The 57,671-nt window shown below is 37.2% G+C and carries 60 protein-coding genes, 1 pseudogene and 1 riboswitch (1 of these 62 only partly in view); of the genes and pseudogenes, 38 read left to right on the top strand and 23 right to left on the bottom strand.

Translation table 11 applies throughout. The features are described 5' to 3' along the window. Window positions 1-365, top strand: partial view of an enoyl-CoA hydratase gene (locus tag BLR86_RS15765; protein WP_090763222.1) — the final stretch only. The gene continues 427 nt to the left of window position 1, outside the view; only the last 365 of its 792 coding nucleotides appear in the window; its start codon lies off the left edge, out of view; its stop codon occupies window positions 363-365. Between the two features lie 330 nt (window positions 366-695). Here the strand turns inward: BLR86_RS15765 and BLR86_RS15770 are convergent, their stop codons facing one another. Beyond that, window positions 696-881, bottom strand: coding sequence for a YhzD family protein (locus tag BLR86_RS15770; protein WP_090763224.1), 186 nt, complete (start codon window positions 879-881; stop codon window positions 696-698). Between the two features lie 114 nt (window positions 882-995). Here BLR86_RS15770 and BLR86_RS15775 point away from each other — a divergent pair, with 114 nt between their 5' ends. The 6 genes from BLR86_RS15775 to BLR86_RS15800 all read left to right on the top strand — a co-directional run bounded on the left by BLR86_RS15775 (window position 996) and on the right by BLR86_RS15800 (window position 8,871). Beyond that, a complete protein-coding gene (locus BLR86_RS15775; protein WP_090763226.1) occupies window positions 996-1,895 on the top strand; it encodes an ABC transporter ATP-binding protein in 900 nt (299 codons plus the stop codon). Then, complete coding sequence (locus tag BLR86_RS15780) at window positions 1,888-3,141, top strand: ABC transporter permease (RefSeq protein ID WP_090763229.1); 1,254 nt, start codon at window positions 1,888-1,890, stop codon at window positions 3,139-3,141. Before BLR86_RS15775 ends, BLR86_RS15780 begins: the two co-directional genes overlap by 8 nt. Before the next feature lie 244 nt (window positions 3,142-3,385). Then, a complete protein-coding gene (locus tag BLR86_RS15785) occupies window positions 3,386-4,603 on the top strand; it encodes a metallophosphoesterase family protein (protein ID WP_090763232.1) in 1,218 nt (405 codons plus the stop codon). A gap of 18 nt (window positions 4,604-4,621) precedes the next feature. Then, on the top strand, window positions 4,622-7,624 hold the full coding sequence (locus BLR86_RS15790) for an ATP-binding protein (protein ID WP_090763237.1): 3,003 nt from the start codon (window positions 4,622-4,624) through the stop codon (window positions 7,622-7,624). Between the two features lie 38 nt (window positions 7,625-7,662). Continuing rightward, on the top strand, window positions 7,663-8,607 hold the full coding sequence (yhaM, locus tag BLR86_RS15795) for a 3'-5' exoribonuclease YhaM (RefSeq protein ID WP_090763239.1): 945 nt from the start codon (window positions 7,663-7,665) through the stop codon (window positions 8,605-8,607). An 87-nt stretch (window positions 8,608-8,694) separates the two neighbouring features. Beyond that, window positions 8,695-8,871: a sporulation YhaL family protein gene (locus tag BLR86_RS15800; protein ID WP_090763242.1), complete on the top strand. Its 177-nt coding sequence runs from the start codon at window positions 8,695-8,697 to the stop codon at window positions 8,869-8,871. A gap of 54 nt (window positions 8,872-8,925) precedes the next feature. Here the strand turns inward: BLR86_RS15800 and BLR86_RS15805 are convergent, their stop codons facing one another. Beyond that, window positions 8,926-9,774, bottom strand: a complete 849-nt coding sequence (locus BLR86_RS15805; RefSeq protein WP_090763245.1) for a peptidylprolyl isomerase — start codon at window positions 9,772-9,774, stop codon at window positions 8,926-8,928. A gap of 337 nt (window positions 9,775-10,111) precedes the next feature. Here BLR86_RS15805 and BLR86_RS15810 point away from each other — a divergent pair. Continuing rightward, window positions 10,112-10,198: pseudogene (locus BLR86_RS15810) on the top strand (YjcZ family sporulation protein); the annotation flags it as partial. 58 nt (window positions 10,199-10,256) lie between these two features. Next, window positions 10,257-10,349: a YjcZ family sporulation protein gene (locus BLR86_RS15815; protein ID WP_090763725.1), complete on the top strand. Its 93-nt coding sequence runs from the start codon at window positions 10,257-10,259 to the stop codon at window positions 10,347-10,349. 78 nt (window positions 10,350-10,427) lie between these two features. Here the strand turns inward: BLR86_RS15815 and BLR86_RS15820 are convergent, their stop codons facing one another. Further along, a complete protein-coding gene (locus BLR86_RS15820; RefSeq protein ID WP_090763251.1) occupies window positions 10,428-10,610 on the bottom strand; it encodes a hypothetical protein in 183 nt (60 codons plus the stop codon). Window positions 10,611-10,824: 214 nt separating this feature from the next. Between BLR86_RS15820 and BLR86_RS15825 the strand changes: the two genes are divergently transcribed. Beyond that, a complete protein-coding gene (locus BLR86_RS15825; RefSeq protein ID WP_090763254.1) occupies window positions 10,825-11,163 on the top strand; it encodes a DUF1878 family protein in 339 nt (112 codons plus the stop codon). Here BLR86_RS15825 and BLR86_RS15830 read toward each other — a convergent pair. After that, window positions 11,158-11,730, bottom strand: coding sequence for an HTH-type transcriptional regulator Hpr (locus BLR86_RS15830; RefSeq protein WP_090763257.1), 573 nt, complete (start codon window positions 11,728-11,730; stop codon window positions 11,158-11,160). The two genes, BLR86_RS15825 and BLR86_RS15830, sit on opposite strands and share 6 nt — an antisense overlap. Window positions 11,731-11,983: 253 nt before the next feature. Here BLR86_RS15830 and BLR86_RS15835 point away from each other — a divergent pair, with 253 nt between their 5' ends. After that, the gene (locus BLR86_RS15835) at window positions 11,984-12,172 is read left to right on the top strand and encodes a membrane protein YhzF (protein WP_090763260.1); all 189 of its coding nucleotides are present in this window, start codon (window positions 11,984-11,986) and stop codon (window positions 12,170-12,172) included. Here the strand turns inward: BLR86_RS15835 and BLR86_RS26450 are convergent. From BLR86_RS26450 to BLR86_RS15850, 3 genes are all read right to left on the bottom strand, one after another. After that, window positions 12,169-12,447, bottom strand: coding sequence for a hypothetical protein (locus tag BLR86_RS26450; protein WP_090763263.1), 279 nt, complete (start codon window positions 12,445-12,447; stop codon window positions 12,169-12,171). The genes BLR86_RS15835 and BLR86_RS26450 overlap by 4 nt on opposite strands. Before the next feature lie 87 nt (window positions 12,448-12,534). Beyond that, the gene (locus BLR86_RS15845; RefSeq protein ID WP_090763266.1) at window positions 12,535-13,062 is read right to left on the bottom strand and encodes a tryptophan transporter; all 528 of its coding nucleotides are present in this window, start codon (window positions 13,060-13,062) and stop codon (window positions 12,535-12,537) included. 138 nt (window positions 13,063-13,200) lie between these two features. Next, the gene (locus BLR86_RS15850) at window positions 13,201-13,620 is read right to left on the bottom strand and encodes an HIT family protein (protein ID WP_090763269.1); all 420 of its coding nucleotides are present in this window, start codon (window positions 13,618-13,620) and stop codon (window positions 13,201-13,203) included. A gap of 588 nt (window positions 13,621-14,208) precedes the next feature. On the opposite strand from BLR86_RS15850, the gene BLR86_RS15855 reads away from it, so the two are divergent. From BLR86_RS15855 to BLR86_RS15865, 3 genes are read left to right on the top strand one after another with little or no spacing between them, the layout of a single operon-like run. Continuing rightward, on the top strand, window positions 14,209-14,949 hold the full coding sequence (locus tag BLR86_RS15855) for an ABC transporter ATP-binding protein (RefSeq protein ID WP_090763272.1): 741 nt from the start codon (window positions 14,209-14,211) through the stop codon (window positions 14,947-14,949). Next, window positions 14,942-16,153 carry an ABC transporter permease gene (locus tag BLR86_RS15860; protein WP_090763275.1) on the top strand — a complete coding sequence of 404 codons (1,212 nt, stop codon included), beginning with the start codon at window positions 14,942-14,944 and terminating at the stop codon, window positions 16,151-16,153. Before BLR86_RS15855 ends, BLR86_RS15860 begins: the two co-directional genes overlap by 8 nt. A 47-nt stretch (window positions 16,154-16,200) precedes the next feature. Continuing rightward, window positions 16,201-16,923 carry an EcsC family protein gene (locus tag BLR86_RS15865; RefSeq protein WP_090763278.1) on the top strand — a complete coding sequence of 241 codons (723 nt, stop codon included), beginning with the start codon at window positions 16,201-16,203 and terminating at the stop codon, window positions 16,921-16,923. Between the two features lie 18 nt (window positions 16,924-16,941). Here the strand turns inward: BLR86_RS15865 and BLR86_RS15870 are convergent, their stop codons facing one another. The 3 genes from BLR86_RS15870 to BLR86_RS15875 form a co-directional block, all read right to left on the bottom strand. Beyond that, on the bottom strand, window positions 16,942-18,120 hold the full coding sequence (locus tag BLR86_RS15870) for a M20 family metallopeptidase (protein ID WP_090763728.1): 1,179 nt from the start codon (window positions 18,118-18,120) through the stop codon (window positions 16,942-16,944). Between the two features lie 139 nt (window positions 18,121-18,259). Then, window positions 18,260-18,493 (bottom strand): hypothetical protein, encoded by a 234-nt coding sequence (locus BLR86_RS25715; RefSeq protein ID WP_139185632.1) that lies wholly within the window; start codon window positions 18,491-18,493, stop codon window positions 18,260-18,262. A 104-nt stretch (window positions 18,494-18,597) separates the two neighbouring features. Further along, window positions 18,598-19,995, bottom strand: coding sequence for a hypothetical protein (locus tag BLR86_RS15875; RefSeq protein ID WP_090763280.1), 1,398 nt, complete (start codon window positions 19,993-19,995; stop codon window positions 18,598-18,600). A gap of 275 nt (window positions 19,996-20,270) precedes the next feature. Between BLR86_RS15875 and hemE the strand changes: the two genes are divergently transcribed. The 6 genes from hemE (at window position 20,271) to BLR86_RS15905 (ending at window position 26,157) form a co-directional block, all read left to right on the top strand. Next, a complete protein-coding gene (gene hemE, locus BLR86_RS15880; RefSeq protein ID WP_090763283.1) occupies window positions 20,271-21,317 on the top strand; it encodes a uroporphyrinogen decarboxylase in 1,047 nt (348 codons plus the stop codon). A gap of 144 nt (window positions 21,318-21,461) precedes the next feature. Then, window positions 21,462-22,403 carry a ferrochelatase gene (gene hemH, locus BLR86_RS15885; RefSeq protein ID WP_090763286.1) on the top strand — a complete coding sequence of 314 codons (942 nt, stop codon included), beginning with the start codon at window positions 21,462-21,464 and terminating at the stop codon, window positions 22,401-22,403. Between the two features lie 23 nt (window positions 22,404-22,426). Further along, window positions 22,427-23,848 carry a protoporphyrinogen oxidase gene (gene hemY, locus BLR86_RS15890; protein ID WP_090763288.1) on the top strand — a complete coding sequence of 474 codons (1,422 nt, stop codon included), beginning with the start codon at window positions 22,427-22,429 and terminating at the stop codon, window positions 23,846-23,848. 62 nt (window positions 23,849-23,910) lie between these two features. Then, window positions 23,911-24,645 carry an MBL fold metallo-hydrolase gene (locus BLR86_RS15895; protein ID WP_090763732.1) on the top strand — a complete coding sequence of 245 codons (735 nt, stop codon included), beginning with the start codon at window positions 23,911-23,913 and terminating at the stop codon, window positions 24,643-24,645. A gap of 15 nt (window positions 24,646-24,660) precedes the next feature. Next, complete coding sequence (locus BLR86_RS15900) at window positions 24,661-25,647, top strand: lipoate--protein ligase (RefSeq protein WP_090763291.1); 987 nt, start codon at window positions 24,661-24,663, stop codon at window positions 25,645-25,647. A gap of 126 nt (window positions 25,648-25,773) precedes the next feature. Then, window positions 25,774-26,157, top strand: coding sequence for a GNAT family N-acetyltransferase (locus tag BLR86_RS15905; RefSeq protein ID WP_175492920.1), 384 nt, complete (start codon window positions 25,774-25,776; stop codon window positions 26,155-26,157). 32 nt (window positions 26,158-26,189) lie between these two features. On the opposite strand, the gene BLR86_RS15910 is transcribed toward BLR86_RS15905, so the two are convergent. Further along, on the bottom strand, window positions 26,190-27,605 hold the full coding sequence (locus tag BLR86_RS15910) for a C40 family peptidase (protein WP_090763297.1): 1,416 nt from the start codon (window positions 27,603-27,605) through the stop codon (window positions 26,190-26,192). A gap of 110 nt (window positions 27,606-27,715) precedes the next feature. Next, on the bottom strand, window positions 27,716-29,110 hold the full coding sequence (locus tag BLR86_RS15915; protein WP_254782347.1) for a Mur ligase family protein: 1,395 nt from the start codon (window positions 29,108-29,110) through the stop codon (window positions 27,716-27,718). A gap of 191 nt (window positions 29,111-29,301) precedes the next feature. Between BLR86_RS15915 and BLR86_RS15920 the strand changes: the two genes are divergently transcribed. Continuing rightward, window positions 29,302-30,522, top strand: a complete 1,221-nt coding sequence (locus BLR86_RS15920) for an ATP-grasp domain-containing protein (RefSeq protein WP_254782348.1) — start codon at window positions 29,302-29,304, stop codon at window positions 30,520-30,522. A gap of 46 nt (window positions 30,523-30,568) precedes the next feature. Here BLR86_RS15920 and BLR86_RS15925 read toward each other — a convergent pair whose 3' ends face one another. After that, on the bottom strand, window positions 30,569-32,743 hold the full coding sequence (locus tag BLR86_RS15925) for a YheC/YheD family protein (protein ID WP_090763302.1): 2,175 nt from the start codon (window positions 32,741-32,743) through the stop codon (window positions 30,569-30,571). Window positions 32,744-32,938: 195 nt separating this feature from the next. Between BLR86_RS15925 and BLR86_RS15930 the strand changes: the two genes are divergently transcribed. From BLR86_RS15930 to BLR86_RS15945, 4 genes are all read left to right on the top strand, one after another. Then, window positions 32,939-33,715 carry an enoyl-CoA hydratase-related protein gene (locus BLR86_RS15930; protein WP_090763305.1) on the top strand — a complete coding sequence of 259 codons (777 nt, stop codon included), beginning with the start codon at window positions 32,939-32,941 and terminating at the stop codon, window positions 33,713-33,715. A gap of 94 nt (window positions 33,716-33,809) precedes the next feature. After that, a complete protein-coding gene (locus tag BLR86_RS15935) occupies window positions 33,810-34,541 on the top strand; it encodes an AzlC family ABC transporter permease (RefSeq protein ID WP_090763736.1) in 732 nt (243 codons plus the stop codon). Further along, window positions 34,531-34,839 (top strand): AzlD domain-containing protein, encoded by a 309-nt coding sequence (locus tag BLR86_RS15940; RefSeq protein WP_090763308.1) that lies wholly within the window; start codon window positions 34,531-34,533, stop codon window positions 34,837-34,839. Before BLR86_RS15935 ends, BLR86_RS15940 begins: the two co-directional genes overlap by 11 nt. Before the next feature lie 92 nt (window positions 34,840-34,931). Continuing rightward, complete coding sequence (locus tag BLR86_RS15945) at window positions 34,932-36,209, top strand: M48 family metallopeptidase (protein WP_090763311.1); 1,278 nt, start codon at window positions 34,932-34,934, stop codon at window positions 36,207-36,209. Window positions 36,210-36,432: 223 nt separating this feature from the next. Here the strand turns inward: BLR86_RS15945 and BLR86_RS15950 are convergent, their stop codons facing one another. Continuing rightward, window positions 36,433-36,666, bottom strand: coding sequence for an IDEAL domain-containing protein (locus BLR86_RS15950; protein WP_090763314.1), 234 nt, complete (start codon window positions 36,664-36,666; stop codon window positions 36,433-36,435). 153 nt (window positions 36,667-36,819) lie between these two features. Between BLR86_RS15950 and BLR86_RS15955 the strand changes: the two genes are divergently transcribed. Beyond that, complete coding sequence (locus BLR86_RS15955; RefSeq protein WP_254782349.1) at window positions 36,820-37,425, top strand: competence protein ComK; 606 nt, start codon at window positions 36,820-36,822, stop codon at window positions 37,423-37,425. 4 nt (window positions 37,426-37,429) lie between these two features. Here BLR86_RS15955 and BLR86_RS15960 read toward each other — a convergent pair whose 3' ends face one another. After that, entirely contained in the window at window positions 37,430-37,795 is a 366-nt protein-coding gene (locus BLR86_RS15960; RefSeq protein ID WP_090763320.1) for a YhjD family protein, read from the bottom strand. A 241-nt stretch (window positions 37,796-38,036) separates the two neighbouring features. Here BLR86_RS15960 and BLR86_RS15965 point away from each other — a divergent pair, with 241 nt between their 5' ends. The 5 genes from BLR86_RS15965 (at window position 38,037) to addA (ending at window position 47,667) form a co-directional block, all read left to right on the top strand. Further along, on the top strand, window positions 38,037-38,987 hold the full coding sequence (locus BLR86_RS15965) for an LCP family protein (protein WP_090763323.1): 951 nt from the start codon (window positions 38,037-38,039) through the stop codon (window positions 38,985-38,987). 34 nt (window positions 38,988-39,021) lie between these two features. Further along, window positions 39,022-39,675 carry a TVP38/TMEM64 family protein gene (locus tag BLR86_RS15970; RefSeq protein WP_090763326.1) on the top strand — a complete coding sequence of 218 codons (654 nt, stop codon included), beginning with the start codon at window positions 39,022-39,024 and terminating at the stop codon, window positions 39,673-39,675. 1 nt (window position 39,676) lies between these two features. Next, the gene (gene lepB / locus BLR86_RS15975) at window positions 39,677-40,231 is read left to right on the top strand and encodes a signal peptidase I (RefSeq protein ID WP_090763328.1); all 555 of its coding nucleotides are present in this window, start codon (window positions 39,677-39,679) and stop codon (window positions 40,229-40,231) included. A 172-nt stretch (window positions 40,232-40,403) separates the two neighbouring features. Next, window positions 40,404-43,898 (top strand): helicase-exonuclease AddAB subunit AddB, encoded by a 3,495-nt coding sequence (gene addB, locus BLR86_RS15980; protein WP_090763334.1) that lies wholly within the window; start codon window positions 40,404-40,406, stop codon window positions 43,896-43,898. After that, window positions 43,891-47,667 (top strand): helicase-exonuclease AddAB subunit AddA, encoded by a 3,777-nt coding sequence (addA, locus tag BLR86_RS15985; protein ID WP_090763337.1) that lies wholly within the window; start codon window positions 43,891-43,893, stop codon window positions 47,665-47,667. The genes addB and addA overlap by 8 nt, the downstream gene beginning before the upstream one ends. 50 nt (window positions 47,668-47,717) lie before the next feature. Here the strand turns inward: addA and BLR86_RS15990 are convergent, their stop codons facing one another. The 6 genes from BLR86_RS15990 to BLR86_RS16015 all read right to left on the bottom strand — a co-directional run bounded on the left by BLR86_RS15990 (window position 47,718) and on the right by BLR86_RS16015 (window position 49,666). Next, the gene (locus BLR86_RS15990; RefSeq protein ID WP_090763340.1) at window positions 47,718-47,936 is read right to left on the bottom strand and encodes a spore germination protein; all 219 of its coding nucleotides are present in this window, start codon (window positions 47,934-47,936) and stop codon (window positions 47,718-47,720) included. A gap of 64 nt (window positions 47,937-48,000) precedes the next feature. After that, window positions 48,001-48,381, bottom strand: a complete 381-nt coding sequence (locus BLR86_RS15995; protein WP_090763343.1) for a spore germination protein GerPE — start codon at window positions 48,379-48,381, stop codon at window positions 48,001-48,003. A gap of 14 nt (window positions 48,382-48,395) precedes the next feature. Further along, complete coding sequence (locus BLR86_RS16000) at window positions 48,396-48,566, bottom strand: spore gernimation protein GerPD (protein ID WP_090763346.1); 171 nt, start codon at window positions 48,564-48,566, stop codon at window positions 48,396-48,398. Then, the gene (gene gerPC / locus BLR86_RS16005; RefSeq protein ID WP_090763349.1) at window positions 48,556-49,176 is read right to left on the bottom strand and encodes a spore germination protein GerPC; all 621 of its coding nucleotides are present in this window, start codon (window positions 49,174-49,176) and stop codon (window positions 48,556-48,558) included. The genes BLR86_RS16000 and gerPC overlap by 11 nt, the downstream gene beginning before the upstream one ends. A gap of 11 nt (window positions 49,177-49,187) precedes the next feature. Then, window positions 49,188-49,424 carry a spore germination protein GerPB gene (locus tag BLR86_RS16010; protein ID WP_090763352.1) on the bottom strand — a complete coding sequence of 79 codons (237 nt, stop codon included), beginning with the start codon at window positions 49,422-49,424 and terminating at the stop codon, window positions 49,188-49,190. Window positions 49,425-49,441: 17 nt separating this feature from the next. Next, window positions 49,442-49,666: a spore germination protein gene (locus BLR86_RS16015; protein WP_090763355.1), complete on the bottom strand. Its 225-nt coding sequence runs from the start codon at window positions 49,664-49,666 to the stop codon at window positions 49,442-49,444. 139 nt (window positions 49,667-49,805) lie between these two features. Between BLR86_RS16015 and BLR86_RS26835 the strand changes: the two genes are divergently transcribed. From BLR86_RS26835 to BLR86_RS16035, 5 genes are all read left to right on the top strand, one after another. After that, entirely contained in the window at window positions 49,806-49,931 is a 126-nt protein-coding gene (locus tag BLR86_RS26835; protein ID WP_302847226.1) for a hypothetical protein, read from the top strand. Then, window positions 49,898-49,984, top strand: a riboswitch (cyclic di-GMP riboswitch). (Overlaps the previous gene by 34 nt.) Before the next feature lie 205 nt (window positions 49,985-50,189). Next, window positions 50,190-50,798 (top strand): ATPase, T2SS/T4P/T4SS family, encoded by a 609-nt coding sequence (locus BLR86_RS16020; protein ID WP_090763358.1) that lies wholly within the window; start codon window positions 50,190-50,192, stop codon window positions 50,796-50,798. Window positions 50,799-50,880: 82 nt separating this feature from the next. Continuing rightward, on the top strand, window positions 50,881-51,240 hold the full coding sequence (locus BLR86_RS16025; protein WP_090763362.1) for a YisL family protein: 360 nt from the start codon (window positions 50,881-50,883) through the stop codon (window positions 51,238-51,240). Window positions 51,241-51,357: 117 nt separating this feature from the next. After that, window positions 51,358-51,630, top strand: coding sequence for a ubiquitin-like small modifier protein 1 (locus BLR86_RS16030; protein WP_090763365.1), 273 nt, complete (start codon window positions 51,358-51,360; stop codon window positions 51,628-51,630). Between the two features lie 2 nt (window positions 51,631-51,632). Then, the gene (locus tag BLR86_RS16035; RefSeq protein WP_090763368.1) at window positions 51,633-51,905 is read left to right on the top strand and encodes a MoaD-like domain-containing protein; all 273 of its coding nucleotides are present in this window, start codon (window positions 51,633-51,635) and stop codon (window positions 51,903-51,905) included. Window positions 51,906-51,965: 60 nt separating this feature from the next. Here BLR86_RS16035 and BLR86_RS16040 read toward each other — a convergent pair whose 3' ends face one another. Further along, window positions 51,966-53,795 carry an aldehyde ferredoxin oxidoreductase family protein gene (locus BLR86_RS16040; RefSeq protein ID WP_090763371.1) on the bottom strand — a complete coding sequence of 610 codons (1,830 nt, stop codon included), beginning with the start codon at window positions 53,793-53,795 and terminating at the stop codon, window positions 51,966-51,968. 216 nt (window positions 53,796-54,011) lie between these two features. Here BLR86_RS16040 and BLR86_RS16045 point away from each other — a divergent pair, with 216 nt between their 5' ends. Next, window positions 54,012-55,040 (top strand): ThiF family adenylyltransferase, encoded by a 1,029-nt coding sequence (locus tag BLR86_RS16045; protein WP_090763374.1) that lies wholly within the window; start codon window positions 54,012-54,014, stop codon window positions 55,038-55,040. A gap of 44 nt (window positions 55,041-55,084) precedes the next feature. Here BLR86_RS16045 and BLR86_RS16050 read toward each other — a convergent pair whose 3' ends face one another. Beyond that, window positions 55,085-55,648, bottom strand: coding sequence for a DUF2777 domain-containing protein (locus BLR86_RS16050; protein ID WP_090763377.1), 564 nt, complete (start codon window positions 55,646-55,648; stop codon window positions 55,085-55,087). Window positions 55,649-55,813: 165 nt separating this feature from the next. On the opposite strand from BLR86_RS16050, the gene asnB reads away from it, so the two are divergent. Next, complete coding sequence (asnB, locus tag BLR86_RS16055) at window positions 55,814-57,664, top strand: asparagine synthase (glutamine-hydrolyzing) (protein ID WP_090763380.1); 1,851 nt, start codon at window positions 55,814-55,816, stop codon at window positions 57,662-57,664. Window positions 57,665-57,671: the final 7 nt, after the last annotated feature.

The raw sequence follows: 57,671 nt of genomic DNA on the forward strand, positions 1-57,671 counted from the left end.
TAATCCCTGATGGCGGCTCCCATTTCTTTTTAGAAAAAAGATTAGGTGAAATTAAGGCTAAACAGCTCATTTGGGAAGGAAAAATGATGAATGCCCTGGAAGCCCTAGAATTAGGATTGATCCAGGAAGTTGCTGATGGAAACCTGCAAGATACGCTTGAAGCCAGAATAACTGATTGGCTGAGCCGCCCAGTCCAGGCGATGATTAAAACGAAGAAAATTTTAGCAGATATGAATAGACCGCAACTGCTTAAACTATTAGAACTAGAAAAACATGGGCAATTAAGTATGCGTCGAACGTTTGATCACCAAGAAGGAATAAGGGCATTTATTGAAAAAAGACCACCGAGGTTCATTGGAAAATAAAAATTAGAAAAAAGAAGCATTTCTGCTTCTTTTTTCTTAGCTCTGTTATAATTGAATGTTGATTTCAGGTTGTTCGAAAAATAAGCGAAGGAATTCCGTTTATATTGGGAAATACCCATATTTCCCTTAAAATAAGGGGAGTTTTTCCGGTTATACGATCCAAATCGATGGATTTTGTCTTATTTAGAGCAGTTAATCGGAGTATCTCCGCTTATATCTGCTTCTAAAGCCTCCACAATATACAATAACCGGAAATTCTCCGCCTATGAATTCTTAAAACTACACGATATCAACAATGAATAATAACAGAGCCTTTTTTCTTACTTAAACTTAGGAATGGAAAAGTAATAGTTTGCCGTCTGGAGAAGTGCAGCGATGTGTTTTCTCTAATAAATTCTTTTCTGATAATAGTTTTTCTGCTATTTCTTTTGCTGCATCATCATGTTCAGCTTGAAAAGCTTCGTCAACTATTTTTTCACCATTTGTTTCAAAGGCAGTTAGTTTGTAAGTCTTCATCTTATATCCCCCTTCGTGAACTAGTTCATATATAATTTTCACATAATTCTATTTATTTTAAAAGCGAAACCTTTTCGGAGGTCATACGTAGTTATTTTGAAAGGGGGAATTTGTATGGTATTAAAACTTGAGCATGTAACGAAACGATTTGGCGAGTTTACAGCAGTCAAAGATTTATCCATTGTGATACCTGAAAAAGAAATGTTTGGCTTTTTGGGTGCAAATGGCGCAGGGAAAACGACGACTTTCCGAATGATTTTAGGGCTGCTTGATTCTAGTGGTGGAAAGATTACATGGGACGACGAGCCTATCAATTACTCTACGAGTCACCTAGTGGGCTATCTTCCAGAGGAAAGAGGTCTTTACCCAAAATTAAAGGTGAAAGATCAAATTGTCTACCTTGCTAGATTACGAGGAATGTCAAAAAGTGAAGCAGTTTCTGAATTGAAATACTGGCTTGAAAGATTTAGAGTTCCTGAATATGAGAATAAAAAAGTAGAAGAACTTTCAAAGGGAAACCAACAAAAGATTCAATTTATTGCGGCAGTCATACATAAACCAAAATTATTAATTCTTGATGAGCCATTCAGTGGGCTTGACCCCGTAAATGTTGAAATGCTAAAAGATGCGGTTCTTTCCTTGAAAGAAAATGGGACCACCATTGTTTTTTCTAGTCATCAAATGCATCATGTTGAAGAAATGTGTGAGCACCTTTGTATCATGCATAAAGGAAGTCCGGTTGTACACGGTTCTTTAAGAGAAATAAAGAAAGCCTTTGGTAAAAAGAATCTTGTTATTCATGCAGACTTTCCATTGGACTCTCTGAAAAATTATCCTGGTGTTCGGAAGGCTAGGTCAACCATGGAGGGAATTCACCTTCAGATTGATGGAGAAGATGTTGCCGAGAAAATTCTTAAAGAAATAGTCAATAAAGGTTTCATTAGGAAATTTGCCCTAGAAGAGCCTTCTTTGAATGATATTTTTATCGAGAAAGTAGGTGATTCCTATGAATAAGTTTTGGATTATTTTATTCCATACCTATATGAATAAATTCAAGACAAAGTCATTTATCGTTACGACATTATTAACAGTTGTAATCACATTGGCTTTAACCAATATGAATAATATCATTGAAATATTTGATGACAAAGGCGGTAAGGAGAAGGTCGCTGTATTAGATGAAACAGGCCAGCTTTTTGAACCGTTAAAAGAACAGATTAGTGTTATAAATAAAGATCTTCAGCTTACACAGTTTGATGGCTCCGAACAAGAAGCTGAAAAAGCCGTAGAAGATGGAGACTATACTGGGGTTGTGCAGTTGCGCTTTGATAATAAACAACTGCCGGAAGCTACATATAAGGCTATGAGTGTTGCTGACTCTTCATTGTATTTAGATTTTCAGACAGCCCTGCAGCAAATAAAAACAATGTTGGCAGCTTCACAAATTAATCTAACACAGGCTCAGCTCCAGCAACTGTATGAACCGGTTTCTTTTGAAAAAATAGCTCTAGAACAGAATGCTAAAACTGAAGAGGAATTAAATCAAGCGCGAGGACTTGTTTATGTCCTGCTCTTTATCATCTATTTTGCCGTTATTATGTATGCCAATATGATTGCAATGGAAGTGGCCACGGAAAAATCCTCCAGGGTGATGGAGATCTTGATTTCAAGTGTGTCACCAATCAAACAGATGTTTGCAAAAATACTTGGTATTGGTCTGTTAAGCTTAACACAGCTTGCAGTTTTATTATCTGTAGGTTATTTCTCGATAAAACGTAATTTGTCTTCTTTAGAGGGTGGATTTTTTGATGCTTTTGGATTTGGAAATATCCCGCTGTCAACGATTGCCTATGCAGTAATATTTTTCATTCTTGGCTATTTCCTTTATGCAACCCTTGCTGCCTTTTTGGGTTCCTTGGTCAGCAGGATTGAGGATGTTCAACAAATGATTACGCCAATGACATTACTTGTGGTAGCAGGTTTTATGATTGCGATGTTTGGTCTAAATACGCCTGATTCACCATTTATTGTCATTACATCCTATATACCATTTTTCACACCAATGATTATGTTTTTACGTGTTGGGATGCTGACGATTCCAGTATGGGAAGCACTACTAGGAATAATTATCCTATTAGGAACAATCGCTTTCTTAGCGATCTTTGGTGCCCGTGTATACCGAGGTGGAGTACTTATGTATGGTAAGTCAAATTCCTTTAAGGATATCAAAAAGGCATTGCAATTAACAAAAAAGGAATAACGGAGAAGGGCTTTGCTAGAAATGGCAAAGCCTTTTTCTTTTTGAAACTTGAGAAATGTCTAGCTGCAGCGCCTAGGGGCTCGGGGTCATAAGCCAATCCCTCCAGAAGGTTAAAGGGCAACCTTCTAGCCGGCTCGTCTTATGCCTGTCGCCCCTGGACAAGGCGCTTCCGCTTTTCGTTTAGAACGTGCATTCGGTTTTATGGGATGATACAATAAAGAAAAACTCACTGAAAGGAGTTATTATGAAACAGATATCATTTATACATGCCGCTGACCTGCATTTGGACAGCCCTATGGTTGGCCTAAAGCATTTGCCTGCTAACATCCTTTCGAAAGTGAGAGAGAGTACGTTCGGAGCTTTAGAAAGGCTAACAGCAGCAGCGATTGAGCGTAACGTTGATTTTGTCATAATAGCAGGGGATTTATATGATGGTGAAGACAGAAGTTTACGGGCACAATCGCGTTTCCGTAATGAAATGAAAAAGCTCTTACAACATAATATTCCTGTTTATGTTATCCATGGCAACCATGATCATTTAAATGGCTCATGGGTCCACCTCGATATGCCCGAGAATGTTCATGTTTTTGGCAGTGAACTTGAAATGAAAATATTGGAAACTAAACGAGGCGAAACCATACATTTATATGGTTTTAGTTATCTACAGCGACATGTTTTTGATAAACGAATCGATGATTATCAAAAAATTGATCCAGCTGATTTTCATATTGGCATCCTTCATGGGAATGAAGGTGGTAGTACCGACCATGATAATTACGCTCCCTTCTCAATCAAGGATCTACATGATAAACAATTTGATTATTGGGCGTTGGGGCATATCCATAAACGTACAATTTTATCTGAAAATCCTCCGATTATTTATCCAGGAAACACGCAAGGACGAAATAAGAAGGAATTAGGGATTAAAGGATGTTACCATGTTACGTTGAATGAAATCGAAACCAAAAAGGAATTTGTAGAAACTTCTAACGTAATATGGGATGAAGTTTCTATTGATACCGCAGAGGCACATAATTTCCAAGAAATTTTTCAAGTATGCCAACTAACAATCGAACGCTTGCGTAAAGCTGGTATGGGAACACTGCTCACCTTAAACTTAAAAAATGTTCAATTGGATCATTCCCAAGAACAAAAACTCATAGATGCTGAACTGCTTGAATTACTTTTAGACTATGAAATAGATGAAGACTCATTTGTTTGGATCGTTGATATAAACATACAGAATAAACAGCCGCTAGATCGAAAACTTCTAATGAATGAGGCTGATTTTTATACTGAGCTTTTTGCAACAATCGATGAATTCCAGAATCTGGAAACTGCAATAGCACCGTTATACGAACATCAAATTGGACGCAGGTATTTAGAGCGTTTAACTGTAGACGAACAGAAAGAATTAATGCAAAAAGCAGAAAAATTATTAATTGGGCTTCTGTACCAATAGGAGAAGGGAGATGATTGGTTGAAAATCCAAGAGATACACATATATGGCTTTGGTCATTTAAATAATGTTGTTATAAAGGATTTATCTGATTTTCAAGCGTTTTATGGCGAAAATGAAGCAGGAAAATCAACAATAATGGCGTTTATTCATGGCATATTATTTGGGTTCCCAACAAAGCAATCATCGGAATTGCGTTATGAGCCCAAAAATGGTTCCAATTATGGCGGTAAGCTAAGAATACTTTTTGAACAGTATGGACTTGTAACGATTGAAAGGGTTAGAGGAAAGGCTGCTGGCGATGTTACCGTTTCGTTAGAGGATGGGACGATAGGTGATGACGCACTGCTTAAACAACTGCTCGGAAATATGGAAAAAGGATTATTCCAAGCCATTTTTTCATTTAATTTACATGGACTGCAAAACATCCACCAAATGAAGGGCGAAGATCTTGGCAAGTTTTTATTTTCTACTGGAACACTCGGAACGGAAACGTTAGCGAAGACCGAGGTAGAACTCCAGAAGGAATTAGAGGCCCGTTTTAAACCTAGCGGCAAGAAGCCAGTGGTAAATGAAAAACTAAAAGTCATTCACGAGCTTAGCAATGATCTGAAAAAAGCAGCAGCCAAAAATCAGGAATACGAACAATTAAATTTAGAAAAAGACAGAATCAATAATGAAATAAAGTATATAAATAATTCGCTGGACGAGGTAAAAGGGGAAGTGGAAAAATTAATTGAATGGCAGAAAATCCATGTACTTGTTAAAGAGGAGAGGTGGATAAGAACTGAAATCAAGTCATTAAGTGAGAGTCCATTTCCGGCTAGCGGAATTGAGCGATTAGAAAAGTTAAATCAACTAATCTATCCATACAATGCTCAGATTTCAAGTTTAATGGAAAGAATCACTCAATTAAAAAAGGAAATAGCCTTGATACAACTGGAAAAAGAAATTCTTGATCATGAGGCCCAGCTTCTTGCCGCTATCAACCAGATTCCGATATTTGAACAGTTAACTTTAGAGAAACACCAATGCGAACTGAAAGTAGTAGATTTAGAAGAAAAAATATCTACCATAAAAGAGAGACTGCACTTACCTTTGAAGGAAGAAGAAGTCTTAACCATCAATACGAATATTTATATGAAAAATCAAGTGGAACAGGTATCCCGGAAAAAGCAAAAGCTTTTTGAAGTAAAACAGGAGCTTGATGATCAATTTCATGAGGAAAAAAATACGCTTGAGGAGCTAGAAGGAAAGATTCGTTTTGCAAAAACTCAAGTGATTCCTCCGCAAGAAAGAGCTAAACTTGAAAAGTTAGTCCTAGATGAGGGTGAAAAAAGTAAAGTCGAATTTGAATTAAAGTCAGTTCAAGACAAAATCGAGTATTTTCAACATTCAGATGAGCAGGATAAAAAAACATTTGCTAAGCTTAATAGGCAAAAACAAATGCAATTTCTGACAATTGGAGCTATATTGCTGGTTTTATCTTTGTATGGACTGATTACCCAGCAATGGCTACTAATCGTTATTGGTGTTTTAGGCAGCATTTTAATTGGAGTCTTTCTTAGCAAAAACGTTCAGAATAAAAATGAATCCAAAATTAATCATGCACTAATTCAGTTGAAAGAAAGAGAAAAAAAGCTAATTCAACAACTTGAAACAAATAAAAATGGCAATGTTCCAGCTATACAGGAAAAATTAAATCAAGATAATCGTCGGCGAGAGCAGGTGCAATTTTTACAAATAAAGCTCGAACAACAGCAGACCCAATATGAAAAAGTATTGAGGAAATATGAAGAATATGAAAGCGAAGCATTAGAAAATAAGGAACAGTTAATAAAACTGAGCAGTGAGCTAAACATCCCCATTTACATTGCTAACTCTTTTTTCCTAGAAGCATTTCAGCTAATTGAACAATTTAAGCTAGTAGGAAGAGAAAAGAAACAGTTACTGGAAAGGATAGAAAACATTAAACTTGAACAAGCGAATATTTCAGAAAGACTTACTGCTTACTCAAAACAATATCTAGTAGAACAAGGGACTGATTTGTCACAAACGGCTTATTTGTTGAGGAACAAACTAAAAGAGGAACAAGGAAAGTTAATTAAGAGTCATGAAAAACAAGGAAAGCTAGAGGATCTAGAAGCAGACTTTAATCAAATTAAACAGGAACAAGTACATTTAATTTCGGAAAGGACAAAGCTCTTAGACGAAGCCAACGTAGAAGATGAAGAGGAGTTTTATCAGCTTGGTAAAAAAGTTGAAAAGAAGATTAAGCTAATCGAAAGGCTTGCAGATATAAATAAACAGCTACACTATTCTTTCCTAACGGAAATGGAGCAGGAAAGGTTGTTACAAAATCATAATGTAGATGAACAAGTAAGCTACTATCATGATGAGATAGAAACTTTATCGTCAAGACTCATTGAAATACAAGAGAAACAAGCCGCCAACAACTACCAGATTCAGATTCTTGAAGACGGAGGATCATACTCAGAGAAACTTCACTACTTTAAACAGAAAAAGTTTGAGTTAGAAGAAGCTGCCAAAGAATGGTCAGTTTATTGTTTAGCGCAGAACATTTTATCACAAACGGTTGAGAAGTATAAAACCGTTCATCTGCCAAGAATGCTGGCAAAGGCGGACGAATACTTATACTTTCTTACAGAGAAGAAATATCAGCGGATACATCTGCAAAAGTCAGGCAACGGGTTTCTTATTGAAAGAAGTGACCATACTTTATTTGAAGCAAATGAATTAAGCCAAGCTACTACTGAGCAAGTATACGTTTCGATTAGATTGGCGCTTGCGACTACACTTTATGAAAAGTACCGCTTCCCGATTATAATAGATGATAGCTTCGTGAACTTTGACGCTAACCGTACCAAAAAGGTGATCGAGCTGTTACAAACGCTAACAAATAATCAAATCTTATTTTTTACCTGTCACACACATTTACTTCCATATTTTCAACGAGAAAATGTTCAACATCTTCATAAAAGTAATGTCGAAGTAATTTCATAGACAATGGTATACTTTTACTATCGGAAGGGGAGAGAGAAATGACCAAAGGTATTTTAGATTATGATTTTGGAGTACAGGTTGATTTGTATTTACTTATTAAGAGTGCCACAAAAGGGATTGCTAGTAATGGAAAGCCATTCTTAACGCTTATCCTTCAAGATCAAAGTGGTGACATTGAAGCAAAGCTCTGGGACGCCAATGAAGAGGATGAAAAGAATTATACCGCTCAAAAAATCGTAAAAATTATCGGGGATATTCATAACTATCGTGGTAAAAGCCAGTTGAAGATTCGACAGATAAGAAGAACTGGACCAAATGACGCCGTGAAATTGGAGGATTTTCTAGAGACGGCACCAGTGAGTCAAGAAGACATGAATAGCAAACTGACACAGTATATATTTGATATGAAGAACCCAAGCATTCAAAGAATTACTCGTCATTTATTGAAAAAACACCAGAAGGCTTTCTTGGAGTATCCGGCAGCAACGAAAAATCATCATGAGTTTGTGTCAGGTTTAGTCTACCACGTAGTCAGTATGCTTGATCTAGCCAAATCTATTGCCACACTTTATCCTAGTCTTGATAAGGACTTACTATATGCAGGTGTGATTTTGCATGATATGGGAAAAGTGGTGGAATTATCGGGTCCAATTTCGACCGTTTATACGGTTGAAGGAAATTTACTTGGCCACATTACGATTATGGTAAATGAAATAGGCAAAGCTGCTGAAGAACTCGGGATATCTGGTGAAGAGGTGTTAATTCTTCAGCACCTTGTTTTAAGTCACCATGGCAAAGCAGAGTGGGGCAGTCCCAAGCCGCCGCTTATAAAAGAAGCCGAAATTCTCCATTACATCGACAATCTTGATGCAAAAATGAACATGCTTGATCGTGCCTTAGAAAGAGTGAAACCTGGAGAATTCACAGAACGGGTATATGCTTTAGATAACCGCTCGTTCTATAAACCAATATTTCAAAAATAAAATAACCCAGCTGGGTTATTTTATTTTGTTCACTCGAATATGTTGTATAAAAAAGTGGACAACCACTAAAGAGGAGAGTAAACATAAATGACGATTCCTATTTGGGTCTATGCAGTTGTGGTTGGTATTGTTATTAGTGCCTTAATGGCAATCAAAACAGGCAGAGAAGAACGTTTACTAGAGATGGAGAATATTGAAAAAGAGGGAGAAATTTATTTAACACGCCTCGAGGAAGAAAAAGAACGAAGAACTACAGCGGAATAAAAAAACAGAAGGGACTCCATGAGTCTCTTCTGTTTTTATTCTTATTTCAATTTCTTAATGTGCCGTAGTTGCTTGTGGATCAAGCGCGTTTTTTAAGTCTTTATCACTTATTTTAACTTTTGCATCCTTAATTTCTTTTTGCATAACGTTGTTCATTTTCTCAGTTGTTAATAATTCTCTTTTCAACTGATCTTTCATTTTTTCATAAGATTCCTTCTCTTTTTGCTCGGTTACTTGAATAATATGATATCCAAATGAAGACTTAACTGGTGCACTAATCTCATTTACTTTAAGCGCAAGAGCTGCTTTTAAAAAGGCAGGATCCATCTGCGCTGTAGCATCAAACCAGCCTAGGTCACCACCGCTTGCTTTTGCTGCTTCATCTGTAGAGTAAGTATTGCTTACATCTTCAAATTTTTCTCCAGCATCGAGCTTTTGCTTCACTTCTAGTGCGGTCTTTTCATCAGCAACAAGAATATGACGAGCTTTGATTTCAGGCTTATAGTTTTCATAAGCTTCCTTTAATTCTTTATCTGTAATACTTTTCAATCCAGCTTTTTCTTGCATCATACCTAGTTTCATTGTCTCTTTAAAGTCTTCTTCATTCGCATAACCATATTGCAAAAGGGCAGCTTCAAAGTTTTCACCTAGTTGTTTTTTTAATTCAGCAACTTTGTCATCCAATTCTTTATCAGTAACTTTATACTTCTCGGAAAGGACTTTTTCATAAACAAGCTGTTGTAGTGCTTGTGCACCAACCTTTTCCTTCATTGCTTCATATAGTTCATCCTGTGTAATATCTCCTGCCGTACTTTCAGCCACAGTTGAACCGCCGCTCTGATTACACGCGCTTAAGGCAATAACCCCGCCAGCTAATGTGAGGGCTAACATCCATTTTTTCATGAGGAACCTCTCCTAAACAGTAAATTCTTGTGGGCTTTTGTCCACAAAGTATACTATAACATAAATGGTAACCACTGCAAAAAATTTCTGAGTATTTGTTTATTAAATTATGGGCATTTACCTAATGCGATTTCAGAATTTGTACATACGATAACATGTAAGAAAAAGTAAACCTATTCAACTACTGCCTTTCGGCTTTGCACCAGGTGTATGGGTAAATGCCCAAAGGAAAAAGTGGACTTTTTCCTTAGAAAATAAGCAAAGCGCCTAGTCGAAATGAATACAGCTTGAATAGTATATCGTAGAAAATAATAAAGGAGGTATTACGATGAGTGGTGGACACGGATTCGGAGCAGGCTTTGCATTGATTGTAGTCCTATTCATTCTATTGATTATTGTTGGAGCATCTTGGATTTGTTGTTAATGGAAAATATAAAATGATGCAGACAACAGCTTTACCATTTCAGGAAGGGGAGAATTGTGTGTCTGGAACGACTGGTTTCCATGGTGGAGGATTCGCGTTAATTGTAGTCCTTTTCATCTTGCTAATAATTATTGGTGCTTCTTGGTTATAACCTGAAAACAAATTTAAAAGCGATGAGACATTCTCATCGCTTCTATTTTTGTACGTGACAAATTACATGAAGCTAAACCTATGTATACAAGTTTTCTACATAGGAAGAAATCAGTAAAATTGTGACAAGTACATTAATTGTGCGAAATACCTTATGCTGACGATCTTCTGGAATATCCTTTTGAATACAAAGGGAATTGGTCATTTTGTTTACATAAAACAAAATAAAGATGGCGAAAACAATGAAAAAGATGGAGATCATCAACGATTCCCTCCCTGATGTTCGTTATATGTTAATACATTATCAAATATTCACGAAAAAAGATAGTTAAAAGGACTGGTAGAAAAGTAGGGTATAATTAGGTGCTACGGTAGTAAGGTATAAATAATTTTAGAAAAAGGTTTATCTCTGACTTAAAAAGGTCAATAATAATGATAGGTAAATGTAAAAGTAGTGTTGGAGGTCGTTCGAGACAATGGACAATTATGTTGAATTAACTTCTAGAGTGAAACTTCTAGAATACCATCAAAGGTTGCTTCTAAAGATGTTGTCAGCACCCAATCTTGAATTTTATCGATTGGTAATAGAAAATGGGATATCTGAACAGGAAGTTCAGGCATTCAACAAACTTTGTGAGGAAATGAACATAAAGATGGAAGAACAAAAAGCGGAAGGGTTTCTTCATTTTCATCCGCTTTTCATTGAGTTTTTAAACCATTTGCCAGAAAAACTTGATGTGCAGGAAGTCATTCAATCATGTTTACAACAGCACCTGTACGAACCTCTATTTATTGAGTTTAATAAATGTTTATAATTCCTGTTCTGTTTTCACAGACTTCTTAAGTTTTCCATCATCTTCATTGAATTCTGTTTCGATATTATGAAAAGAACGCTCAAAGATTTCCATGAAATCATCACCATAAATATTACGAACAATTGCCATCATTTCAATAATATCAGGAAATTTCCCATATAAATCTCTTAAAGGTAAGGCACCTGTATAGGCAGCATTGCCAGTTGGATGATAGGATTCCATTATTCGAAGAAAGATATCTTCACCTTCTGGAGTGAGTTGAATATACGTATTCCGCTTGTCGTTCTCTTTCTTTGAAAATGTTAGCAAACCTCTTTCTTCTAACTTTTTCGAAAAGTTAAACGCTGTTGAGACATGCATGACTCCAAACTTTGCCACATCCGAAATAGAGGCCCCATTTAAATGGTATGCAATCCAAAGGATATGATGTTCATTAATATTTAAATCATAAGGCTTAATCCATTGCTGCCAATCCTTCTCGATTGATTTCCATAAAGCTTTACTTAATTGTGCAATCCTTTGGCTGAAAAGCATAGCTTCTTTCATTGAATACTGTTTCTCCGACATCCCCATTTTCACCTACTTTTTTATTTCTCTATTAACATTATGCCAATAAAATAAAAATTAATAAAGATGTTAATTCACAAAATTTTTAGAAATTACGATATTTTCTGCTTGAAAATTTATTTCTTTTTCATTTTACTTTTTTTCCCTTAATAATTCCAACTTTTTGAATATTCATTGTGAAAAAACATAGGGAAGGACACTATATCATATAAATCGTAGTAGCAGCTTTTGGGTATTCATTAGGGGGTCGAAAATGAAAAGTGTGATTATCATTCTTTATTTATTAAGTGTATTGCTCTTTGTTGGTTCTATTTGGAATGTTCTGTCTTTAAAAAAACCAGGATTTTATCCACCTAAACAAATTTTAAGAAATCGAGCTTCTAAATTAGCTAAAGGTGGGGCATTTGTTTTACTTTTGTCTATTGTACTATCGATCTTTTAATCTCTTGGCTGTGTTAAACTAGGCTGTTGATTTGTGCTCCACAAAGGAAAGCTTCTTTGAATAATCACCGCAGGGACAGGCGGTCTTTGCCTGTCACGAGGCGCTTCGCTTTCCGCAGGCGGTTCGGGAAGCCTCCTCGGAGCTAAAGCGCCTGCGGGGTCTCCCCTGTCCCGTCCTCCTGCAGGACATTGATTTACATCCTCGAATCTGCCCACGCACGAAGAAAATGCGATAGCATTTTCGAGGAGTCTCGCACCTTCCGCAAAAATCAACATAGTTATTAAATCAACATTTTCCTTTAACACAGCCAATTTTTTAATGGTATAGAAGAAAAGAACCTATCCGAGGTTCTTTTCTTCTGCTTATTTTGAAATGGTGATAGACGATGCCGACTTTGTTCTTTTAGTAACTGAAAGTGCTACTGGATACAAAATAACCATTACGATTGTATTCAGTGCAATTGCTGGTAAAACACCTGCAGCAAATAGTGCTGTGAAAGGTCCTGGTAAGCCAACAATGAGATGTGCTGTGCCTAAAAAGATTGAGCCTGAAACGAATGTACCAACTGCTGTTAAGACTCCAACACTAATAATTGAATTTCGATAGTTCTTTAATGCCAAGAATAAACCAAAAAAGATCAATGCCGTGATAGGTTTATCAATGATATTTGGAAGCTGGCCGCCAGGAAAGCCTGTTGTAAGCGCAGATAATCCGCCTGTCACAATCGATAAAAGCATAACACTCTTTATTTCTGGAATAAGAATAATTCCTAAAAACATCATTGCTAGCATCATATCTGGTTTAATGGTTAGGAATGCGGGCATTACCGTGTGCAAAACTACACCAATTCCAGCCAAAAGTGATAGGACAACTAAATTCTTTGTATTCATTTCTCGTCTCTCCTCTGCTTTTCTAAGCTATTAGTTCCTCCTATGGTGCGCTAAATGCCCACAGCGAAAAACTTGTTATCATTATAGCACAGGTATATAAAAATAATAAAGAAATAATTTTCAGATAATTTAAAGAATCTAAAAATGCTTATTAATGTTTGCGGCCATTTCCTTTAGTAATTGTGGTGAATAATCGCTTGTATTTGTTTTCCAAACGGCTCCAAATCCATCCCCTAGACCATAGCGTGGCAGTAAATGCATATGGAAATGAAAAACGGTTTGTCCAGCATGCTCACCGTTATTATTAACCAAGTTTAAGCCAAGTGGCTGATATTCTTTTTTTAATGCATTTGCAATAGCAGGTACAGATTCAAATATGTTTTTAGCAATTTCAGGAGTGAGTTCAAATAAATTTTCTTTATGTACTTTAGGAATAACAAGTGTATGTCCCTTTGTCACCTGACTAATATCTAGAAAGGCCAAGACATGTTCATTTTCAAATACTTTTGCAGCAGGAATTTCGCCCTTGACAATTTTACAAAAGATACATTCACTCATGATATAAGCAACCCCTTTATTTAAATTTATCCGTATTTTACCATACAAAACAGCAATTAAAAAGAAAGAGACAGGATCCGCATGGAATCCTGTCCTCTCGAAGGGGCATTACTTCATTTTATACGTTCATTCAGGAATTACCTTTGATAAACACCTCATTTTACAATTTAGTGTTTTTTATAAAGAGTAATCATTGTTCAAGCTGACCATCCCCTATGTTGTTTTTATAGTGTTGGTTATCAACTAATAAAAACGGATGATAATCTGCCGTAAACACCTCATTTATTTTTTTGATAAATAGCTGGTGTTAACTGAACTCTAAATGGTTACAAGGCAACTTGTGCAAAACAACCATCCCCTTATTTGAAACGTTTAGAAGCTACGTGTTTGAAAAGTTAAATGTCTTTAACAGACACCTCATTTCAAATTTTAGATGAATCACTTCATCAAGTAGTTGTTTCCCCTTCAAATATTATGATGTCCCGTTTAAATTGAAATATACAAAAAAAATCAAGAAATTGAATTTCTATTTTTATCAAGCGCAATTTGGTAAAATGTAAAGTAATTATGCTATGGAGGGACTTGCACATGTCTTTATTATCGATTGAAGGCCTTATAGGAGGATATACACGGAATCCTGTTTTAAAAGATATATCCTTTGAAGTAAATGAAAAAGAACTAGTAGGATTAATCGGTTTAAATGGCGCTGGGAAAAGTACCACGATCAAACATGTTATCGGTTTAATGGAACCGCATCGCGGACAAGTAAAAATAAATGGACAATCCATTACGGAGGATAAAGAAGCATATCGGAAAATGTTTACTTTTGTGCCGGAAACACCAGTTTTATACGATGAACTCACCCTCGAAGAGCATTTAACCTTAACCGCTATGGCTTACGGATTAGATAAGGCTACATCGGAAACAAGAATAGAGAAATTATTAGCTGAGTTTCGTATGGAAAAAAGATTAAAGTGGTTTCCAGCTCATTTTTCTAAAGGGATGAAACAAAAGGTAATGATTATGTGCGCTTTTTTGGTACAGCCCTCTCTTTATATTGTGGATGAGCCGTTTGTTGGTCTTGACCCACTTGGAATTCAATCCTTGCTTGATTTAATGAAAAAAATGAAAGAAAATGGGGCGGGAATATTAATGTCTACGCACATCCTTACCACGGCCGAAAAATACTGTGACCGATTTGTTATTCTCCATGAAGGAAAAGTTCGAGCAAAAGGTACATTAGCTGAGCTGCGAAACCAATTTTCCATGCCAGGAGCTTCATTAGATGACCTCTATATCCAATTAACAAAGGAAGAAAACCATGTTTGATGAAAAAAAACTATGGAAAGACAGATCCGGTCATCGATTAAAAGAATTTGGTGTTTACCTTCGATATATTCTAAATGGTCACCTAGTTGTAGTCATGCTATTTTTAATAGGAACGGCAGCTTTTTATTATCAAAATTGGATAAGTACACTTTCAGCGGAGTTTCCTGCAGCGCTCATCATTGCGTTACTGTTAGGGGTGTTTTTAACCCACAGCCCTGTGTATACATTTTTGCTTGAGGCGGATCAGGTGTTTTTAATTCCGCTTGAAACGAAGTTAAAAGGATATTTCTTTCGGGCTGGATTGGTTAGTCTAGTTTTTCAAGGATATATTGTATTAATGATCTTAGCAGTATTGATGCCAATTTATGCACATGTCAGTGCAAATGGCTTTAAATCATTTTTTATTTTTCTATTTGTTCTTTTGATCATGAAAGCATGGAATATTGCAGTAAACTGGAGGATTCACTATTATGTGCAGCCATCGGTTTATATTTGGGATATGGTTGTTCGTTATTTCATTAATGCATTATTTACTTTTTTAGTGTTTAACAAAGCAAATGTCCTCTTTTTACTCATTTTTATTTTCATCATGGCAGCTTATTATTGGTCCTTTTTTGTGAAAACGAGAAAAATGGGTTTGAAATGGGATTTACTCATTACTCAAGAAGAGAAACGGATGGCTTCATTTTATCGGTTGGCGAATTTATTCACTGATGTACCGAAACTAAAGGATACCGTTAAAAGAAGAAAATGGCTTGATTTGTTTATTAATCAAATTTCTTTTTCACAAGAGAATACCTATCATTATTTATTTGCAAGAACATTCCTTAGATCATCAGATTACTTAGGTCTGTTTATTCGATTAACTGTTATTGGTGCCGTTGCACTGTATTTTATCTCCTTTGGAGTAGGGCAATTAGTTCTCTCACTGTTATTTATTTATCTAACAGGATTTCAACTTTTACCCTTAGCGAATCATCACCAAAACAAGCTTTGGATTGACTTATACCCAGTTTCACTAAAACATAAAACAAATGCTTTCCAATCGATTCTATTGACTATTCTTTATATTCAATCCTCCCTATTTGCCATAATTATTTTGGTAAAAGGGGAATGGTTGTTTTCGGTAATCGTTCTACTTTCAGGAATCCTGTTTAGTTTTTTATTTGTAAATGTTTATAGTAAGAAGAGACTAAAAATATGAATGGATTTTGAGAAAAACTAATATCTTTTTGCTAAAGGGGTGAGAGCATGAATGAATATGAGTTAAAGGTATATGGTGAAGTGGTCGAGTGGAAAAGGAAATTAACGAGACGTTCTGGGATGATGAATCGTATTTCAAAAAAAGCGCAAAGCAAAATAAATGATATGATCCCTGAAAAAGTTCATGAAGTGATGACAGAAAGCATTAAAGGGATGGTTAAAACCACCTTATTCGGTTCGCAGTTAACGACCAACAAAAATCAAGCTTCGGGGTTGACACTTGCTGCGCGAGATGAATTAATGCAAAAAAAGACGGCAGTTTTTCAGAAAACGGCGCTAGTTGAAGGTGCTGGGACTGGTGCTGGTGGTATCCTGCTTGGTCTTGCTGATTTTCCATTACTCCTTTCAATTAAAATGAAATTTCTCTTTGAAGCTGCAGCTATTTATGGATTTAACACAAAAGAATTTGAAGAAAGGCTATTTATTCTTCATATCTTCCAGCTGGCATTTTCAAGTGATGAGATTCGTCGGGAAACATTAACTGAAATTGAAAATTGGGAAGAGAGACAGCAAACACATGTTGAACTGGATTGGCGTAAATTTCAACAGGAATATCGGGATTATATTGACCTTGTGAAAATGTTCCAATTAGTTCCTGGAATTGGTGCTTTTGTAGGAGCTTATGCCAATAATAATCTTTTAAAGCATTTAGGAGAAACTGCTATGAACGCCTATAGGTTAAGAATTCTAAAAAAGGCCCCTGAACTTTAATAAGTTCAAGGGCTTTGCTTATTCTACTCCGTGGATGTTTATTGCTGCTGTGCCGAGTGTTTTTGCTGCAATTAGCATGGCCTTTTCATCAATATCGAATTTTGGATGGTGGTGCGGGTAACCAGGGTCTGCACCAGGAGGCATAGCACCTGTGAAAAAGAAGGTTCCTGGTATTTGCTTTAAATAATAGGCAAAATCTTCTCCACCCATTTGCGGTTCGGATTCTTCGATATGGATAACTTCAGGTACTTCCTTGGCTGAAGCAATCAGAAATTCAGTTTCTTTTGCATGGTTTACAACAGCTGGATAGCCTCTTTCAAACAAATAGCTATAGGTGCTATCAGACAGATAACATGTACCCTTGATGATTCTTTCGATTTCATCTTCAATGAATTGGCGAACATCGTCATTGAAGGTCCGAACGGTTCCAATAAGCTTTGCTTTATCAGCAATCACATTAAAGGCATTTTCAGCGGTAAAACAGCCAACAGTGACGACTGCTGAATCAACAGGATTTACCTTCCTGCTGACAATTTGCTGTAGATTTATTACTAGTTGTGAAGCAGTAACGATGGCATCCTTTGTCTTATGAGGTTGTGCACCATGCCCGCCTTTACCCTGAATGTGAATTTCAAATCGATCAGCTGCGGCCATAATCGGACCTGTCCGGTATTGGATGGTTCCAGTAGGTTCACTAGCCCATAAGTGAGTGCCAAATATGACATCAACACCATCTAAACAACCATCCTCTATCATCGTGGCTGCTCCACCTGGTGCAATTTCCTCCGCATGCTGATGGATAAAAACATAATTTCCTTCGAGTTCATCCTTTAATTCATTTAGTACCTTTGCGAGTATGAGAAGAGTTGCTGTATGACCATCATGTCCGCAAGCATGCATAACCCCGGGTACCAAAGATTTGTACGGTACATCCTTTTCATCCTGTATTGGTAATGCATCAAAATCTGCTCTTATTGCTACAGTTTTACCTGGGTATTTACCATTGATCTTTGCGACAACGCCATTACCGCCAACATTTCCTTTTACGTCAATTCCAAGTTTTTCATAGAATTCCTTGATAAACTGAGCTGTGTTATATTCATGAAAGGACAATTCAGGGTGCTGATGCATATACCTGCGAATCGATACCATTTCTTCATAGTAATCTTCTAATTTTGAATATAATTGTTTTATCATTATCATTAATAATCCCCCAACTTCCAAAAATTAAAAATTATTGTCAAACTATTTTAACACTTTTACACTATTATGTAGATTTTTATATTCTTGGCTATATATGGATGGGTGATGTTGTCGATCTTTATTTACACTTTCTTTAGGAATAAATTAACAAAGAGATAAAAAAAGAGGTTTGGTCATCGTTGGTGTTATGATGACCATTTACATGATTTTTCCATGAGGTTTGGTCATCATTGGTGTTATGATGACCATTTACATGATTTTTCCATGAGGTTTGGTCATCATTGGTGTTATGATAACCATTTACATGATTTTTCAATGAGTTTTGGTCATCATTGGTGTTATGATGACCATTTCTATGATTTTTCAATGAGTTTTGGTCGTCATCATCGTTGCTATGATGACCATTTCAAAAAAAATTGCCGAGAAATTCACCCTTTCTCGACAACCTAAGAGGTTAAACAGCCTCTTTCTTCATATTAAGAAGATTGCAACGATGGTGGTGACTACCAGGCCAATTATGACCGGAAGCAAATTACGCCTTGCCAATTCAAATGGATCAACGTTGCAGATCGCTGCAGCAGGGATTAACGCCCAAGGTACTAACGTTCCGCCACCTACCCAAATGGCTGCAATTTGGCCAAGAGCAGTTAGAGTGGCTACACCTTTACCATTTGCGACAGCGAACAAACCTGCGACTGATCCAGCAAGTGAGATTCCAGAAAAACCTGATCCATCTAATCCTGTAATTGCCCCGACAGTAGTTAGTGTTACGGCCCCGACCACCTTGCTTAATGGAACAATATTTGCTAACGCAATCCCAAGATCATTTACGATTCCTTGGGAGCCATCTGGTAAAAAGTTGCCAATGATTTTTCCAAAACCAGCATCACCTAAGTAGAAAAAGGCAGCTATGGGGATGACAGGTCCAAAAACCTTAAACCCAAATGTGAATCCTTCAATTAAATAGCTTGTACTTTTTTCTAGACCCTTGTTTTTATGGCTGACCATCGTGATAAGCAGGAGGATAAAAATAGATGTTCCGCCAACTAAAGCAGTTGCGTCGCCGCCAGTAAGGTCAAGGAGGAACATACCAGCAACGTCAACGGCAAATAAGATTGGAACTAGAATGGCAAAGAATCTTTTTTGTCCAATAGTGAGTAGACTTTTCTCGGTTGTTGTTTCCAGGTCCGAATCAACAGGAACATACGGGGTTGGCTGAAGTAAACCGTTCTTCATATCTCTCTTTAGAAAATAGAAAGCAGCAATCGTAGTAACAATGCCCATCGTAAATACTAATGGAATACTCGCGCTGATGACATCACCAATCGGAATTCCAGCAGCATCTGAGGTTAGTTTCGGTGCAGCTTGAATAACAAAATCCCCTGATAAGGCAATCCCGTGTCCAAACAGGTTCATTGCCATGGCAATACCCAATGCAGGAAGTCCTGCTCGTAAGGCAACAGGAAGCAGTACGGCACCAAGCAGGGCAACAGCCGGAGATGGCCAGAAGAACCATGAGATGACCATCATTAAGATACCAATCGTCCAGTAAGCTAGTGCAGGGCTACGGATTAATTTGGTAAAAGGTGAAATCATAACATCATTAATACCGGTAGAAGTTAGTGTTTTGCTCATAGCGACAATGATTGAAATGACTAAGATGGTTGATAACAACTCTGTAATCGCATAAATAAAACTGTTGAAAATACTACTTACTGAACTACTTAAGGAGCCCGTTGCCGTAATGGCAATAAGGAAAATTCCGAGGATACAAATCAGTGTTGTATCTCTTCGCTTCACCATAAATCCAATAATAAGAGCAATAAAGACCACATATATCCAATGGAGCGCTGAAAGCTCGATAAGCATACTTGTGACCTCCTTTCCACTTCATCTAAGGACGAAACCTAGTTATTCGCCCTTTGGATGTAATACAGAATATGAGATTACATGCAAGTGGTGAAAAGGATTTGAACAAATGTAAGAGTAAAAACGACTTTTTTTTGACACTTACCATCGTAATCTATACACAAATAGGAATAATCGATATAGTGAAAACAGTGTTATATACTCAATAAGTTTTAATTTTTAGCTACATAGATTAGAATAATACAAGACACTCTTTGAAAGGTGGATTTATTTAGATGAAAAAGCAATTCAATGAAACATTTTTAAAAGCAGCAAGAGGAGAGAAAACAGACCACGTTCCAGTTTGGTATATGCGACAAGCAGGGCGGTCACAGCCTGAATATAGAGAGATTAAGGAAAAGTACTCTTTATTTGAAATTACTCACCAGCCAGAGTTATGTGCGTATGTTACGCGTCTTCCAGTTGAGCAGTATAATGTTGATGCGGCAATTCTTTATAAAGATATCATGACACCGCTTCCGGCAATGGGAATGCAGGTTGAGATAAAATCTGGTATTGGCCCTGTGATTGACAATCCAATCACTTCCTTAGCAGATGTTGAAAAACTTGGTGAATTACATCCGGAAGAGGATGTGCCATACGTTTTAGATACAATCAAATTATTAACACAAGAACAATTGTCCGTACCTCTAATTGGATTTTCTGGTGCTCCTTTTACACTTGCTAGTTATATGATTGAGGGAGGACCATCAAAAAACTATAACAAGACAAAAGCATTTATGTATTCTGAACCGAAAGCATGGTTTGCATTAATGGACAAACTTGCTGATATGGTAGTCACATATGTCAAATCGCAAATTAATGCCGGCGCTAAAGCGATTCAAATCTTTGATTCGTGGGTTGGGGCGTTAAATGTTGAAGACTACCGCTATTTTATTAAGCCGGTAATGAATCGAATTTTCACTGAACTAAGAGAAGAGAATGTTCCACTTATTATGTTTGGAGTCGGTGCGAGTCATCTTGCGAGGGAATGGAATGACCTTCCACTTGATGTTGTGGGTCTAGACTGGCGTTTGCCAATTCAACAAGCGAGACAAATGGGAATTCAAAAAACGGTCCAGGGTAACCTTGATCCAGCAATCCTGCTAGCACCTTGGGAAGAAATTGAGGAAAGAGCAAAAGCAATCTTAGATCAAGGAATGGCTCAAGGTGGATATATCTTTAATCTTGGTCATGGGGTATTCCCATCTGTGAACCCAGCAACCTTGAAGAAATTAACCTCATTTGTCCATGAGTATTCTGCTTCAAAGTTAAGCAAATAAGAACTTTGTTAGAATGTTTATTATGGTAAATTAGTTATTTTTTTGGCACAATATAATATGCATGAAAAAAAGGGGCCCTAAACAATTAGAGGCCCTCTAAATCCTTAATTTGAAGAAACATGACTTAATAATGAGGTGCACCAGATGACTAAAAAGAAAATGGGATTGCTAGTAATGGCATACGGAACCCCATATGATTTAGATGACTTGGAAAGATACTATACACATATTCGCCATGGAAGAAAGCCAACTCAAGAAATGATTGACGAGTTACGCGATAGGTATGAGGCCATTGGCGGAATATCGCCATTAGCAAAAATTACGCTTGAGCAGGCTAAAAAACTCGAAGAGCATATTAATGCTATTCAAGATGAAATACAGTTTAAAATGTATCTTGGCTTAAAGCATATTGAACCGTTTATCGAGGATGCTGTTAAGGAAATGCACGAGGATGGGGTTAAAGAAGCTGTGAGCATCGTCTTAGCGCCACATTTTTCAACGTTTAGTATAAAATCGTATAATAGCAGGGCAGAAGTAGAAGCCGAAAAACTCGGCGGCATTTCTATCACCTCAATTGATAGCTGGTACGATGAACCGAAATTTATAACCTACTGGTCAGAAAAAGTGAAAGAAATTTATCAACAAATGCCTCAAGAGGAAAAAGAAAACGCCATGATGATTGTTTCAGCCCATAGTCTCCCAGAGAAAATTTTGCAATTTGGTGACCCATATCCAAGTCAGCTTCAAGAAACTGCAGATTTAATTGCAAAACAGGCTGGTATTAAGAACTATACGATTGGCTGGCAAAGTGCAGGGAATACGCCTGATCCATGGTTAGGTCCGGATGTTCAGGATTTAACTCGGGACTTAGCGAAAGAACATCCATATAAGGCATTTGTATACGCCCCTGTTGGCTTTGTATGTGAACACTTAGAAGTGCTCTATGACAACGATTACGAATGCAGAGTAGTAGCAGAAGAAGTAGGAGCAAATTATTATCGTCCTGAAATGCCAAACGCACATGATGACTTAATAGATGCAATGGCCACAGTTATTTTAAAAAAATTAGCAAGAGCTAATGACTAGTAATAGAAAGAAGGGTGACATCCGTGACGGAAGAAAAACAGGTGGTAGCGATCATTGGAGGAGGAATTGCAGGACTTACTGCAGCATTCTACCTTCAAAAACTAATTCTCGAGAAAAAGCTGCCTATCGAGATTAAACTAATTGAAGCATCTCACCGTCTCGGAGGTAAAATGCAAACCGTTATAAAAGACGGTTTTACCATTGAAAGAGGACCTGATTCATTCCTATCGAGAAAAACGAGCATGATTAAACTTGCAAAGGAAGTAGGAATGGAGGACCAATTGGTATCCAATTCGACTGGAAAATCATATGTGCTTGTTAAGGATAAGCTTTATTCGATGCCTGGTGGGTCAATAATGGGAATCCCGACTGAAATTGGACCATTTATTACAACAGGGCTATTTTCGATTCCTGGTAAGATTAGAGCAGCAGCTGATTTTGTATTACCAAAATCCGCATGTAATGTTGACCAATCCTTAGGTGAGTTTTTTCGACGAAGGTTAGGCAATGAGGTGGTTGAAAATTTAATTGAACCGTTATTATCGGGAATTTATGCAGGTGACATCGATAAAATGAGCTTAATGTCGACCTTTCCTCAATTCTATCAAGTTGAACAAAAATATCGAAGTCTCATTCTGGGTATGAAAAAAACCGCACCAGCAAAGCCGAAAAACGAGGAACCAGCCGAGAAGAAAAAAGGTGCATTTTTAACCTTTAAGTCTGGTCTACAGTCCTTTGCAGAAGCGATTGAGGGAAAACTAGACCCTAAGTCTATCTTAAAAGGGTATCGGGTTGGAAAAATTACAAAGACGAATAAACGGTATGAGCTTTATTTAAATAATGGTGAAACATTGATCGCTGATTGCGTTGTAGCAGCAACTCCGCATAAAATCACACAGTCGATGTTCTCTGACTATCGGTTTTTTGATCCATTTAAGTCAGTCCCATCAACATCGGTTGCTACCGTTGCCCTGGCGTTTCCTGAAGAAGCCATAAAAACAGATATCGATGGAACGGGCTTTGTGGTTTCTAGAAATGGAGATTATTCTATAACAGCATGTACCTGGACACATAAAAAATGGGCTCATTCTACTCCGAAAGGTAAAGTTCTACTGCGCTGTTATGTTGGAAGAGCTGGAGAAGAAACAATCGTAGATCTATCAGATGATAGAATTATAAACATTGTTCTTGACGATTTGAGCAGAACAATGGATATCGGGATGCAGCCTGAATTTGCAGTTGTTTCACGCTGGAAAGATTCTATGCCTCAGTACACGGTTGGACATAAACAACGGCTAGAGACCATTAATAGCAATATTAAATCTGAATTGCCTGGGGTCTTTTTAGCCAGCGCCTCCTTTGGCGGTGTTGGCCTGCCTGATTGTATTGACCAAGGTGTGGAAGCGGTAAAGGGAGTATTAGACTATTTAAATGTGAAAGAATGAACCAGAAGCTGTTTGCAAAGATAGCTTCTTTTTTTGGAATGATTGGACTTGGAGGGATTTGTATGAAACTAACTATTATCGGTTATTGGGGAGGATACCCGAAAAAGAATGGAGCAAGTTCAGGATATTTACTGGAACATGATGGATTTAATCTCCTGATTGATTGTGGCAGTGGTGTGCTTGCTAAGATGCAAAATATAATTGAGCCAGAAGAACTTGATGCGGTTCTAATTTCCCACTATCATCCAGACCATATTGCAGATATAGGGGTCCTGCAGCATGCTCGATTGATCCAGGGCTTTTTAGGTAAGAGCTTTCCAACTTTGCCTATCTATGGACATCCTTTTGACCAAACTGAATTTACAAAATTAACCTATAAAGAAATTACCAAGGGAATATCCTATGAGCCAAATGAAATCCTGTCTGTGGGGCCATTTCAAGTTACTTTTCTTAAAACGGATCATCCAGTACCCTGTTATGCAATGAGAATAGAAGCGAATGGGAAGTCAATCGTGTACACAGGTGATAGTTCCTTTAAAGAGGAATTTATCGAGTTTACTAAAGGTACTGACCTTTTGTTATGTGAATGTAATTTCTATCAACAACAAAACGGAAAGTCTGCAGGTCATATGAATAGCATTGATGCGGGCCAATTTGCGGAAAGAGCAGGTGTTAAACAATTAATTCTCACCCATCTTCCACATTACGGTGAATTATCTAAGCTTATTCATGAAGCAAGTACTGAATATACTGGTATTATAAAATTGGCAGATGATTTTCAAACCATTTCACTATAAGAAAGGAAAGATAGTATGTTATTTATCGATAATAAAGGTATCACTGACCCACGTATCAATCTTGCCATTGAAGAATATGCATTGAAAAATCTCGATATCAATGAAACGTATTTATTATTTTACATAAATGAGCCATCAATCATTATTGGAAAAAACCAAAATTCTGTAGAAGAAATTAATACCGAGTATGTAGAGAGTAATGATATTCATGTCGTACGAAGATTGTCTGGTGGTGGTGCCGTTTATCATGATTTAGGCAATCTTAATTATAGTTTTATAACAAAAGATGATGGAGATAGCTTTCACAATTTCCGCAAGTTTACAGAGCCAGTTATTGCTGCACTTAACCAGATGGGCGTTAATGCGGAATTAAGTGGTAGAAATGATATTTTAGCAGAGGGAAGGAAAATTTCCGGCAATGCGCAGTTTTCGACAAAGGGTCGGATGTTCACTCATGGAACGCTGCTATTCAATTCCGAAATGGACCATATTGTTTCCGCGTTAAGGGTGAAGAAGGACAAAATTGAATCCAAAGGGATCAAGTCAGTTCGTAGCAGGGTGGCTAATATTTCAGAATTCTTGTCAGACAAGATGACGATCGAAGAGTTCCGATCTTCACTGCTGAAATATATTTTTCAAGGTGAAGAAGTAACGGAATACGTCCTTACGGAAGAGGATTGGGATAAGATTCACCAGCTCTCAAAAGAAAGATATCAAAACTGGGATTGGAACTATGGAAAATCTCCAAATTTTAATCTGCAGCACTCCCATCGTTTCCCAGTGGGACAAATTGATGTCCGGTTAGATGTTGAAAAAGGGGTCATTAAACACTGTAAAATATATGGTGACTTCTTTGGTGTTGGCGATGTAAGCGAAATTGAGAATAAGCTGAATGCAGTTCGTTACGAAAAAAGTGAGTTAGAAGCTGCACTTAAAGAGGTCGACACGACTTATTATTTTGGAAAAGTTTCAAAAGAGGAATTTATCAATTTAATTTATTAAAAGGAGAAACGATGATGAAAATCATCGTTTCTTTTTTAGGCTTTTTGTCCGGTAGGTTCACACAACCAAAGTGAAAATACCCTTCATATATATGGATAGACAAGTATTTTACTGGAGTTGATGTTTATGGATGAAATCACCGTTGCTCAGATGACTTTTGAAGAAATTTCTCCTATTGTCCCATATGTAATTAAAGGAAGAATGAGGGTGAGAAATACAGAAAACACCATTTGGTTTGGTGCGAAGCTTGGGGATGAAATAGTTGGTGTAGTTTCTTGTGTTTTACGTCGATCATATGTTTATTATAATTCTGACTTTGTTAGAAAAGAATATAGAAAAAAAGGTATATATGCTCGTTTATTTGAAGAAAGGGACAAGTTCGTTTTAACACTAAACAGGGACTTAATTAAGGCAAAGTGCACACCCAATTCCCTGAATCATTACTTAAAGAATGGGTTTGTAGCAACAGCAAAGGGGAGAAGCTTAACTCCTGTTGAAAGAAGAATATAAAAAAGGAGGAGCAATTGCTCCTCCTTTGGGTTTTATAATACTCTACGGGCAGTAACATAATTTTTCGTTGCCCAATCAGAGTTTAGGTTTTCCTTTATAGTTCCTTTTCCTTTGATTAGATGGACGAATTGATTATCACCCACATAAATTCCGACGTTGGTGATGGAAGTTCCAAGATTATTTGAGGAAAAGAAAATTAAATCGCCCTTTTGTAGATTCGCTTTCTCCACAGTTTGTCCTAATGTAGCTTGGTAGCTGGCAAGGGTTGACTTTAAATTAATACCATGCTGATTATAAACATATTTCGTAAAACCAGCAGGTGTAAAGGTAAGGGTATTTTCATTATAAGCGTATCCAAAGTTAGCTTTTCCAACAAGGCTTGCAGCAAAAGCTACAATATTATCTGCTTTAGTTGGTACTACTGGTGATGTTGTTTCAGGACCTGGTGCAGGTACTGGCGCTGGTGCTGGTACTGGTACTGGTGCAACTGGAGTATCAGTAATTACCCGTCTTGCCGTAATATAGTGTTGTTGGTCATAATAAGGGAGCATGAAAATTCTAGTAACGGTTCCGTAGGCTGTTGACGCTAACAGTAAACGATGATCGCCTCCGTAAATACCGACTAATGCTGGTGTAGAAGAACCTATTTTACTATTAAAGAAAACAAGGTCACCTTTAGTTAGTTTATCCCTAGAAACTGGCTGCCCCAATTTCATTTGCTCATTTATATTGGTTGTTCCTAAATTAATACCAGCTTGCTTATAAATGTGGTCCACTAATCCTGCATTTGTGAATGTTGCTGTTGCTGGATTATTCGTTGTTGAATTAATTTTCACTTTATCTTTTAAAGCGAAATAACCTGAAACCACCTGATCCCCTTTAGTGGCAGGGTTTGCTGATAAAAGACTTGGCAATACTCTTTTTGCTTTTACATAATTATTTTTATAGTAAGAAGTGCTATCTAAGTCAGAGATGGTTACGTCCAGTTCAGGATTAGCCATGTGAATAATCTTATTATCACCGATATATAATCCTACATGATCAGTTGGATCTGTATTTCCTGGATTTGCATCGAAGAAAACAAGATCTCCCTTTTGGAGTTGATCTCTTGGAACTTCATATCCTTGTTCCATCATATATTCCTCTGTAGATGTTGCTAAATCAACTCCATTTTGTTCAAATACAAAATTAATAAATGAAGCGCATGCAAATTGGTAGGGGTACGTTTTCTTAACATCAGAGCTATACTGTGCTTTACCAATTAAGTTTTTGGCTGTTGCGATAAGTGCATCAGCTTTAGCATCCACTGCTGCTTGATTATTGTAAGGATTTTGAATGGCTGTTGTTGCAGCGGCTACATGATTAGGACTAGTATTGATAATTGGAATACTCATTCCACTAACAGTAATCATGAGCGCGACTGAAGTAGTAATCAATTTCTTTTTCATATATATTTCTCCTCGCTTCCTGAATGTTTTACTCCGGCGTGGGAACAAAATCATCTTAACATAGAAAACAGAGGAGAATCCGAGGGAACTTGTTCCTTAATTTCCAGAATTTATTTTTTGAAAAAGGCGGCAAGTTCAATCATTGTCGTGTTATTTCCAAAACTCTTAATCAATAATGTTGAATTCTCATTCAATATTTCCTTTAGCAGTGTGTAAACTTGACTGTAATTAGTAAATGAATAAATTTTCGGCTTTAATCCCAGTTCAAGGGTATGGTTGGCCATTTCCTTTGCACGATTTCCAACGGTGATAATTGTATCTACACCATATTTGTTTACAATTGCGCTAGCTTCTTTATGAAGTTGGCTACTATATTCTCCCAGGGAAGCCATATCGGTAAATAATGCGATTCTATGTTTACCGTCTGCTACATGATTTAAGACCTTCATACCAGCCTCTAAAGAGGTTGTATTGAAATTCCAGGTATCATCTATTATCGTTGCTCCGTTATAACCAGTAGCTATTTCTAAATGTCTACCGAGATTTTTGAATGATCGTAAACGATTTGCTGCTTGTTTCATATCAATTCCAATTTCATTTACTGCAGCTAATGCAGCTAATGCATTAGCAACTTGGTGATCTCCATATCCTGGAATAAATATTGGCAAGCTTATTTTATGGCATTTGAGTGTAAATTGCATTCCGCCCTCCATGTATTGAATGTTCGTTGCACGGAAGTCTGCACGGTTCGTGATACCAAAGTAGACAATCTTTCCTTTGAAATTCACTAAACTGATTGCCTTGGTCTTTTCGTCATCAGCATTTAAGATTAAAACACCATGATCACCTACGCCTGTTATCATTTCTCCTTTTGCGGATACATAGGCTTCAATGGTTTTGCAGGCATTTAAATGGCATGCACCAATATTTGTAATGATTCCTATCGTTGGTTTGAAATATCGACAAGCATATCGAATATCACCTGGCCTTCCTACCGCCGTTTCAATTACTGCAGCTTCTGTACGCTCATCTATTCCCAGGATATAGTGTAAATGTGCAAGCCTTGAGTTGGCACTGCTGACCGTTGCTTGGACACTTTTCTGCTCTTTAAGAATATGAGCAATCATTTCCTTTGTTGTCGTTTTCCCGCATGTACCTGTTACTGCTACTACTGGAATAGAAAACAATTCTCGATAGTATTGAACAAAACTCCAAAATGCACTTTTTACATTTTTTACTTTAACCACGGTTAACCCATTTATTAATTTTAGTCCTTCAAAATCAAGGTCAGTCACAATGGCACAAGGAAGTCTAGATTTAATATAACTCAAATCTAATTCAAATTTATTTTTTATAAAAATGAGTACATTTCTCTTCTTTCTTCGAATTTTTTTATAATAAGGTATATAGTCAATAACAAATTCATCAGAGCCTTGGATTAATTCTCCATCGATTATCTGTCTGATTTCGAAAACGGAAAAAGCTTTCATGATTGTTTCATGCACTTCCTATCCTTAAGTAAGTTCACTTGTTATTGTATGAAATTTTTTTCTGTGGGATTGTACACATAACTATAAATAATCAACTGTTCACCCATGTTAATTTCGTAAATGTTGAAAAAGTCGATACAAAAACTCGATTTCCTTCATAACATATAGGGCGTTCATCTTTGTCAGGGAAAATAGGAGTGAGGAGAATGAGAACAATCATTTTTATAGGATTAAATAAATCCGGGTCGAGCAGAGAAGCAGTAAAAGCTGCAAATGTCTTAGGATATTATACGGTTGTATTTACGGATCAAGAAAAACAAATCCAGCAAAGAAGCGAATATAACGATGTTCATCAACTCACATTCGTTGATACTAATAATACAGAAGAATTAAGAGGACAAATTAGAGTGTTACAGCAGAGGGGACATGAGATTATTGTCATCACCAGCTTTGTTGATAATTATGTTCTTACGGCGTCGTCATTAGCCGATGAATTTTGTAAAAACCTCATTTCCACTGAGGCTATTTCGATTATGGAAAATAAAGAAAAGACACGAACATTTTTCTCAAACCAAACTTTTACCCCTAAATTTGAGTTAGTAAAAAAGGATATTCACGATCCATTTGATTTAACCCTTGAAACATTTCATTTTCCAGTGGTAGTAAAGTTTGCCTCCTCAACTGGATCGAAAGATGTGATATTTGCTTCAAACATGAGGGCACTAGAAAAAAACGTTGGTAAGCTGCGAACAAAAAACCAACAAGAAACAATCATTATTGAAGAGTATGTGGATGGAGATCAATACTTAGTGGAGGTTCTTGTCTCGAACTGGAAGGTACACATTGCTGCAATCATCAAGCAAGAAATTACAAAGGGGAAACGATTTATTGTTACAGGATATGGGTTATTAGCAGAGGTGCCGGCAATTTTTGAAGACAGTTTAATTGATGTAATCGAAACCATTGTTTCATCGTTAGCATTTAAAAATGGTGCATTTCATTTAGAACTAAGATTTACTGAGGATGGCTGGAAATTGATTGAAATTAACCCAAGAATATCGGGCGGGGCCATGAACAAAATGATTCAATCTGCCTATGGTTATAGCTTAGTAGAAGAAACGCTAAAAATGTTAGCGGGAGATGAACCATCAATAGATAGGCGTACAAATCATTACGTTTTTACACAGTATGTTATTCTTGAGAATAAGGGTTTTTTAGAAAAGGTAACAGGTAAGGGAAGGGCAATGGCTACACCTGGTGTAGTTGAAGTGTATGTAAAGCCAAAGAGCGGGGCGTATGTAACATCGCCTTTGTCAATGGGACACCGGTATGCATATGTTATTGCTAAAGGAGACACGCTTGAAGAAGCACAAAGCACAGCGAAGCAAGCCGCCAATGAACTTACTTTTCACATAAGAATAGAGTAAAAAAGATCCCCATAATCGTTAATATGGGGATCTTTTTTACTCTATTCTATTTTTTAACACCTATGGATGAGGTGATAATTTGAACGGTATTAAACATATTCATGATACTTGCACCTTTTACAAGAATCGTATCCTTTACTTGCAAAATTTCTAGCAGGTATTCGTGCATCGATTCCTCATCTATGAAATGTTTGAAATTTTGTGAAGGTAATCCTGCATTAATTGCCTCAAGTCCCATTTCTTTGGCATAACGGCCATAGGTAATAACAACATCTACGCCCTGTTTTACTAAATATTTACCTATTTTTTGATATTGCTCCATTCTTCTTTCTCCAAGCCCAATCATCCGACCTAGAACAGCTATTTTTCTTGCGGCACTAATATTTTTTAAAACATCAATTGCTGCTATAACCCCTTGAGGTGTTGAATGGACGGAATCATCTATCAAGGTAACGGAGTGATTTAAGTGGTAGATGGTTAATCGACGCGGCGGCTTTTTAAATAGTAATCCTGATTTTATTTCAGGAGGGGAGAAGCCTAGATAATCTGCCACGGCAATCGCATTTAGAGCATTATAAACATGGTGATCACCATAAATAGGAATATAAAACGACCACTCCTTGTTGTGAAGCTTCACTTTAAAATTCATACCATTTTCAACATATGAAATATTATAAGCTCGATAATCAGCAGGATTTTTTATTCCTATCGTGATAATTTCCCCCTTAAACTGATCGATTTCAAGTAATTTTGAATTCTCGTCATCGTTGTTAATAAATAAAATACCGTTTTGCTTTGTTCCATGAATTAATTCTGATTTGGCTTGAGCAATTTTTTTAATATCCCCATCGAAGTTTCCGATATGCGCCATTCCGACATTCGTAATGACACTTATATTGGGCTGGATAATCCTGCAGTGTTCTGTTATGACCCCCGGGAACCCCATCCCATATTCTAAGACAACAGCTTGATGGTTGGAATTAATTAAATCTGCATGGATTTGAGTATGGTCGGTTCTATTCCAGTAATCCTTAGATTCAAATATATTCCATTTTTTTTTGAGGATGGATGAAATAAAAGATTTAGTCGTTGTTTTCCCTGCACTCCCAGTTACAGCAATAATTGGAACCTTTCTTTTTTGCCTATCCATTTTCTTAAATTCCCGAATATCTTGTTTAACTTTGATGTGGTGATGGGCCAAGTATATCGCATATTGAATCGTGTTTCTGACTACATCAAGTTCTAAATAAAAGGCTGGTGGGCAGCCAGGGCGCCAGTTCACCTCGTAAATCCAAAGTTTATGGTTTTCATCTAACCCAACATCAATCCCAATCTCATCAATGACCTCTGAGTATTCAAGCATTTGAAGCTCATCGAGGTGGCGGGCAAGGCTAAGGGTAAAGAATTCAAGTGTCTTCTTAATATTAAATGCTTTTTCCTTATCAAATTCCTGGTTAAGAAACGGCTCAAGATAATTGGTATATCCGCCATTATTGATATTGGTAATAATAGTACCCGCAGTAGCGATTCGCGGATAAATGGTGGTAATGACCCATTTGCCGTCTCCATTTTTCTGTGCATGGAGGCGAAAGTCAAAGATAAGCCCTGATTTTGTTTTGCTGTTAATATATGGTTGAACAATATAGGTGTTTTCCGAAAGTATAGCGGCTAAAAACTCATTCAGCTCTTTTGGTGTATAGAAAGTATCCTTGCAATCTTTATTGACAATAAAGCCTTCCACAGTATTTTTTATAAAATAGATACCTTGGCCTTTTCGGCCATCAATAGGTTTCACTACAACATCACTATACATGCTCAAAAATTCGTTAAGATCGTTCCAATCATTAAGCACCTTTGCTGGAATTAGATTATTTGCAAATAGCTTTCCTTTTTTTAGCCTTTCATTTATAGCCCATTTATTTCCTAGCGAAACAGTGGTAAATGGAATCGTTTCCTTTAACAGATTAATAATATCCTTTGAGACATCAAGTTTCTCAGGACTGCCAGTATTATAAATAACATCTGGAAATGGTGTGGTTTTTTCCTCCCATGAGCCATTTTTATATTCATAACCTTCAATCATTTTGCTATCAAAATTTACGCCCTTTGGAGTGAAATATATAAATTCAGCACCTTCAGCCTTTGCGACAACAGCATAGGCATAGGCCTTAATAACCGTATTAGGATCCTTTCGATGATGGAGCATACCTATTATGGTCATGGAAATCCCCTTTCTTTTATTTCATACTGATAAAATATGATTAATTAGGAAGTTTTGTTATGGATAGGTGCGGAAGGAGAATTTGAATCTTAGAACTTTATGCTTGAATACCTAAATTTCTTTAAATATAATGTATTTAGAAAATTTATATGATTTGGTGAATGGATACTCATTCAAAAAAGGGGAGAGACACAGTTGAATCAAATTTTACTGGAGATTAATAATCATGTTGCCATCGTTACCATTAATCGTGCTGAATCTCTTAATGCCTTTAATTATGAAACATTGTTAGAATTACAAAATAAAGTAGAACAAATTCGAAGTAATCAAGATATCCGTGCAGTGATCTTTATTGGCTCAGGTGAAAGGGCATTCAGTGTTGGCGCAGATTTAAAGGAGCGAAAGAAGCTTACAGATGAACAAGTAAAACGCAATTTATATAAAATAAATGAGGTTTTTAACTCAATCGACCAGCTCCCGCAGCCAACTATTGCTGCAATCAATGGATTTGCATTTGGAGGTGGGATGGAGTTAGCCCTTGCTTGTGACTTTCGAATTGCTGCCGAAGAAGCAGTTATGGGGTTAACGGAAACAGGTCTTGCGATTATTCCAGGTGCTGGAGGGACGCAGCGTCTGCCTAGATTAATCGGGCAGGCTAAAGCACTTGAGCTAATTCTTACTGCTCAACGATTTACTGCGGCTGAAGGATTGGCCTTTGGGGTTCTGACAAAAGTTGTTAGGCAGAAAGAGCTGCTGACAGCATGTACAGCCTTTGCAGACACACTACTTGCAAATGGTCCAATTGCGTTGCAGCAAGCAAAGTTTGCGATTAAAAATGGGATGAATGCGGATTTACATACTGGACTTCAGATTGAGAGGAAGGCATATGAAGTGACCCTGCCAACAGAAGATAGAATAGAAGCATTACAAGCCTTTGTTGAAAAAAGGAAGCCTGTCTTCAAAGGGAAATAGCATGGTGAATCTTTCGCCATGCATTTTTATTTCTTTCTTTTTGAATATTTGATAAAATTTAACTTTGATTGAGGAATGAAAGAGGGATTTAATGGTGTCTGATATCGCGATCGGAAAAGAATCATCTGAATTTAAAAAGGGCTTGCAGGCTGGGATAAGTATTGGGATTGGTTATTTTCCAATTGCGCTGACTTTTGGACTTCTCGCTAAAACAACGGGATTGTCGATTTATGAATCAGTGTTAATGAGTATGATTGTATTTGCAGGGGCTTCACAATACATTTCACTCAGTTTAATAGCTTATGGGACAGGAATAGTTGAAATCATATTAACAACCTTCATCGTAAACATTCGCCATTTTCTTATGTCGACTTCTTTGAATGAAAAGTCTGAAGATGATGATCTAAGTAAGAAAATGATTTATTCATTTGGAATTACCGATGAAACATTTTCTGTCGTGGCAACGAAAGAAGGGACAGTAACGACTGGATTTATGTTTGGGGTTAATTTGGTGGCATATTCGAGTTGGGTGATTTTTACTGGGATTGGTCATTTGATTGGGGCAAGCCTTCCACAAACATTACAAGAAAGTATGGGGGTAGCACTTTATGCCATGTTCATTGGTCTCTTAGTTCCATCTTTGCAAAAAAGCGTTAAAGTGCTATATCTAGCCACACTTGCAGCAATCTTTAATTCAATCTTTACACTTGGCGGAATTATCGCACAAGGCTGGGCAATTGTTATCTCGACCATTTTGTCTGCCGTTATCATTGAGTTGATTGAAGTGGTGAAAGCGAAGCATTGGGGTGTAAACGATGAAAAGTGAAATTATATGGATGATTATAGGGATGGGGATCGTTACCTATATACCGAGGATGCTTCCATTTGTTTTGTTTAAAGGGAAAGAACTGCCGCCCTTTATTCAAGGAGTCCTTAAAAACGTACCATATGCAACATTAGGTGCATTAATTTTTCCAGCCGTTATCTTAATACAAAAAGATGATATCTGGTATGGAATTGTTGGTGCTGCCGCAGCTTTTGCTGCTGCTCTTTTAGGAGCAAATGTAATTGTTGTTGTGCTTGGGTCAATCACAGTCCTTGCTCTATATTCCTATTTTCTTTAAGCCGATAAAATTCGGCTTTTTTTGTTCTAAATATGAACTTTATTACTAAACTATGTATAGAGAGGTTGTACAAAAAGGGGGACAAACATTACATGGTTAGAAAAATGGGAGTCTACGCAGTTTTGGCCTATGTGATATATGGGTTATTTTTTTATTGGTACTTATTTTACTTTGCAGATTCAAGTCTGCCCTTTGAATATCAAGGTACGAAAGCAGATCCTGCCAGCTTTTTAAATGGAAGAGAGTTCATGTTAACGGAAGAGTATTCAAAGATTAAAAATTTGTTGTTTTTTCTATCGACACCTTTCGAGTGGCTTTTCTATTTTCTGATTCTGTTGTTTGGATTTTCAAAGGCGTTTAAATCATGGGCAGAAAGTTCATCCAAGTACAAGTTGCTTCAAACAGCTATATACCTTATTTGGCTTTCGTTTTTTGCCTTTGTGGCAACATTGCCCCTAAGCTATATTAGCCATTCTTTGTCAAAGACCTATAACATCTCGACACAGACTTTTCCGTCATGGATGAAGGAAGAACTAATTGATTTCTGGATTAATTATGGAACGTTAATGATCATTGTTCCAGTCATATACTGGCTGATGAAGAAAAGTGTAAAACGCTGGTGGTTCTATGCATGGTTATTGTCGATTCCATTTACTTTGTTTATGATGTTTTTACAGCCTATCGTCATTGATCCGTTATATAATGATTTTTATCCATTGAAAAATAAAGAGTTAGAAACAAAGATTCTAGCGTTGGCAGACAAGGCTAAAATTCCAGCAGAACATGTCTTTGAAGTGAATATGGCAGAAAAAACAAACTCAATGAATGCTTATGTAAATGGCATCGGCTCTAATGCAAGAATTGTCCTATGGGATACAACCTTGAATCAATTATCAGATGAGCAAATTTTATTTATCATGGCCCATGAGATATGTCATTATGTTGAAAAGCATATTTATATCGGAATAGCGATTTATTTACTGCTTTCGTTAATTGGTTTATATCTCACGTACCGAATAATGAACTGGGCTGTTAACCGTTTTGGAAAAGAATTAAAAATACCTGATGTTAAAGACATTCGATCCTTACCGCTATTCTTCATGATCCTTTCCATGTTAATGTTTACTGTGAGTCCTTTTTCCAATCTAATTTCTCGATATGAAGAAACACGTGCTGACAGGTATGCCATAAATATGACCCAGAATCCAGATGTAGCGATTACATCCTTCCAAGAACTAACCCGTTCAGGATTAAGTCAAGTTAATCCGCCATTACTTGTTAAGATTTTCCGATACAGTCACCCTACGATGCTCGAACGCATTTCTAGTTTGGAAGAATTTGAATTAAAGCAACGGACAAAAGATAAATAATAAAAGGGAAAGGAGTTTAAGCTCCTTTCCCTTTTATTTAAAAAAATAGAATAAGTTTTTGAACTTAGTTTACTGTCCAGCGCAAGCGGCCCTAGCGGCTAGTGTCCTTCGCTCTTCGCCCTACGATAAGTCAACATCGAATCGCCTCTGGCTCTTCGTGTTTCCTTTATCTTGGTTGAAGCGCTCCAGGCCATACGCCGCTGACCAGGGCGCTTGCGCATTTCTAAGTTCCAAATCGTTTGTTTATTTCAGCAAGTTGTTTTGATAAATAGTAAAAGTTTTGTTTATCCCGATGATCGATAGCAACATCAATTTTCTTTTGCAGCTTTTCTTTTTCCACCGTCAATTGAATTTCTGATAAAAGCATATCAATGTACAAATCCTGAACAAAATTCTCTTTCCGTTGACGTTTCATGGCACCAATCTTCATTAATTCCGTGTATGATTTCTCATTCATCAAAATCACCTCTGATGCTTTTTATTATTATATGGATTTATTTTAATAATATCATTGAACTTTTATAATGTTCAGACATTTATTTTTGTAATAACTTTGTGAATAAATTCGCAACAATTTAAAAGTTTAAATCAACCTGAAAATAAACATGATATGATGGATAAAATTGCTAATGGAGTTGAAGATATGAAGCTGAAGCAAATTGAAGAATATGAAGTAAATCCATTTACGATGTTTATTAAACCTATCGTTTATGGCAGTAAAATTTACTCGGAAATTTTTGAAGTTGAAGACAAATTTTTATCCCCATTTAAACCGCTTGATATCATTAAAAATAGTTGTGAATATTATGGATCTGATTATGAAGGCCGCAGAAACGGAACAAAGCGGCTAGTTGGATATGCACATAAGATCCCAATTACGATTGACCCCACAAACCGTTTATTTTTCTTCCCAACCACATCACCTAACAGTCAAGAATGTATTTGGATTTCCCAAGAACATGTAAAAAAATGTATTCGAACTAATCCTCAAGAAACGTTAATCCTTTTTAATAATAATCAGTCCTATACATTTCCTGTTTCATGCAGATCGATTATGACTCAATTGGAAAGAGCCGCACACTTAAGTACGAAGTTAATGCAAAGAATTGAATACAATGAAAGAAAATCATTTTATTTATTACAGCGTCCTAAAGCGATGGAGGCATCAGAAGATTCGTTTAGATATGGGAAAAATAAGATTAAAGATAAATCTTAATATATTAACGGGACATATGCTGTTTTTGAAAATAAAACTCCAGTAATTCTTGAACTTTATTGCGAATTCGTGGATTAAAGTAATTATGTGCTTCTTCATACCCTTTATATAAGAACATATACATGGTAAAGGCATCGTCCCGTTTTGTTTCGATTACTTGTAGTTTATGCTTCTTCATATATTGTTTCACTTCAGCTAATTCTTTTTGGATGATCTTGATCGTATCTTCAATTAGTATTAAATAGGGTTTTTTTAATTTAAATGGACTCGTCTCAACAACGGTCAAATCACGATTTAAGATAATTAATACCATTGGCAAATAGATTGCTTTTTCCATTATATTACGATCCTCCTCTGGAATTCTAGTCATCCCATCATCGGCACCTTTCTTTTTTTTAAATACGGAACGTTTGTTCTTATTTTATCATACAAAAGTCTAAACGAAAACGCAATGCTTAAAAGCTTGCGTTTTTTATTTGCAATAATTGGTACTTGTATGAGAAAGTTTTGTTAGAAGGATATTATCTAGGGGAAAATGAATTATATAATAGAACCATAAATTTATTTGCATTCACATATATAAAAATATTACATAGATGGGTGAGTCGAGAATGAGATATGAAAAGCATAAAAAAAGAAAAAGTAGAAAATGGCTATCTATACTATTAGTCCTCTTGGTGCTAGTAGGAGGAACAGCCGGCTATGCATGGTACCAATATAAACAAGGAGTTAACCAATCCTTAGAGAAAATAAATAATCAGGAAAATAAAGGCGATGTAAGTAATGAGGTATACACGTTTGAAGGTAAAAAAGATCAATACGGGGCCACAAATATCCTTTTATTAGGAAGTGATGCAAGAGAGGGCGAGAAAGTATCCCGAGCTGATACAATCATGATTGCTCATTATAATAAAGACAAAGGAACTTATAAATTAACTTCCATTATGAGAGATATTTATGTAAGCATCCCTGGTAAAGGTAAGCATAAAATCAATTCCGCCTTTAATGGCGGTCCTGAGCTCATGAGAAAAACAATCAAAGAAAACTTTGACATTGATTTACAGTATTACGCGATAGTTGACTTTGAAGGCTTTGTGCAATTAATTGATGAAGCCTTTCCGAAAGGTGTAGAAATTAATGTTGAAAAGCGAATGGAAGAATATATTGAGGTGCCGCTAGATCCAGGACTTCAAAGGTTAAATGGTGAGCAAATGCTTAGCTTTGTTCGTTTTCGACATGATGCAATAGGCGATTTTGGACGAGTTAAACGCCAGCAGCAGGCACTTCAGGCAATTGGCGAACAACTCTCAAGCATTCAAACGATTCCGAAGCTTCCGAAATTAACAGGCGTGGTCACACCTTACATCAACACAAACATGGATACAGGAGATATTTTGTTTATGTCAAAGGATTTCCTCTCAAAAGATAGAGGAAATATTGAGACATTTAGAATTCCAATAGATAAGGGTTATGCGGATAAAAGTGTAAAAGGGGAAGGTGACGTTTTAGAACTAGACCTAGAGCTGAATAAAAAGGCTTTTCACCAATTTTTAACACAATAAGAAAATGAAACAGCAAAATTTAAGGAGTATTGTTATGGACTTTGAAGCAATCAAGGCATGGTTCACACTTGAAAATATAATGGACTTAATTCAAGAATACCGATCGTTTGGACCATTACCAGGTATCATGCTGCCGATGATTGAGGCATTTTTACCGTTTCTACCATTGGTGATATTTGTAATGGCGAATGCGAGTGCCTTTGGACTATGGCTAGGTTTTTTATATTCATGGGTCGGTTCCTGCTTAGGTGCATTATTACTTTTTTTGCTCATAAGGAGGTTTGGAAAGAAAAGAGTTTTTTCTTTCTTCTCAAAGCACCCAAAGGTTCGAAAGCTGATGGATTGGGTAGATCGACATGGATTTGGACCGCTTTTTTTACTGCTATGTTTCCCGTTTACACCATCAGTTATTGTAAATGTAGTAGCAGCTCTTTCAAAAATAAATACCTACCAATACATGCTTGCGGTAGCAATTGGCAAAATGGTGATGATTTTTACCATTAGTTTTGTGGGCTACGACCTTCAATCATTGATTACGCAGCCTTACCGTACGGGAGTAGTATTTTTAGTTATATTTATTCTATGGTATGTTGGAAAAAGAATTGAAGTAAGATTGAATAAGAGTATGGAAAATGACCATAATGAGGAGATAATTAGAGGAAAAGAATGGAAGCAAAGGAGGAGCTAAAATGAATATCGAATGGAAAAAAGAAGGGATTGAATGGGTTAAAGCCTTTGCAATTGGGATTATCATTTTTGCTTTTATACGAACATTTTTCTTTTCTAACTATGTTGTCGAGGGAGAATCGATGATGCCAACTCTTCAAGACGGCAACAAATTAGTAGTCAATAAGCTCGGCTACCAAATTAGTGATCTTAGCCGCTTTGATGTAATTGTCTTCCATGCAAATGAGAAAGAAGATTTTGTTAAACGAGTTATTGGGTTGCCAGGGGATAAAATTGAATTTAGAGACGATCAATTATTTATCAACGGGCATAAGTATAAGGAACCGTTTTTATCTGTTTATAAGCAAGAAATACCTGGTATCAAGCTTACAGGTGATTTTAGTTTGAAGGAAATTACCGGAGAAAGTACTGTGCCAGAAGGAAAATTATTTGTCCTAGGTGATAATCGCTTAGGCAGTTGGGATAGCAGGCATTTTGGCTTTATCCAAGTCAGTCAGGTGGTTGGAAAAGTCGACCTCCGTTACTGGCCGCTAAATGAAATGGATGTTCAATTCTAATTATAATAGGGTCAGATACTTGAGAGAACGATGAGCGATATCGTCTCTTTTTTTGTTTAAATTTCCATTACTGGTTTTAAATCAGGATGAAGTGTTGCAAACGTTTGTGCTCATTGTGTGATAAAATGAGTGTATATTGTTAAAGAGAGTAATTGGAAAGTGAGGTAGAAACATGTCTTTAAGAATGGTTACCGGAAGGTCGGGAAGCGGTAAAACACAATTGTGTATAAACGAAATAACAGACCGGCTGCTGGAAAATCCAGAAGGCGCAGCAATTATTTATATTGTGCCAGAGCAGATGACATTTTCAACAGAATACCGTTTGGCAACCAGTCCATTACTTGGCGGAATGATTCGGGCACAAGTGTACAGTTTTTCACGGTTAGCATGGAGAATTTTGCAGGAAACGGGCGGTATAAGCAGGTATCATCTAAGCAGTGTCGGAATAAGTATGCTGATTCGAAAAATAATCGAAGAGAAAAAAGATCAATTAAAATTGTTTCAGCGTGCGGCTGATAAAAATGGCTTTGTTCAGCAAGTAGAGCAGATCATTACTGAATTTAAACGCTATTGCATTCATCCTAATGAGTTCATTCAAGAAGCTGTAAAGATCAATGGAAATGGCAGTGCATCCTCTAGAGCCTTGCAAGATAAACTGAATGATTTAGAAATTATTTATCGGCAATTTGAAGATGAAGTCTTTGGAAAGTATATTGATTCCGAAGACTATATAAATTTGCTTTCAGAACAGATTTCGGTATCGAACTACTTAAAAGATGCCGAGATCTATATTGATGGTTTTTATAGCTTTACACCACAGGAGTTTTTAGTCATGAAGGAATTAATGAAGCATTGTCAGAGAGTGACAATAACCATGACGACAGACCAAATTTCCTTTGATACACCGCCTGACGAATTGGATTTGTTTAGGTTATCAAATGATACTTCTTGCTCGATTTATGAATTGGCAAAAGCTGAAGGAATCGAAATCGAGAATCCAGCCTATCTATCTCGACAGCAGAAATGGAAACATCCATCCCTAAGTCATTTAGAGGCTAATTTTGATTCAAGACCAGTTGCTCCCTATTATGGTCAAACAGACATTCATATTGGACAAGCCGTTAATCGAAGAGCAGAGATAGAAGGAATAGCTCGAGAAATTCTGGAGTTGGTTCGGACAAAGAATTATCGCTTTAAAGACATAGCCCTATTGATTAGAAATGGCAGCGACTATCATGAAATCGTTGAGCCCGTTTTCACCGATTATCAGATTCCATATTTTATCGACCAAAAAAGGACAATGTTGAATCACCCATTGATTGAATTAATTCGGTCTACCTTGGAAGTTATTCAATCCTTTTGGCGCTATGAACCTGTTTTTAGGGTCATAAAAACGGAATTATTATATCCGCTACAGGAAAATCCAGATCGAATGCGGGAAAGAATGGATCGGCTTGAAAACTATGTACTCGCATATGGGATTAAAGGAAGTAAATGGACGAGAAAAGATCGCTGGACGTATCGTCGCTTCAGGGGTCTAGAAATGGAAAACAACGTACAAACAGACGCAGAAAAGGAAATCGAACAGCAGCTGAATGAACTAAAGCTTCTGGTATCAGCCCCGATCCTCCGTTTGTCAAGAAGGCTTAAAAAAGCAGATACAGGACGGAAGCTTTGTGAAGCCATCTATTTATATTTAGAAGAATTAGATATTCCTTCGAAACTAGAAAATTGGAAATTGGAAGCTGAACAAAATGGTAATCTTGTGAAAATGCGTGAGCATGATCAAGTGTGGAATGCATGTATTGATCTCTTAGATCAATATGTTGAAATATTAGGGAATGAGAATGTGTCATTAAAGTCATTCTCATCGATATTAGAAGCTGGGTTTGAATCTCTCTATTTTTCACTTATACCTCCAGCGCTCGATCAGATAATCATCGGAGATTTAGAAAAATCTAGGCTTACAGATATAAAGGCAACCTTTGTTGTTGGTGTAAATGAGGGAGTATTACCAGCGAAAATTGCCGATGACGGGATACTATCCGATGATGAGCGAGAATTGTTGATAGCAGCAGATTTGACTGTTGCTCCAAGCAGCAAAACACGATTATTAGATGAAAACTTTATTGCCTATAAGGCATTAACGACACCTTCAGAGGCGCTTTATGTCAGCTATCCACTTGCAAATGATGAGGGAAAAGCATTAATTTCTTCATCATATATTAAGAGATTGAAGGATATGTATCCAGAGGTAACTGAACATTTTTATGGTACAGATCCTGCGGAGTTGTCGGAAGCGGAGCAATTGAACTTTGTTACCAATTACAAAACGACACTGTCATACTTAACCGCACAGCTTCAGTTAAAAAAGCGCAATTATCCGATATCCGATTTATGGTGGGATGTTTATAACTTCTATATCAAAGGTGAATGGAAGGGGCGTGCTGAGAAAGTATTCTCCAGCCTATTTTATACCAATCAAACCGTACAGCTATCTAAAGAAATAGCTGATGAATTATATGGTGATACGATACAGGCAAGTGTATCACGAATGGAACTATATAATGGCTGTGCTTTTTCTCATTTTGCCCAGCATGGGCTAAAGCTTCGGGAACGGCAGGTTTATCGTTTAGAGGCTCCTGATATTGGTGAACTTTTCCATGCTGCCTTAAAGCATATATCTGATTTTGTTAATGAGCAAAAACTTAGTTGGGCATCGCTTACAAAAAGGCAATGTGAGGAACTGGCTAAAGAGGCAGTCACTGCGTTAGCTCCGAAGCTCCAAAATGAAATCCTGCTTAGCACAGAGCGTCATCATTATATAAAACGAAAATTAGAACAGATTATTAGTCGAGCATCTCAAGTATTGAGCGAGCATGCAAAAGTAAGCGGATTTTCTCCAATCGGATTGGAACTGAGCTTCGGACCAAATGGCAAGCTCCCGCCATTAGCGTTTTCATTGAAAAATGGAAAACGAATGGAACTAGCTGGTCGTATCGATAGGGTTGATCAAGCAAAGAGTGAAAACGATAGCACCTATTTACGGGTTATTGATTATAAATCGAGCGAAAAAGATGTCAATTTAAACGAAGTATACTACGGACTGGCCTTGCAAATGTTAACCTATTTAGATATCGTCATTACGCATTCAGATCAATTGATAGAAATGAAAGCAAGCCCTGCTGGAGTCCTTTATTTCCATGTTCATAACCCGTTGATTAGCTCAAGCAAATTGCTGACGGTTGATGAAATTGAAAAGGAAATCATGAAGAAATTTAAGATGAATGGATTAATGGTGGGCGACCAGGATGTCCTTAAGCTGATGGATCAATCGCTTGAATCGGGTGACTCACAAATTATTTCAGCGGGTATTAAAAAAGATGGAAACCTTACTAAAAAATCTAAGGTAGCCAGCCTAAATGAATTTGATGACCTAAGGGCTTATGTTCGAAAGCTTTATCAAGATACAGGAGAGGCAATTGTTGACGGTCAGGTTGCGATTACCCCTTATAAACTAAAAGATAAAACACCTTGTACCTTTTGTTCCTATAAATCTGTTTGCCAATTCGACGAGTCGATGGAAAACCATTATCGAATACTAACACCACAGCCTAAGGAAACAATCTTTGGTTTGATAAGAAAGGAGGTTCGCGTGGATGAGTAGTTTTGTTATTCCTCCTAAACCTGAAGGGGCAACTTGGACGGAAGACCAATGGAAAGCGATTATGGGGAAAAATAAAGATATCCTTGTCGCAGCAGCCGCTGGTTCTGGGAAAACAGCTGTCTTGGTTGAACGAATTATTCAAAAGATTCTTTCGGAAGAAGAGCCGATTGATGTCGATGAGTTGTTAGTTGTAACCTTTACGAACGCATCTGCAGCCGAAATGCGGCACCGAATCGGAGAAGCCTTAGAAAAGGCGATAAATAAAGACCCAGGGTCAAGGCATTTACGAAAACAATTAAGTTTATTAAATAAAGCAGCGATTTCAACTCTCCACTCCTTTTGTATGGAGGTTATTCGTAAATACTATTACCTGATTGATGTTGATCCTAGTTTTAGAATCGCAGATGAAACAGAGGCACAATTAATTAGAGATGAAGTGATGGACGAGCTATTTGAAGAGGAGTATGGAAAAAAGGATAATGAACGATTTTTTCAGTTGGTAGATTCCTTTACAAGCGACCGGAGCGATAGTGCCTTAATGGATATTGTCCGGGATATTTATGATTTTGCCATGTCGAACCCTTTGCCAAGTGATTATTTACAGTCCATGATTGATATGTATGATGTCTCCACGGTAAAGAATATCGAAGAATTGCCCTTTATTCAAGCCTTGCTATTTGATATTGAACTTCAATTAGAAGGTGCAAAGGAAATGATCCAGCGCGGATTGGACGTAACGAAGCTTCCAGGTGGTCCTGCACCTAGGGCAGAAAACTTTCTCGATGATATCAACGTTATCAATACTCTTATCGATGCAAATCGTGATTCATGGGAAGCCCTTTATCATGCGATGCAGACCTGGTCTTTCACGAGAGCAAAGCAAGTAAAAGGGGACCATTTTGATAAAGAGCTAACCGAAAAAGCTCAAAAAATCCGTGATAAGGCTAAAAAGAAGATTCAAGATATTAAAGATGAACTTTTCATAAGAAAGCCTGAAGGTTTCTTACGCGATATGGATGAAATGCGCCCTCTCGTTGAAATGCTTGTCCATCTGGTCACTGCCTTTTCGGAAGCGTTTGAGAAAGCGAAACGAGAAAAAGGACTTGTGGATTATGCAGATTTGGAGCATTATTGTTTAAAAATATTAACGGGAGAAATCACCCCTGACGGAGAATTCCTTCCATCGGAAGCTGCATTAGCCTACCGGAATCATTTTAATGAAGTATTTGTTGATGAGTATCAGGATGTCAATATGGTGCAGGAAACCATCTTAAAATTAGTTGCTAAAGAAGATGAGATGAATGGCAATCTGTTCATGGTTGGTGACGTCAAGCAATCGATTTATCGTTTCCGATTAGCAGAACCAAATTTATTTTTGGGAAAATATAATCGTTTTAGACAAGACGGTAATGGTACAGGATTACGAATAGATCTTGCAAGAAACTTTAGAAGTCGGAAAGAGGTTCTTGAAGGGACAAACTATTTATTTAAACAAATCATGGGTGTTAAAGTTGGAGAAATAGAATATGATGAAGCGGCTGAACTAAGGCCGGGTGCACCGTATCCTGAAGATGAACCATTTCCAATCGAATTATTGCTTATTAATCAAAATGATACTCGGAATGAATTACCTGCAGTGGCTGCTGAAACAGAAGCAGAGACCATAACGTTAGAATTTGATGCGGTGGATTTAGAAAAATCACAGCTTGAAGCTCGAGTGATGGCTGCAAAGATTAAACAATTAATAGCAAATGAAACAAAAGTATATAATCCAAAAACAGAATCTTACCGGCCGATTATGTACCGAGATATCGTTATCCTGCTTCGTTCAATGACGTGGGCACCACAAATTATGGAGGAATTCAAACAACAAGGAATTCCGATCTATGCTAACCTTTCCTCGGGATATTTTGAAGCTACTGAAGTAGCCATTATGATGTCGTTATTAAGGGTAATTGATAACCCGTTTCAAGATATTCCATTAGCCTCTGTCCTAAGGTCCCCGATCGTCGGGCTAAATGAAGAAGAATTGGCACAAATACGCCTGTATAATAAGGGCACTTTTTGGGAGTCTGTAAAGAAGTTCTGTCTTAGCAAGCCAACAGAAAAAACAGAAGGTTTATTTGAAAAGGTTCGACGTTTTTATGACCATTTGGATGAATGGCGTTCAATGGCTCGTCAAGGATCATTATCAGAATTGATCTGGCAGCTATATCGGGACACGCAACTTTATGACTTTGCAGGTGGTTTACCTGGTGGTAAGCAGCGTCAAGCTAACTTACGTGCATTGTATGATCGAGCAAGACAATATGAGCAAACCTCGTTTCGAGGCTTATTCCGTTTTTTACGTTTTGTTGAGAGAATGATTGAAAGAGGGGATGACCTCGGGGCAGCGAGAGCACTTGGCGAGCAGGAAGATGTAGTTCGGATGATGACCATTCATAGCAGTAAAGGTCTTGAATTTCCCGTCGTGTTTATTGCCGGATTGTCGCGCAACTTTAATATGGCTGATATCCGCAAGGCCTATATGCTCGATAAGGATTTTGGCTTTGCGGCAAAATATGTAAATGTAGAAAAAAGAATTACCTATCCTTCGTTGCCGCAAATTGCCTTTAAGCGTAGAAAAAAAATGGAAATGCTTGCAGAAGAGATGCGGGTTTTATATGTAGCATTGACACGGGCAAAGGAAAAGCTCTATTTGACAGGAACCTTGAAGGATTTAAATAAACAAATAGAACAATGGAATGATGTATCTACCCATACAGATTGGCTGCTTAAGGACTATGAAAGGGCTTCTGCTGGCTGTTATATGGATTGGGTGGGTCCAGCACTTATTCGGCATCAGGATGGTAAAGAATTAAGAAAAGCTGAGACGAATGCCCCACTAGTTCCTGATGAAATCGCCTGTCACCCTTCGGCATGGAAAATTACACAAATCAGTGCTGAAGAAATTAAAAAGCAGGAAATGATTGAAAATATCGATGAAGACACCTTCCTTACACAGGTAGAGAAAAAGGAATTTATTCCAGTAACATCACCTTTTGAAGAAGTAATTAAATCGCGCTTAACTTGGGAGTATTCTTTTGCTAATGCTTCGACCCATCGTTCTAAGCAATCAGTATCAGAAATGAAGCGCCAGCGGGAAATGGCAGATGAGCAAAGTGGTACAGAATTGTTAAGTCGTTTTAAAAAATCGATTACGAAACGGCCTAAATTTATGCAGGAAAAGTCATTAAGTCCTGCGGAGAGAGGGACAGCCCTTCATATGGTCATGCAGCATGTTGATTATACAAGGCCGGTTACGTTGGAGACTGTTGAGGAACAGGTCCAGCAGATGGTTAGCAATGAACTGTTAACGGTTGAACAGGCAGAAGTGATAAATACTCAGCTAGTTGTAAAATTTTTCGAGTCAGACTTAGGCAACAGGATCCAAAAAGCAAAAGTAGTAAATCGTGAAATTCCATTTACTCTTTCTTTGGCTGCTTTGGAAGTATACCCAACATGGAAGGATGAAGATGAATCTGTTTTTATCCAGGGGATTATCGATTGTGTGTTTGAAGACGAAAATGGACTCATCCTGATTGACTTTAAATCAGATGGAATCACTGATCGGTACAAAGGTGGTTTTGAGCAGGCGAAACCTATTCTAGAAGAGCGTTACAGACTGCAAATTAATTTATATACAAAAGCGCTGGAACAAATCTGGAAAAGGAAAGTAAATGAAAGATATTTATTTTTCTTTGACGGAGCCCATATTATAAAGCTTTAATTTTATCAAAATTTAAATACGACATAAACCGTGCAAGGTTTATGTCGTATTTAATTATTACCTGCAATTGGCTGGTCAACAACGTTAGCATCGAGAACATTGGTACCACTTAATCCATTGGCTGTAAATATGATTCCCCCTGTATTAAATCCCCCAGAACCTGCATTGGTCTTTGAGGCACTTTTTGGAGAGATATATACAGTATCCCCGAATTGCACAATCCCGCCACTTACATTCACAATCTGAACTGGACCAATTATCGCTGGCATTTGCTAACATCCTTTTCTTTACTTGCCCTAAGTAATCTTGTGATATCGTATTCAAACTTCCTAGTCATTGTTCATCCTTATTATGATGCAGATGTCTGATATGTTTTACCCGTGCTTCCATTGAGACGTTTTCACTGTTTCCAACGTGCAGTATGGCAACCGAAGACATTGCAAGGATAGATATAGTATTGACCTTAATGATAGGAAGGCTATTATGAGTAGATAGGGTTATACTTTCATTGATTGGCAAAAAAGGGGTTGGTTCTGAAAACACAGGATATTTTAAAAAATTCCCTTCTTTTGAATTAAAAAATTCAACTTCCCTTTGAACAGCTAAGGCGCGTGAAAATCCATTAATAATACGAGAATCTCCAAGCTGGATAATAGAGGCAAAGGAAGCAGAGGTCACATTAATGGTGTTTACGACGGAAGATCTCTGGAGCATATTCTTAAGCCCGCCTAAAAAAGTGGCACAAACGGTCCGATGATGAGTGATTCAGCAGGAGTGTCGAAAGTTGCTGCTAATTGAATAGTTTGTGTGTCGCCAACCATTACGAGTGAAGAACTTGCAACGCCTAGAATTCGAATGGTATCTACACAGATATCCCGGTTATATACTTCAAAGTTCATTTTTTGTATTCATTCCTTTCACGTTCTCTGGCAAATGATTAATAAAAATTAAAATACCTTTTCTGATTTCCTGCTTGAGTAAATCAATAATGCTCTCATCTGTACTATGTTCGCCTTCATGTTCTCTGGCTGCAGTATTTTGTATATGGTAATCAATCCTAGCTGGAAGCTGTTTCATGATATCTTGTTTAATAAAATCTAAATAGGAATCATCTAATCTAACATTTAATTGATTTTGGGTTTCCTTAAATAGTGCAGGAAGTTCGGTTTCTAGATACTGATAAATAGATTCCTCTACTTTCATAGACCGCTGCATTTGTGCTTTAGGATGGATGGGTGTTTTTAAGGATTGATTTTCTACAGCAAAATCTTCAATATTCGCTAAATCGGATGGATTTAGACCGATGTTTAAGGTTCCTTCAAGCGTTTCAACCTTCAACTGATCGAATTTGTATTCAATTTTATCAACCCGAACGCTAGGCTTTTCCTTTAATTGCTTCATTTCTTCCTGAAGTTTTTGAATGGTGTGTTCCAGAGCAGCAATTCTATTTTCCTGTGCCTGCAAAGTCATTTGGACCCATTGAAGAAGTTGTGAATAATCCTGGTACATACACCATCACCTCACTTTGAATCATCTTCTCTCGTGCCTGATAATGGCACTGCAGGGCCGCTAGATTGTCCGCCTATGGTTTGAGGACCTCCTGCCGTTGGTGCGGGCTTTGTAAAACCGCCTGTATTATACAAATAAGAGGCAGGTTTAATGATACCGGCACTGCCAATCTGCAGGACGGAAGAGTTCATAATACTGCTAATTTTAATAAAGTTTATTTGAATCGACTGCTGAATATAAAAATTCATTAAAAACCAACCTTTCCTTAAGCATTAAGGAAGATTCCTTGATCTACACCATCTGCATCATATGTGTTCGTATTACTTAAATTATTATTATTAACATTTAAACTTTCACCCGTATTAAAGGAACCAGCTCCGGAGAAAGTTCTTGCGGATGAAAATGGCATAATTTTATAGACATCTCCAATATGAAAAACGGAACTGCTGTTAAGTGTAATGACTTGAGCAACTCCTACAATCGCTGGCATATACAACACCCTTTACATTTGTTCTCCTAATATTGTATGTATGGGCTGTTGTAATGTGATTCATTCGCCCAAATAAAAGTAAATCAAATCTTAAGAGGTTGGGAAAATTATAAAATTAGGCAATGTTACCTATGTGTTTTTGGAAAATGGTATAATAGTAGGATGTGTGATGAAGGTAAAAGGACTTATGATAGAATTAAGAGATCAGTCGGAAAAAATAAAAACACTGATTCTCGATAAAGGCAAAACTGATGAAAATCAGTGACGCAAAGCTAAAGGGGCTAAGGTGCTTTTGCACTACGCCAGCCAGTTACCGAAAGAACAGGGTGTTTTTCATATGTATATCTATGTAATCATGGCTTGACTATGTTACATAGTTATCTATGTTTGTTAACCCCCCCTTTCGGTAAAGGCGGGGTTATTTTCAATCTAATTTACCAACCCTGCCAAACCGATCATTTCTTCTTTATGTTTTGTGATCAAAGTGGTTTTCAAAAAACAAGAATAAGGCGGGTGCCATTGTATGGGAATATTAAAACAAATTCAACAAAATAATCACAGACAGGATGCAGATCACAAATTGTACAAGTCAGCAAGGCTGGCTATTAGAAGGAATTCATGCAAACCTTTAGAGCTGCAGGATCTTATTTGTAACGAGACCATGTCAAAAGAAATGGCACTCTTTCTCTGTACATGTATTAAAGCTAGATTTAATATTATAGTAAGCGGCGGAACAAGGGCAGGTAAAAAAACCCTTGTCAATGCTCTTTCCACTTTCATTCCTAATGAGGAAAGGAAAATGATTGGAGATGTTCGTGGTAAACTTGTACGTGAAATACTATGGAAAGAAGATAAAGGACTTGATGGTTTTCTTGCAACAGGGCACTCCAGCAGTCCTAGTAATATGATCGACCGCTTGGAAATTATTGCATATCTTGAAGGGATGAATTTGCCAATGAAAGCGATTAGGGAACAAATCGCTGGAACTATTGACATCATTATTCACCTTTCACGTTTAAATGATGGAACAAGAAAAATTACGAAGATAACAGAGGTTCAGGGATTCGAAGGGGAAAATATTGTGCTTAGAGATGTTTTTACTGTTATTCCTCTCGAAGATTCATATTATTAGCATCCAGCATATATTTAGGATTTTTAGGACCCCTATGGTATGATAATATTCTATAAGCATTGATACATAGGAGGAAAATTAAATGATTCACGGTCACGTTACTGCTTGGGTTTTAGCCTTAATTTTATTTATTGTCGCCATATTTTTACTGAAAGCTGGAAAAGAAAAGGGCGCGAAAATTGTCCAAATGATTTTACGTGTGCTCTATTTGCTAATTATTGCAACAGGTGTTGGACTGCTTTTCATGCTGTCCAATATTGATGTGTTGTATATATTAAAAGCAGTAGTTGGCCTATGGGTAATTGGTTTGTTTGAAATGATCCTTAGTAAGGTTGCACAAAATAGAAAGACTTCAACTTTATGGATCCAGTTTGTCATTGCCTTCTTGCTTGTTTTATATTTAGGCTTTGATAAATTGCCAATGTCGATTTTTCACGTATAAGATTAGTCTATTAGACAGAGCTGTCGGGTTTTCCGGTGGCTTTTTTTAGTACAAAAAAGGATGACAAGTAGTGCAAATAGTTTTACTATTTAAGTAAGGGGAGAGGAGAGGGATAATATGCTAGTTAGGGTGTTTGCTAATCTCCGGCAAATTTGTGGCGGAGTAGGGGTTGAAGTTGTTCCGGAAGGTCAACGGGTGATCGATGTGCTTGATAAAATGGTTGAAATGTTCCCTGACCTAAAGGATGAACTATTTACTGCTGAAAGAAAGCTGCTGCCATTTGTTCATGTTTTTATAAACGGAAGAAATATTATTCATTTAGATGGGCTTGATACTGTTGTAAAAGAAACCGATCAATTTGCGCTGTTTCCTCCAGTTGCAGGTGGTTAACCATGCCAAGGCAAGTATTGGAGTTTCGTGGAATAAATCGGAAACATCTAGGAATGTATTTTGAAGAATTAGGAGGAAAACAAATTTCCAATGAGTTTCCCTATGTCTATAGTACGGACCATTGGTGTGGAAAAATAATAAGCGAAGAGGAACTGGCTATTACCTCTACATTTAAAGTTAATTCTGTCCAAATTCAATTCCAATCAGTAAATGAGGAAACCTTAAAAGAACTTATCAAACAATACCGGGTGAAAACTAGAAGAATCGGTGGATAGTAGTACTTATAACAAAAAGGCTTCTGCATAGCGATGCAGAAGCCTTTTTGTATTTTTATTTTATGCAATCTGATTTTCTGGATCAATAATTTCTAGCTCACGAAGTTTTTCTTCAGTTACTTTCCCATTTTGCCAGCCGCGAACTTGATAGTACTCTTTGAGCATGATATCCATTCTACTTACTTCCCCAGCACTATTACCGGAGGCAGGCTCATCGGTGAAACGTTTTGGCAGATAGTCGTCTTCTTCTTTGTCGAAGCCAGCCAAGTTGTTATAATAACGCTCAAGATTATAAATTCTTTCTCCAGCCTTCATTACATCATCTGCTGTCATTGGAATACCAGTCATTCCGCTGTATTGTTCTGCATAATGCTCTGCGTTCTCAGAGAAAGACGAAAACTTACAGATATTCATAGAATCAGAGAATGCTAACATATCTTGGAATATTTTTAGTAGTTCTCCTTTTCCTTCTGGCTTCAGACGGTCAGTTGGTTCAGGAATACCGGCTATTTCGCTTGCTACTGTATAGCCACGTAAATGGCAGGCTCCACGGTTACTTGTTGCATAACCGAGACCAATACCTTGAATTCCACGTGGATCATAGGCAGGGATGGACTGACCCTTTACAGACATGGAAAGCTCTGGTGCTTCCCATTGGGCAGTTGCTTTAGCTGGGCCTTCAGCAAGGATTCCTCCGAATCCTTCACGGAATGCAATTTTCTTTGTTAAGTCAATCATGGAATCGGCATCGCCCCAAATAAGCTCTTCCGTAATGATTCCTTTTTCATATGCTTCCATTGTAACGGAGAAGCAATGACCCAGCTCAATCGTATCGAGACCGTACTCATTACAGCGGTCGATAAGATAGGCAATAGCTTCAGAATCACTTAATAAGCAGTTAGAGCCTAGTGACCATGAGGATTCAAATTCAAAGCTCTCTACTCTTGTTTTATACTTGCCATCCTTAACTTCCACTTCAATTTTACAGCCTACAGGGCAGGCATGGCAGGTATTGTTCTTTACTAGTAAATGTTCGTTTACATACTCGCCGCTGTGTTTTTCTGCCTCATCCCAATGAGTGAACTGGGAATTCTTTGTAGGAAGGGCTCCAACCTCATTGATAATGTTGGTTAAAACATTCGTACCGTAAACGGAAAGACCGCCTTTATTAGGAGCAGTTAAGCCGCCGTCAAGGATTGCTTTTACAGCCTTTTTGTTCGCCTCTTTATACTCAGCTTCTAACTTCGGCTGCGGCATATTTCCTTTTTGTGGTGCTTTGATTACAATCGCTTTCAACTTTTTGTAACCTGCAACTGCAGCAGTACCCCCACGTCCGGCTGCTCGATCATGTTCATTAATAAATGATGCGAACTTAACCGTATTTTCACCTGCCTGACCAATCGTCATAACACTAAGGTCTTGCTCCCCATGCTTTGCTTGCAGTGTTTTAACTGTTTCTCTTGTTCCTTTACCCCAAAGTTCTGAAGCATCACGGAGTTCTGCTTTCCCATCTTCAATATACAGATATACTGGTTTGTCACTTTTTCCTGCAAAGATGATATTGTCGATGCCTGCCCATTTTAAACGAGCTGCAGTCCAACCACCCATATGCGAATCTGTAACGGTTCCTGTGAGTGGAGATTTTGTAACCACACAAAGACGACCGCTCATTGAAGAACGTGATCCTGTTACAGGACCTGTCATGATACAAAGAATGTTTTCTGGTGATAATGGCTCTACTTCAGGACCATTATCAAGTACATATTTTACTCCAAGGCCCCGGCCGCCAATGTACTTTTTCGCATCATCTTCATTAATTGGCCTATAAGTAACTGCACCTGCCGTTAAATCCACTACCACTTCTTTGTTTAAAAAACCACCTAGATTCAATATTTCTCCCTCTCTTTCATTTATATTTAGATGTAAATATCCTATGTTAATAGTGTAAAATTCAAATAGGATATTCCTCACAAAAATAAAAGATAAATCCAATTTCTATTATACAATTATTTATCTATAATTAATATTCAAAATTTTTCAAAATTAAATTAAAATTAGATTAATTGGCTAAGTTCAATCTACTATTTCTAGAGATGAGGTTTACGTATGGACAATTTAGGGCGTTATTCAAGACAAATTCTTTTTTCAGGTATTGGTAAAGAGGGGCAGGTAAAGTTGCTGAGAAGCAAGGTGGCAATTGTCGGTGTGGGCGCATTGGGGACAGTTTGCGCCAATCATTTAGTTCGATCTGGCGTGGGATTCATCAGGTTAATTGATAGAGATGTAGTAGATCTTTCAAATCTTCAGAGGCAATCACTTTTTAATGAAGAAGATGTGAATCTTAATCTTCCCAAGGCAGTTGCAGCCCAAAAGAGACTAAACAGCATTAATTCCAGTATTAAGGTAGACGCGGTTGTCAAAGATTTAAATTTAGATAATGCAGAGGAAGTATTGGCGGGATTTGATGTTATTATCGATGGGACTGATAATTTTATGACCCGCTATTTGATCAATGATGTGGCGGTTAAATACGGAATTCCTTGGGTCCATGGGGCAGCAGTAAGTTCTCGAGGAATGTTTGCAGTAATTAAACCTGGGATAACGCCTTGTTATCGCTGTCTATTTCCCCAAGTACCAGCTGGTAGAGGTGAAACTTGTGATACGATAGGTGTATTGTCACCAATTACAGACATCATTGGTTCTTTTCAAGCAATGGAAGCGATAAAAATACTAGTAGGGGCTGCGACAAATTCTAACCTTGAGCAAATTGATAGTTGGGATACTTCCTTATTTTCAATGGATATATCAGAAGGGAAAAACTCATCCTGTCCGACATGCGTAAACCATCAGTTTGACTTTCTTGACCGATCATCAAGCCTCCAGGAAACTTTCACGACTCTTTGTGGAAGAGAAACTGTGCAAATTTATTCTAGGGAAAAGCGTGAACGAGATTTACTAAAACTGGGTGAGTATCTAAAAGGGAATGGAAAAGTTACCTGCAACAATTTTCTACTTCGTTTTTCTCCGTCTGAAGAAATTTCAATCGTCATTTTTAAAGATGGCCGTGTCTTGGTACATGGTACCGATGATGTCGTAAAAGCAAAAGCACTTTATTCACAATATATTGGCAACTAGAAAGACGTGTTTTTCGTTTCGAAAAACACGTCTTTTTGCTATCGTTATGAAATTATTTTTTCAATGACCAATCTTTTCCCAGTATTAATGGTAAATTCAAAGCGGTCATTTACCTTTTCAAAATAACAAAAATGGTGCTGAACATTGCAAATTTGTTCTTGGTTATCAAAAACAATAAAGTTTACTCCATCTTTGCGATTTTCATCAGATAAGAAAGACAAGTGATTGTAACAATAAATGCAATCATAGATAGAAAAATCTAACGAGTTTAGGGTGGTGACAAATTGAAAAAAAGCATCATCATTTAATCCCTCTAAAAGTCTTTCCAACGAGTAAATTAAATGCTTTCTTATTCTAACCAGATCATTGTCACGAAGCATAATAAACTCATTTCCACTACGTATCTTCCCAGATTCGATTAGAATCCCTTTTTTCCAACGATTTACCCGAAATATTTCTATTTCTTGCTGAAGAAAATCATCCAGCATCGCTGCTTCTTCTGTTTCTTCATCAAAAAAGATCCATTGATCACTTATTTGTTCAACTGCTCCTTCATTATAGGCCCTCTGTTGGAAATCCATTAGTTTCATTCTTTGTTGTCGATTCATGTTTAACCTCCGTGCCTAATGCGTTCATTTTCCTTTGTAGACATCTTTATGGAATTTTATAACTTGTTTATCTTTAATTTGGACAATTTTCCAAATAAATTGGGCTGAATAGAATAAAAACATGCAATGAAACCCAGTGTCTTAAACTGGAGGGAGGAGAGTTATATGTGCGGATTATCAGGATGGATTGATTTTACAAAAGATATTAGAAAAGAAAATGCTACGATTGAAAAAATGACAAATACGTTAGCCAAAAGAGGACCTGATGAAACGAACCTCTGGGTTCAAACACATGCTGGGTTTGGTCATAAGCGCCTGATTGTTGTGGATCCTGATGGTGGAAGACAGCCTATGACAAAACAAAAGGAAGGTAGAGAGTACACCATTTGTTACAATGGTGAACTATATAATACTGAAGATATCCGCAAAATTCTCCTTACTAAAGGATATTCTTTCAATGGTCATTCTGATACAGAAGTTCTGTTAACTGCCTATATTGAATGGGCGGAAGAGTGCGTAAACTATTTAAACGGTATATACGCGTTTGCGGTTTGGGACCAACAGAGGGAGCAATTGTTTATTGGACGGGATAGATTAGGAGTTAAACCATTGTTTTTTACTGAATTAAAAAAAGGGATATTATTTGCTTCAGAAATCAAGGCAATTCTTGCGAATCCTGCCATGAAAACGGAGTTAGAATATGAGGGGCTTGCTGAAATTTTTGGATTAGGGCCATCTAGAACTCCTGGTTCAGGTATCTTTAAGGGGATTAAGGAGTTAAGACCGGCACATGCGTTAACTTTTTCAAAAAAGGGCTTAAAGACTTGGCGCTACTGGAATGTTAAAAGTGAGGTCCATAACGATAGTATAGAAGAAAGTGCTGAAAAAGTACGATATTTGGTGACAGATGCTGTAACTAGACAGCTAGTATCCGACGTTCCGCTTTCTACATTCTTATCAGGTGGCTTAGATTCAAGTATTATTACTGCGATTGCAGCACAAGGATTTAAAGACCAAGGTAAGGGTCAGCTTCATACGTATTCTATTGATTATGAAGGAAACGATCAGTTTTTTAAAGCAAACGAATTTCAACCAAACGCTGATGAGAAATGGATTAACATTGTGACACAAGAGTTTAATACAAAGCACCATTATAAAATTATTTCTCAGCAACAATTAGTGAAAGACTTAACAGAAGCGGTTCATGTTCGTGATTTTCCTGGTATGGCTGATATCGATTCTTCCCTTCTGTGGTTTTGTAAGGAAATTAAAAAGGACTTTGTTGTTAGTTTGTCAGGAGAATGTGCGGATGAGATTTTTGGAGGGTATCCATGGTTTCATCGCAAGGAAGATTTACAGAGACAAGGATTCCCTTGGATGCGTTCTGTTGATCAAAGAAATAATTTGTTAAGAGCTGATTGGCAGCAGAAGCTTAAATTAAATGATTATATGATGGAAAAGTATAATCAAGCCATCCTAGAAACACCTAAATTGGATGGTGAAAGCATGGAAGAATCAAAACAGCGTGAGCTTTTTTATATTAATATGACACATTTTATGCCAACGCTACTTGATCGAAAAGATAGGATGAGTATGGGGGCAAGTCTTGAAGTTAGGGTACCTTTCGCTGATCATCGTCTTGTAGAATACGTCTGGAATATCCCTTGGGATATAAAAATGGTTCATGGCCGAGAAAAGGGAATCTTGAGAAAAGCATTTGAAGGAATTCTTCCTGAAGAAGTACTGTATCGCAAGAAAAGTCCGTATCCAAAAACCCATAATCCAGCATATACACGGGCTGCTCAGAAACAGATGAAGGAGATATTGGCTGATAAGTCCTCTGCACTATTTGAATTATTCAATCAAGATTTATTAAATGAACTCGTTGAATCTGGTGGGAATTCATTTAAAGAGCCATGGTTTGGTCAGTTGATGTCAGGTCCACAGCTATTGGCTTACTTTGTTCAATTAGATATATGGTTTAAAGATTATAATATTAACATAGTAAATCGATAAGGTTAAA

Origin of the sequence: Bacillus sp. OK048, from assembly GCF_900103525.1 — a bacterium.
Classification (GTDB): Bacteria; Bacillota; Bacilli; order Bacillales; family Cytobacillaceae; genus Neobacillus.

Excerpts from the sequence above, each read along its gene's own strand:
- BLR86_RS15770 (WP_090763224.1), bottom strand. The coding sequence starts at position 881 with ATGAAGACTTACAAACTAACTGCCTTTGAAACAAATGGTGAAAAAATA.
- BLR86_RS15775 (WP_090763226.1), top strand. The coding sequence starts at position 996 with ATGGTATTAAAACTTGAGCATGTAACGAAACGATTTGGCGAGTTTACA.
- BLR86_RS15780 (WP_090763229.1), top strand. The coding sequence starts at position 1,888 with ATGAATAAGTTTTGGATTATTTTATTCCATACCTATATGAATAAATTC.
- BLR86_RS15785 (WP_090763232.1), top strand. The coding sequence starts at position 3,386 with ATGAAACAGATATCATTTATACATGCCGCTGACCTGCATTTGGACAGC.
- yhaM (WP_090763239.1), top strand. The coding sequence starts at position 7,663 with ATGACCAAAGGTATTTTAGATTATGATTTTGGAGTACAGGTTGATTTG.
- BLR86_RS15800 (WP_090763242.1), top strand. The coding sequence starts at position 8,695 with ATGACGATTCCTATTTGGGTCTATGCAGTTGTGGTTGGTATTGTTATT.
- BLR86_RS15805 (WP_090763245.1), bottom strand. The coding sequence starts at position 9,774 with ATGAAAAAATGGATGTTAGCCCTCACATTAGCTGGCGGGGTTATTGCC.
- BLR86_RS15820 (WP_090763251.1), bottom strand. The coding sequence starts at position 10,610 with ATGATCTCCATCTTTTTCATTGTTTTCGCCATCTTTATTTTGTTTTAT.
- BLR86_RS15825 (WP_090763254.1), top strand. The coding sequence starts at position 10,825 with ATGGACAATTATGTTGAATTAACTTCTAGAGTGAAACTTCTAGAATAC.
- BLR86_RS15830 (WP_090763257.1), bottom strand. The coding sequence starts at position 11,730 with ATGTCGGAGAAACAGTATTCAATGAAAGAAGCTATGCTTTTCAGCCAA.
- BLR86_RS15835 (WP_090763260.1), top strand. The coding sequence starts at position 11,984 with ATGAAAAGTGTGATTATCATTCTTTATTTATTAAGTGTATTGCTCTTT.
- BLR86_RS26450 (WP_090763263.1), bottom strand. The coding sequence starts at position 12,447 with ATGTTGATTTTTGCGGAAGGTGCGAGACTCCTCGAAAATGCTATCGCA.
- BLR86_RS15845 (WP_090763266.1), bottom strand. The coding sequence starts at position 13,062 with ATGAATACAAAGAATTTAGTTGTCCTATCACTTTTGGCTGGAATTGGT.
- BLR86_RS15850 (WP_090763269.1), bottom strand. The coding sequence starts at position 13,620 with ATGAGTGAATGTATCTTTTGTAAAATTGTCAAGGGCGAAATTCCTGCT.
- BLR86_RS15855 (WP_090763272.1), top strand. The coding sequence starts at position 14,209 with ATGTCTTTATTATCGATTGAAGGCCTTATAGGAGGATATACACGGAAT.
- BLR86_RS15860 (WP_090763275.1), top strand. The coding sequence starts at position 14,942 with ATGTTTGATGAAAAAAAACTATGGAAAGACAGATCCGGTCATCGATTA.
- BLR86_RS15865 (WP_090763278.1), top strand. The coding sequence starts at position 16,201 with ATGAATGAATATGAGTTAAAGGTATATGGTGAAGTGGTCGAGTGGAAA.
- BLR86_RS15870 (WP_090763728.1), bottom strand. The coding sequence starts at position 18,120 with ATGATAAAACAATTATATTCAAAATTAGAAGATTACTATGAAGAAATG.
- BLR86_RS15875 (WP_090763280.1), bottom strand. The coding sequence starts at position 19,995 with ATGCTTATCGAGCTTTCAGCGCTCCATTGGATATATGTGGTCTTTATT.
- hemE (WP_090763283.1), top strand. The coding sequence starts at position 20,271 with ATGAAAAAGCAATTCAATGAAACATTTTTAAAAGCAGCAAGAGGAGAG.
- hemH (WP_090763286.1), top strand. The coding sequence starts at position 21,462 with ATGACTAAAAAGAAAATGGGATTGCTAGTAATGGCATACGGAACCCCA.
- BLR86_RS15895 (WP_090763732.1), top strand. The coding sequence starts at position 23,911 with ATGAAACTAACTATTATCGGTTATTGGGGAGGATACCCGAAAAAGAAT.
- BLR86_RS15900 (WP_090763291.1), top strand. The coding sequence starts at position 24,661 with ATGTTATTTATCGATAATAAAGGTATCACTGACCCACGTATCAATCTT.
- BLR86_RS15905 (WP_175492920.1), top strand. The coding sequence starts at position 25,774 with ATGGATGAAATCACCGTTGCTCAGATGACTTTTGAAGAAATTTCTCCT.
- BLR86_RS15910 (WP_090763297.1), bottom strand. The coding sequence starts at position 27,605 with ATGAAAAAGAAATTGATTACTACTTCAGTCGCGCTCATGATTACTGTT.
- BLR86_RS15920 (WP_254782348.1), top strand. The coding sequence starts at position 29,302 with ATGAGAACAATCATTTTTATAGGATTAAATAAATCCGGGTCGAGCAGA.
- BLR86_RS15925 (WP_090763302.1), bottom strand. The coding sequence starts at position 32,743 with ATGACCATAATAGGTATGCTCCATCATCGAAAGGATCCTAATACGGTT.
- BLR86_RS15940 (WP_090763308.1), top strand. The coding sequence starts at position 34,531 with ATGAAAAGTGAAATTATATGGATGATTATAGGGATGGGGATCGTTACC.
- BLR86_RS15945 (WP_090763311.1), top strand. The coding sequence starts at position 34,932 with ATGGTTAGAAAAATGGGAGTCTACGCAGTTTTGGCCTATGTGATATAT.
- BLR86_RS15950 (WP_090763314.1), bottom strand. The coding sequence starts at position 36,666 with ATGAATGAGAAATCATACACGGAATTAATGAAGATTGGTGCCATGAAA.
- BLR86_RS15955 (WP_254782349.1), top strand. The coding sequence starts at position 36,820 with ATGATGGATAAAATTGCTAATGGAGTTGAAGATATGAAGCTGAAGCAA.
- BLR86_RS15960 (WP_090763320.1), bottom strand. The coding sequence starts at position 37,795 with ATGACTAGAATTCCAGAGGAGGATCGTAATATAATGGAAAAAGCAATC.
- BLR86_RS15965 (WP_090763323.1), top strand. The coding sequence starts at position 38,037 with ATGAGATATGAAAAGCATAAAAAAAGAAAAAGTAGAAAATGGCTATCT.
- BLR86_RS15970 (WP_090763326.1), top strand. The coding sequence starts at position 39,022 with ATGGACTTTGAAGCAATCAAGGCATGGTTCACACTTGAAAATATAATG.
- lepB (WP_090763328.1), top strand. The coding sequence starts at position 39,677 with ATGAATATCGAATGGAAAAAAGAAGGGATTGAATGGGTTAAAGCCTTT.
- addB (WP_090763334.1), top strand. The coding sequence starts at position 40,404 with ATGTCTTTAAGAATGGTTACCGGAAGGTCGGGAAGCGGTAAAACACAA.
- addA (WP_090763337.1), top strand. The coding sequence starts at position 43,891 with ATGAGTAGTTTTGTTATTCCTCCTAAACCTGAAGGGGCAACTTGGACG.
- BLR86_RS15990 (WP_090763340.1), bottom strand. The coding sequence starts at position 47,936 with ATGCCAGCGATAATTGGTCCAGTTCAGATTGTGAATGTAAGTGGCGGG.
- BLR86_RS15995 (WP_090763343.1), bottom strand. The coding sequence starts at position 48,381 with ATGCTCCAGAGATCTTCCGTCGTAAACACCATTAATGTGACCTCTGCT.
- BLR86_RS16000 (WP_090763346.1), bottom strand. The coding sequence starts at position 48,566 with ATGAACTTTGAAGTATATAACCGGGATATCTGTGTAGATACCATTCGA.
- gerPC (WP_090763349.1), bottom strand. The coding sequence starts at position 49,176 with ATGTACCAGGATTATTCACAACTTCTTCAATGGGTCCAAATGACTTTG.
- BLR86_RS16010 (WP_090763352.1), bottom strand. The coding sequence starts at position 49,424 with ATGAATTTTTATATTCAGCAGTCGATTCAAATAAACTTTATTAAAATT.
- BLR86_RS16015 (WP_090763355.1), bottom strand. The coding sequence starts at position 49,666 with ATGCCAGCGATTGTAGGAGTTGCTCAAGTCATTACACTTAACAGCAGT.
- BLR86_RS16020 (WP_090763358.1), top strand. The coding sequence starts at position 50,190 with ATGGGAATATTAAAACAAATTCAACAAAATAATCACAGACAGGATGCA.
- BLR86_RS16025 (WP_090763362.1), top strand. The coding sequence starts at position 50,881 with ATGATTCACGGTCACGTTACTGCTTGGGTTTTAGCCTTAATTTTATTT.
- BLR86_RS16030 (WP_090763365.1), top strand. The coding sequence starts at position 51,358 with ATGCTAGTTAGGGTGTTTGCTAATCTCCGGCAAATTTGTGGCGGAGTA.
- BLR86_RS16035 (WP_090763368.1), top strand. The coding sequence starts at position 51,633 with ATGCCAAGGCAAGTATTGGAGTTTCGTGGAATAAATCGGAAACATCTA.
- BLR86_RS16045 (WP_090763374.1), top strand. The coding sequence starts at position 54,012 with ATGGACAATTTAGGGCGTTATTCAAGACAAATTCTTTTTTCAGGTATT.
- BLR86_RS16050 (WP_090763377.1), bottom strand. The coding sequence starts at position 55,648 with ATGAATCGACAACAAAGAATGAAACTAATGGATTTCCAACAGAGGGCC.
- asnB (WP_090763380.1), top strand. The coding sequence starts at position 55,814 with ATGTGCGGATTATCAGGATGGATTGATTTTACAAAAGATATTAGAAAA.